This window comes from Colwellia sp. MB3u-8, assembly GCF_014076985.1.
In the GTDB taxonomy this organism is placed as follows: domain Bacteria; phylum Pseudomonadota; class Gammaproteobacteria; order Enterobacterales; family Alteromonadaceae; genus Cognaticolwellia.
In genome coordinates, this window is sequence record NZ_JACGVA010000064.1 from 1 (window position 1) to 57,671 (window position 57,671).

A 57,671-nucleotide genomic window follows, 5' to 3' on the forward strand; every position below is an offset into this window, starting at 1 on the left:
AAACTATTTTTTAACTTTTAACTTTTAACTTTTAACTTTTAACTTTTAACTTAAAGCTTAGTAGCCAGTTTCATCGCACTAATAAATTGTGTTAACTCTTTAAGCATATTATCGTTATCATCAAGATTTTTTTCAATGATTTTAACAACGGCAGAGCCACTAATAGCGCCTCTTGCACCTGTTGCTAAGGCGGCTTTTACTTGTTCAGGTTTTGATATACCAAAGCCCATAACCGCTGGTGCAGCTTGGTATTTATCCAAGATATGAATAAGTTTATGACCGGTCATTTCTGCTTCGGTTTCTGTGCCTGTAACACCCACTCGACTCAAAACATAAGTATAACCAGCGCCATATTGTGCAACTTTTTCTAAGGTGGCTTCGCTAGCATTAGGTGGCGCGATAAAAATAGGGGCAACACCATTGGCTATGGCCGCTTGTCTAAAGGGCTCACTTTCACGTATCGGTAAATCGGCAATAAGTACTGAATCAACACCTGCAGTGGCTACATCACGATAAAAATTGTTGATGCCGCGGGCAAAGACTAAGTTGCCATACAGTAACAAGCCAATCGGGATGTCAGGTGCATAGGCACGCACTTTGGCTAAAATATCTAAACAAACATCGGTATTGGTATTGGCTTTTAATGACCGTAGTGCTGCCATTTGAATGACAATACCGTCAGCACTGGGATCCGAAAACGGCATACCCAGTTCTAAAGCATCAGCGCCGGCATCAATCAGTGCTTTAATCACAGCAAAGGATTGCTCAGCATTGGGGTCGCCGATGATCACAAAAGGGATAAACGCCCCTTCATTTTTGGTGGCTAATTTTGCAAAGGTTTGGTCATAACGACTGCCAATTTCAGTTGCTTGCTTCATTATGCTTCTCCTCTGTGCTTTACCGTACTTTTTTCGGCAGTCTCAGGCGATATAATCGCGTTTACATGGGCTAAATCTTTATCACCTCGACCTGATAAGTTAACCAAAATAATGGTTTCTTCGGTCGCTTGCTCTGCTACTTTTAAGGCGTAGGCTAAGGCATGAGAAGGCTCTAATGCGGGAATGATACCTTCACTACGTGCGAGTAATTGAAATGCTTCTAACGCTTCATCGTCGTTTATGGCAACATATTGCGCACGACCAGAATCTTTCAATTGTGCATGTTGTGGACCAACAGCAGGGTAGTCAAGGCCAGCTGATACAGAGTAAGACTCTTCAATTTGGCCAACTTTGTCTTGCATAATATAGGTATAGTTACCATGCAACATACCTTTAGTGCCAGCCACTAAGGTTGCACCATGGAGCGAAGTATCAGTGCCCTTGCCGCCAGCTTCAACGCCAATAAGTTTGACATCTTCATCACCGATGAAGTCATTAAACATACCAATAGCATTTGAGCCACCGCCAACACAGGCAATAACGTAATCGGGTAAACGACCTTCTTCAGCCAGTAATTGTTGTTTGGCTTCTTCACCAATCATTTTTTGAAATTCACGCACAATAGTTGGGAACGGATGAGGACCCGCAGCAGTACCTAATAAGTAGTGCGCGTTTTCATAATTAGCTGACCAGTCGCGTAAGGCTTCATTCACCGCATCTTTAAGTGTGCCGCTACCCGCTGTTACGGGTATAACTTCAGCACCCATTAATTGCATGCGAAATACATTAGGTTGTTGACGCTGACAATCTACAGCACCCATATAAACTCTACATTTCAAGCCTAATAATGAGCAAGCTATGGCGGTAGCAACACCATGTTGGCCAGCGCCTGTTTCAGCAATTATTTCAGTTTTACCCATGCGTTTTGCTAATAGTGCCTGCCCTAAAACTTGATTGGTTTTATGGGCACCACCGTGCAGTAAATCTTCACGTTTTAAGTACATTTTAACTAATGGGTTTTTAACAATATTGCGGCACAAGGTTAGAGGTGTAGGGCGGCCAGCATAACTTGTTAGTAGTTTATTGAACTCTTGTAAAAAAGCCTCATCAGTTTGTGATTCAATAAAAGCTTGTTCAAGCTCTTCTAAAGCGGGTACCAGTAATTCACCGACAAACATACCACCAAACTCACCAAAGTAGGCGGGTAAGGTTTTTTTAACCTGATTTTCAGTTGTTGCTTTTAACATGTTAATAATTCCGTATTTTGGCGAAAACTTGTTGCAGTTTATCGCGACATTTAATGCCTGGGCTTGATTCAACACCTGAGTTGATATCTAAGCCAAATAATTCTTGATTGGTCATTTGCTGACAAGCTTGGGTGATATTATCGAGTGCTAATCCACCGGCTAAAAAGCAAGTTGATAAGTCTTGCTCACTATCAGTTAACGCTTGCCAATTAAAAGTTTGTCCGCTACCAGCACTTTTACCGTCGAGCACAATATGGTCAACATTTTTTGCTAGTGTTGGCACCGTTTGCTCAACAGCTAATGCTTTAAATATTTGACAATTACTGGCCAGTTTTTCCCGCAAGTTATCAATGTATTCTTGGCTTTCTTGGCCATGTAACTGCACAGCACTAAGTTGTAAGTCATGCGCTAATTCAAGCACCTTTTCCTGAGGATGATTAACAAAAACGCCAACATACTTCATACTTGGATTTTGGTTAATAATGGCTTTTGCTTGAGCTTTATCGATAGATCTAGGTGATTTTTCAGCAAAAATAAGGCCACCAAATTCTGCACCCGCATCAATAGCAAAACTCGCATGCTCTGAGCGGGTTAAGCCGCAGACTTTATTGTGACCAAATATCAGTTGTCGACAAGCTAGGTCAATATCGTCTTCAGCCATGACAGAGCTACCGACTAAAAAGCCATCAACGGCAGGCGCAAGTTCTCTTACTTGTGCGTTGTGATAAATGCCTGACTCAGAAATAACGATACGATCATCCGGTAGTGTGGGTGCTAAGTCAAAGGTACGTGAAATATCGGTAGAAAGATCACGTAAATTACGATTATTAATACCAATAAGTTTTGCGTTTAAGGTAATGGCGCGCTGACATTCTTCTTCATCAGACACTTCTGTTAAAATGGCTAAATTTAATGACCGAGCAACCGCTGCTAGTTCATTATATTCTTCATCATTTAGTACGCTTAACATCAATAATATGGCGTCAGCACCATAGTGTCTTGCCAAATAAACTTGGTAGGTGTCGAAGAAAAAATCTTTATTCAGTACTGGACAGCTAACCAAGTCACTCACTGTTTTGAGATAACTAAAGTCGCCTTGAAAATATTTATGTTCGGTCAGTACTGAAATCGCTGCGGCATACTTATCATAAATAACGCCAATTTCCCCAGCATTAAAATCTGCTCTAATTATTCCTTTTGACGGAGAAGCTTTTTTACATTCTAAAATAAAGCCTGCGTACGGTTTCTCTGCTGTGCGTGTTAATGCCTGATACATGTCTTTTTTTGACGGCGCTAAGTCATCAATAAAGCTGGCTAAAGGCAGGTCTTTTTTTAGTTGTGCTATCTCAATACGTCGATTAGCGACGATTTGCTCAAGAATGTTACTCATTATGCTGCTGCTCCGGAATTTGATAGTCGAACTAAGTCTGCTAAGGTTTTTGTTGCGGCGCCAGAGGCCAACACTTGCCCAGCATGTTGCGCCGCTAATAATAAGGTATCTGCTTGGCCATTTAATTGCTCACGATGTAAATAAAGTAGCGCCGCGCAGTTAATTACCACTGCACTATTGTGAGCTTCTTGGCCTTTACCGGCCAATATGGCTTGAATAATATCGGCATTTTCTTGTGGTGTTCCGCCTTTAATATCAGTCAAGCTATAATTTTTTAGACCAAAATCTGCGGGTGAGATTTCTTTTTCAACTAACTCGCCATGATTTATCTCAGTCACCTGTGTTTTTCCGTGTAAGGCTATTTCATCTAAGCCGCTACCGTGCACTACCCATGCGCGCTTAACACCTGTGAGTAATAAGGCTTGAGCTATTGGGTTAATTAGCTCAGGGATATAAACACCGAGTAACATAATATCGGGTTTTGCAGGGTTGACTAATGGGCCTAAAATATTAAACAGTGTTCTAATTGCCATGGCTTTACGAACAGGAGCGGCATGTTTAAAGCCACTATGGTAAGCCGGTGCATATAAAAAGCAGATGTTGGCTTGTGCCAAACATTGACTAGCCACTTCAGGTGACATGGTTAAGTTAACACCTAAGGCTTCTAGTAAATCAGCAGAGCCCGACATACTGGAAATACTTCGATTACCATGCTTGGCCATTTTCAAACCACAAGCGGCCGCTAAAATAGCCGCTGTAGTGGAGATGTTAATAGTATTTGCGCCGTCACCGCCGGTACCTACACAATCAGCAACGCTGTTGGTTTGGCTTGGAAAAGCGGTAGCATTTGCGCGAATAGCGATAGCAGCGCCGGCAATTTCAGCCGGTGTTTCACCTTTTATTTTTAAGGCGGTGAGTATCGCGGCTAATCGTTCAGGGGCAACATGGCCGTTGATCACCTGTTCAAATACATTTTGGCTTTGCTGTTGCGTTAATGAATGACCGTCGACTAAGGTATTAAGTGCACTATGAGTCATGTCATCGTTACTTACTGCCTGAGTATTTTGTAAACTTGTGCTACTAAGTTCAGTGGTTGTCATGAGTATTCCCCTGTGCTTTATAAAGGTTTTTATTCGCTAAAGCTGATAAATGACGTAGGCTTTGTGCTAATAAGTTGGTGCCAAATGTGGTGAGTATCGATTCAGGATGAAACTGAAAGCCAATGGCGGCATCAGTGCTATGTTCAATGGCCATAGGTAAAATAACTTCTTCATTGTTGTGCAGTAAACTCACTTGTGCGGTCATGGTTAATTGTTTAGGCATAACACTAGCAACCAGCGAATGATAACGCGCTACAGGTAAAGGACTAGCAATATTGTTGAAAGCGCCTAATTGGTTGTGGATGATGTTTGATGATTTACCATGCACGACTTCAGGTGCGCGCGTTATCACGCCGCCATAATATTGAATTAATGCCTGATGTCCCAAGCAAATACCCAGTATAGGGAATGTTCCCGCGCAAAGTTTGAGTAACGCCATTAAACAACCGGCATGTGTTGGATCACCTGGCCCAGGTGACAGTACAAGAATAACACCTGCGCTGTTGCTTTGCTGTTTCTCTTGCAGCTTTTTAAAAATAAAGTCAGCACTTAAGGTATTGCGATAAATGGTGTGCTGATAGCCCAAACAACGAAATTCATCTACTAGGTTATAGGTGAACGAGTCAAGATTATCTAGCATGACTATCTCAGGTAGAGAGTCGGGCAGAGACTCTGGTAAAGAGCTAGATAAAGCGTCTGTTACAACGTCAGATGATTTCATGATTTAACCTCCGGCTGTAATGTTTCGCTATTTACTATCGTTTTAGGCCTTTGTTGATGAGAAATTATCAATACTTTACCTTCTGCCTCTTTAATCGCACTGATCACAGCTTGCGCTTTTTGTCGGGTTTCGTTGGTTTCTGATTGCGGATCAGAATCAAAAACTACACCGGCACCGGCTTGAATTTGTGCGCGCTTATTTTTTACAAATGCTGAGCGAATAACAATGCAGGTATCCATATCACCTTCACCCGTTAAATAACCCACGGCTCCGCCATAACTACCACGGCGCTTGCCTTCAACTTCACGTATCAATGAGGTTGCTTTTACTTTTGGTGCGCCTGATAAGGTGCCCATATTCATACAAGCTTGATAAGCATGCAGCGCGTCTAATTCACCTTCTAAGGTACCGCAGACACGAGAAACCAAATGCATGACATGGGAATACCGATCAACCTTTAATAATTCAGCTACGTGACGAGTGCCAGGTTGGCTAACGCGTGCAATGTCATTACGGGCTAAATCAACCAACATAATGTGCTCGGCTAATTCTTTTTTGTCTAATCGTAAGTCTAATTCGATACGGCTATCCAAGTCGGGTGATAAGCTGCCATCAGGATTAAACCCCCGTGGACGGGTACCAGCAATAGGGTAAATTTCTACTTGTCTGTTACTTTGTTGATATTTAAGCGCTGACTCTGGAGAAGCACCAAAAATACAAAATTCACTATCTTGCAAATAAAACATGTAAGGACTTGGATTACTCTGTTTTAAGGCTTTATAAGCATTAAGGTTATTTGAGCAAGTCAGGCTAAAGGTGCGCGAGGGAACTACCTGAAAAATATCACCGGCTAAAATGTTCTCTTTTAAGTCATTCACTATCTGGCAAAAAGCGTCATCGTCGATGTCACATTTTAGTGTATTATCCTGACTTGCACTGACTGTTGAATTAATGTCTGGAGCTTTAAGCTCAAATGTTGCTGTTATATCAGTACATAAACTGGCTTTTATTTGTTTGATTCTAGCTAATGCGGCCGTTTTGGCCGTTTCATAACCTGTGCCGGTAAATTGGTTAGTAATCACTTCACTTGAGCGTTTTTCATGATCAATAATTATCAGCGTTTCTGCTAGGTAATAAACAAAGTCAGGACAGGAATTTTCGCTATCCTCAACTTCGGGCAACGACTCACTTATGGCCATCATATCGAATGCAAAGGCACCACCCAGAAATACGGCGAACGGGTGTTTGTTGATGTTTTTTAGTTGATTAAACAAGCGTAAACTTTGAAATGGGTTAACAGCCAGTAGGCGTGAACGTTCATCGAGTTGTTCAGTTACTTGTGCAAAACTTGCGGTGAAAGCCTGGTTGTCACCGGTAATTGACGCGACTGATGCTAAGGCTTGTTTAGCAAAGCTAAGCGCATTTTCGCCGTTTTTACTTAAGGCAGTAAAGCTGACTATATGACCATTACAAACAATTTTAACCGCGGTATCGGTGAGCAGTAAACTTTTCAATTGATGCTTTTTATCAATTTCCGCTGACTCTAGTAACAGGGTGTTTTCTTTGTCAGCACAAAGCGTGTGAAAGACCGCAAGTGGGTCACTTTGATAACTTAAGGTATCAGTAATAGTAACGACAGCACCAGACTTTTGATGGTCGTGTGCAGTTTGTAACGGTATTTTTCTAGTATTTGTTTCAGTATTTGTTTCAGTATTTGCTTTGGCGTTTTGTTCGGTTGTTTTTTCGGTTTTACTTTCTTGGGTATTGCTCATGGGTATTCCTACAAATAATCTATTTAAAAAAGGTCATCCAGCGTAAATAGGCAGAAGCCACCATAAGAACCAACGTTTAGCTTTAATGCGCAACATAGTTATTCTCTTGTTATGTTAATTAATTCAAAATTTAAAAAACAAAAAACCCGCAATAGGGTGCGGGTTTTCGAAGTTTTTACGTACAAGTAAACATCACAACCCAGTTATCTAGAGTTATGCCACCACCAAATCAAAGAAATAGTTTTTTTTACTTGTATCATTATCTGTTTTATCTCAGTAAAATCGTTGTTATTCACTTGCCTAATTAGCGACTTGCACTTGTTTTAAGCAGTTTTAAGTCCCTATAGAAGAACCGATTCACGTAATGATGTCAACTACTGATTCTACAAATGAGAAAGATTTTTCAAACTTGCGCGTTGATCTGCACAGCCATACTAATTGCTCTGATGGCGCATTAACGCCAAAAGAGCTAATAGAACGGGCAGTTAACTTTCAAATTGACGTATTAGCCATCACAGATCACGATACAGTTAAAGGTCTTGATAGTGCAAAACAAACTATTATAGACAAAAATATTCCATTAACTTTGATTGATGGCATTGAAATATCGACGCAATGGCAGGGTTTTGAAATTCATATTGTTGGTTTACATATTAATACTGAGCACGAGGCATTGCAGGCGTTAATTTCAGCACAACAGCAACGTCGAGAAGCGCGCGCTATTTCGATGGGCGAAAAATTAACCAAGTGCGGTTTTAACGACGTTTACAGTCAAGCTAAAGCATTAGCGGGTGAAGGTTCTATTACCCGAGCACATTTTGCTAAAGTACTTTTGCACCGGGGTATTGTGAGTAAAATGCAGGCAGCCTTTGATAAATATATTGGTAAAGGTCAGCGCGCTTATGTTAATCCAAATTGGTGTAGTATCGAAGAAGCCGTAGCCGTTATTCATGCTGCAGGTGGTGTTGCTGTGATGGCGCATCCGATCCGGTACGACTTAACCGCTAAATGGTTACGGCGCTTAATTGTTGATTTTAAAGCGGCACAAGGTGATGGTTTAGAGGTGGTTTTGCCGCAAATGAACAACGAACAGCGTAAAATAATGTTAAGCTATTGTGCAGAATATGATTTACATGCTTCGATGGGATCTGACTTTCATCAACCAAGTCGCTGGAGTGACTTAGGGCGAAATTTAGTGATGCCTGAGCAAGCCAAACCTATTTGGCAACTTTGGCAAACACAAGCAATGAGTTAATGTTCTATTTTAGTGGTTGGTAGTTAATCACTTAATTTAACGCCACCTTTTCATGATAAACCTGTTATTTAGTTGGAGCTCATTATGAGTCAGTTTTTTTATGTTCACCCTGATAACCCGCAAGGTCGTTTAATGAAACAAGCGGCGGCCATTATTCGCCAAGGTGGCGTTATTGTGTATCCAACCGACTCTGGTTACGCTTTAGGCTGTCATATCGGTGATAAAAAAGCCTTAGAGCGAATTTGTAATATTAGAGATATTAATAAAGATCATAATTTCACCTTAATGTGCAGCGACTTATCAGAATTGTCAGAATATACTCGTGTTGAAAACAGTGTTTTTCGTTTGCTGAAAAATAACACCCCGGGGCCTTATACCTTTATTTTTAAAGGCTCAAAGGAAGTCCCTAAACGGTTATTAAACCCAAAGCGTAAAACTATTGGTATTCGCGTACCTGACAATAATATTGCCCAAGCATTATTAGCTGAATTAGGTGAGCCAATCATGTCGACTACCTTGATCATGCCCGGTGATGCAACCGCAGAATTTGACCCTGAGCATATCCGCGATATTTTAGAACACCAGGTTGACTTGATTATGAATGGTGGGCATTTAGGTGAAAAGCCAACCACTGTGGTTGATTTTTCTAATGATGAAGTTGAAATCATTCGTTTTGGTGAAGGCGATCCAACACCGTTTCAATAAAATGGCTTAGCATAATTAACGATTAACCATGATTTTTTGAACATGAGCCTTTACCCGCTAATCTATGAAACAAAAATCTTTAATGTTGAAAGCTACTGATGTCCGATAGTACAGATAAATTATCTAATAAGATTACGCAAGGTAATAGTCCAGCGTCTGGTGTTATGTTGCAGCAAGTATTACCCTTTGCCTTGTTACGCGGTGAGGCCATCATTGAGAAACCACAAGATTTATTTATTCCCCCTGACGCTTTAGAAGTTATTCTAGAGTTGTTTGAAGGACCGCTCGATCTTTTACTGTATTTAATTCGCAAACAAAAATTTGATATTCTAGATCTACCTATTTTCCCTATTACCACGCAATATATGGCTTATGTCGATTTAATGAAAGATATTAAGTTGGAACTAGCCGCTGAATATTTGCTTATGGCAGCGATTTTAGCCGAAATTAAATCACGCTTATTATTACCCAAACAAGCCGTTACAGAAGACGAGGGTGATCCAAGAGCCGAATTGGTTAGAAAATTACAAGCGTATGAAGTGATCAAAAAAGCGGCTGAAAACCTTGATGAATTACCGCGAGTTGACCGCGATAATTTTGTTGCCAATGTTGAGTTAGCCGAAAACTTTATTCCTGAAATACTGAATAGCCAAGTGGATTTAGCTGAGTTAGTAACGGCCCTGCAAGGTGTCATAAAACGCACCCAAGCTTATGAACATCATCATATTCATAAAGAGTCATTATCGACTAGAGAGCGTATGGCAGATATTTTGGCAAGGCTTACACAGACTAAAAATGAGCAAGCTTATCGAAATTTTAGCGACTTATTTACCGTAAAAGAGGGTAAGCAAGGCGTTGTGGTCACATTTTTAGCCATTCTTGAACTCATCAAAGAGTCGTTGATCGAGTGTGTTCAAACGCAAGTTTATGGTGAAATACGCGTTTGTCTTCCTCGGCATGCTCAGTGCTAGCAAAACCTACAGCAGAACTTATAGCAAAATTTATAACAGAACTTATAAAAGAACTTATAAAAGAATTAAGGGTGAGATGAGCCGCAATGATAACCGATAAAATACGCCACAAAGACATCGATGATGCCAAGCTACAACGCTTGGTTGAAGCTGCATTATTTATTGCCGATAAGCCGTTGTCAGTGCAATTACTTAAACGTGATTTTTTAATTGAATATCGTATTAGTAATCTTCGTATTCGTGATATAATCATTACCATTCAGGCCCACTATAAAGGTCGTGGTGTTGAGCTTAATAAAGTAGCCTCAGGCTATCGTTTTCAAACACCCACAGAGCTTAGTGATGATTTAGCGCATTTATATAAAGAAAGAGCACCGAAATACTCACGTGCTATTTTAGAGACATTAGCGTTAATTGCTTATAAACAACCGATAACCCGTGGTGAAATAGAAGACATTCGCGGTGTTGGTGTTAGTAGTCAAATCATTAAGACATTAACGGAAAGAAATTGGATTAAAACGGTAGGTCATAAGGAAGTGCCAGGTCGACCTGTATTGTATGCAAGTACGCAAGAATTTCTTGATTACTTTTCGCTAACATCACTCGACCAATTGCCAGAGCTCATGCCGATGGCAGATTTTACTAGTTAACATGTGTAACACTTTAGCTATAAGCACCATTAGAAAAACTAAACACCGGGGTTATTTACCCTAAACTTAAAGAGACAGAGACGTAATAGTAGCCGGTTTTATACCCTGTTATCTGTGAAGTTACTGACGTAAGAGAGTTAAGACCTATGTCTGAAAAATTACAAAAAGTATTAGCACGAGCAGGTGCTGGTTCACGTCGTGAAATGGAAACCTACATTAGCGCTGGTCGTGTGAGTGTTGAAGGTAAAACCGCTTATTTAGGCGATCGTGTTGAAGGCAATGAACTTATTCGAGTTGATGGCCATCAAATTAAGCTTAAGGCACTAGAAGAAGACTTTTGCCGGGTACTGATGTACAACAAGCCAGAAGGTGAAATGTGTACCCGCAAAGATCCCGAAGGTCGCCCAACAGTGTTTGACCGTTTACCTAAGTTAGATGGTAGTCGTTGGGTTGCGGTAGGTCGTTTGGATATTAACACCTCAGGCATGTTACTTTTTACCACTGATGGTGAGCTTGCCAATCGTTTAATGCATCCTTCAAAACAGGTTGAACGTGAATATGCTGTCCGTATATTTGGTGACGTTAATGAAGCCATGTTACAAACCTTGCGCCATGGGGTAAAACTAGAAGATGGCACGGCGAAGTTTCAAAAAATTACTTACCGAGGTGGTGAAGGTCGTAACCATTGGTTCCATGTTGTGCTATCTGAAGGACGTAACCGTGAAGTTCGTCGTTTGTGGGAAAGCCAAGATGTACAAGTAAGCCGCTTGATCCGTGTTCGCTACGGTGACATGGAAATGAAGCGTCAGTTACCTTTAGGTGGTTGGACAGAATTAAACTTAAAAGATGTTAACTACTACAGAACACTGGTTGATTTAGTCCCTGAAACACAAAGTAAAGTTAAGGTTGACGAAAAAGCCATGGATAACGCGAAAAGTCGCAGAATTCGTCGTTCAGTTAAAAAACATCAACACCGCAGCCAACAAGCCACTAGACGTAAACGTTAAAAATCGTACTATGTTAGTGCTGAAAGCTAGTGCTGAAAAAAATGACAAGTTCAATTAACTCTCGAACTTGTCATTTTTATTTGTGCTGAGCCATTAAATATCATCTTAGCAATCGTTAGAAAACAATGAGAAAATAGGCTATGGTACGCTTAATACCAAGTTGATTAATTATCTGCTTATTTTTAATGGTTAAAATGACAAGCTACCGCGTTATAAAATTTATATGGTCAATAACTACTGACTAAATTTTAGGCCTCGTATTTATCCATTTTTCCTGATGAGCAAGCTGATCATTTAATGAGTCAAACTTAATGAGTCAAACTTAATGAGTCAAACTTAATGAGTCAAATTGGTATAATGCAACTTCCCATTACCCGCTGTTAACGTTTCAATGTAACAACAAGCGATTTTCTTAGTATTTGGTTTATATAGGATATTACGTGCAAGCAACTCTTGAAAGAATTTATGTCGAAGACTCCGAGCAATTACATCTAGTTTGTCAACGCTATTCCCAAGCAAGTGTACTGGCTATCGATACTGAGTTTGTGCGTACACGAACGCTCTATCCAAAATTAGGACTGATTCAAATCAACGACGGTAAAACCTTAGCCTTAATTGACCCAGTCGCTTTGCCAGACTTATCGCCTTTTTGGCAATTACTTGAAAATCCGAATGTGCAAAAAGTGCTGCATGCTTGCTCCGAAGATCTTGAAGTTTTTCTTACCGCTGGTAACTGTCAGCCTTTAAACTTAATTGACAGCCAAATTATAATGTCATTTTTAGGTCATGGTATATCAATGGGCTATGCCGCTATGATCGCGCATTACACGGGTATAGAAGTGGACAAGTCTGAATCTAGAGCCGATTGGATGAAAAGGCCGCTAACACAAAAGCAACTGAGTTACGCAGCGGCTGATGTTGAGCACTTGTTTGATATTCTGCCTAGATTAATGGCAGATATTGAACAGTCTGGTTGGCTGGCGGCAGTAAAAGAAGAAAGTGATGTCATGGTTGAACGTAAGTTCAAAGCCATTGATGAAAGCCAGTTGTATCTCAATGTTAAAATGGCTTGGCGTTTAAACCCACCGCAACTTTATCGACTGCAGCAATTAACCATTTGGCGCTATCAACAAGCTAAACTAAAAGATCGGCCCATTGGCTTTATTGCCAAAGATCATACTTTATTGGCCTTAGCGCAAATTAACCCCAGTAATGTCGGTGCTATGTCGAGCATTGAAGGTGTTGAATTACTTGATATTCGCCATAAAGGTAATGCTATGCTGACGGTATTAAAACGTGTAGCTGAAGCACAAGATATTAAATTACCTAAGCAAATTACTCGTCTTGACGAATATCCTGGGTATAAACAGAACTTTAAAAAAGTTAAAAATTATATTAACGAATTAAGTACACAAACCAACTTACTGACAGAGAACTTAGCGTCTAAAAAACAAATCAATCAATTTCTTTCTTGGCATTTTAAGCTCAATGATGCAGAGAACAACCCCAACATGGTTGATATTATGCGCGGTTGGCGTAAGCCCTTGTTAGGTGATAAATTGCTAGCATTTGTTGAGAATGACTTTCAATAACTGATGCTTGAATTACGCTGAGTAAACATCATATAACAAGTAAAGACGCTGTCGTCTTGTGATGATAACTTTACTCAAAGCTTGCTAAGATAAAGCCAAGTTAGCAAACTTTCATAACCCATTTTTAATCATAGGTCTCCATTATGCTGTGTAGTGTTTATAAAAGTTCCAAAAAAGTACAAACCTATCTCTTTATTAATAAACGAGATGATTTTTCTGATGTGCCTGAAGCCTTGATGAAAATGTTTGGTAAGCCCGTGATGGTGACTGTGCTTAACCTTGCAACAAAAGTGAAGCTGGGCTTTTCTGACCTTGATAAAGTAAAGGTAAGTTTAGCCAAACAAGGTTATTACTTGCAACTAACACCGCAGGAAGAAGATATGTTAAAAGCGCACAAGGTTAATATGCAAGGTAGTGATGGTAGTCAAGGAGATGAATCATAATGTGCTCTATCAAAGCGATAAAATCAGTAAAAATATTATTACTTTCACTTTGTTTAGCCTTATGTTCACAAACTAGTTTTGCTGCTGACAAAGCACCGACAACGTCAGAAACTAAAGTCAGCTTTGAGCAATATATTGTTAAGCTCAAGCAAGAGGCGCTAGCTAAGGGCTTTGAGCAAGCATTAATAGATGAAGCTTTTGCTAATGTTGTGTTTCACCAACGTGCGGTAAAAGCCGATCGTAATCAGCCTGAAACAGTTGAAACACTTGATACTTATTTACCAAAACGCTTACCCGATTGGAAAATAAAGCGTGCTAGAGCAAAATATAAAGAACACGAAGTGCTGCTAAAAAAAGTAGCGGCAGAATACGGTGTGCAACCGCGTTTTATCGTCGCGCTTTGGGGCCTAGAAACTAACTTTGGCAAAATAATGGGTAACTATAATGTTATTTCTGCGTTATCAACTTTAGCCTATGAAGGACGCCGCGAAGTCTTCTTTAAAAAGCAGCTTTGGGCCGCGTTACAAATATTAAAAGAGGGCCATATTGATAGTGTCAACATGAAAGGCTCTTGGGCCGGTGCTATGGGGCAAAATCAGTTTATACCCACTTCTTTTGTCGGCTATGCCGTTGATGGTGATGGCGATGGCAAAAAAGATATTTGGGCTAACCAAGCTGATGTTTTTGCTTCAATGGCAAATTATTTGAAAAAACAAGGTTGGAGTGATCAACTTACTTGGGGCCGCCAAGTTAAACTACCCAGTGATTTTGATACCTCGTTAGCTATTCCTAAAAATACTGGCGGTCGTAAAAACTGGTTAAAAGCTTGGGCTAACAGTGAAAAAACCTTGGCACAGTGGCAAGCTTTAGGCATTCGACGCAGCGACGGTACTAACTTACCTGTAGTGGATATTAAAGCCGCCTTAGTTTTTCCTGATGACGAAAAAGGCCGTGCTTATTTGGCTTACAACAACTATAAAAGCTTGATGCATTGGAATTTATCTTATTACTTTGTCAGTTCAGTTGGACATTTATCAGATCAGATTAAATATCCACCTATTCAATAAAAAGTATTAAAAAGAAAGTATTAGATAGCACGTATTAAAAAATAATAGAAAGTAATAAACAGCGATAATTAGCCCTATGAGTAAAAAAAGTAACCGTTCGATAATAAAATCAAAAAAAATGCCGGTCGAACGTTTTTGGGAAACCAAATCATTAGATGAAATGAGCAGACCCGAATGGGAGTCATTATGTGACGGTTGTGCTAAGTGCTGTTTACATAAATTTATTGACGATGAAAGCACCACAGACGAAATGGATCTGATGCCGACAACGCATATTACTGAAAGCGAGCAAATGAGTTACTCGAGCATTGCTTGTCATTTACTTAATGATAAAAGTTGTCAATGTTCTAAGTACGAGCAACGTACTGAGCTTGTGCCAGATTGTGTGCAGTTAACCCAAGATAACTTAGATGATGTATTTTTTATGCCAACAAGTTGTACTTATCGTCGCTTAAAAGAGGGCAGAGGTATGCCGTCTTGGCACCCGCTGTTACACAAGGGTAAAAAATCAGCTATGCATCAGGCGGGCATGTCAGTTCGTGGCAAAATTGTTAAAGATAACGAGGTTCAATTAGAAGATTTTGAAGACTACATTGTTCTGTGGCCGCTACACGATATAGATTAAGTCGGATAATACCTGGCTATTTATATTTTGCCCATTAAGTTAATTGCCAGCTTAACGGTTGACGGACTAAAGTTAGACCTACAAAAGATCACAAAAAAATTCAACGCAGCATGATCACCCTTAGGCATTATGTAGGTTGGACTTTAGTCCAACAGGTTAAATGAAATTTGACCTGTTTTTGGTTTAAATGCGAAAAAAATATTACTTGCTGTAGATAGCTGTGATCCCATGATGTTAACCACCCGTTTAACGGTTGACGGACTAAAGTCCGACCTTGTATCACAAAAAAATTCAACGCGCATGATCACACTTAGACATGATCGATGTAGGGTGGACTTTAGTCCATCAGGTTAAATGAAAGTTAAATTTTTTCTCATCCAGTTAATTGCCAACTCAACGGTTGACGGACTAAAGTCCGGCCGACAAAAAAATCGCTGAACACTAGGTACCCGCAGTTGTAGAAGCTAAATAAAGATCGAAAAAAACCTTCATGCAAGCCTTATTTATTAAAAAAGTATCAAAAACATTCCAAATAAAATTGGAACCTGACTTTTTGGTGCAGATTGGCAACATAAATCATCTCAACTTATGAAAGTCAGCTTCAGACTATACAGACAACATAAATTTTATTTAAACCAATGATGTGTTCTATTAATAAATGCAACTAAAGACAACATAATAGGAACCTCAACGAGTACCCCTACAACTGTCGCTAAAGCAGCACCTGAATGTAAGCCAAAAAGTGAAATGGCTACCGCTACAGCCAACTCAAAGAAGTTAGATGTACTTATTAAACTGGCTGGCGCAGCAATGTTATGTGGTAGTTTCATCCATTTTGCTGCCAAGTAAGCAATAATAAATATAGTGTAGGTTTGAATCATTAAGGGGATTGCAATTAAGCCGATGGTTTCTGGCTCCGATATTATGGTATTAGCCTGAAAACCAAACAGCAAAACAACCGTTGCTAATAAACCGATAACAGACCAAGGTTTTAATAGCGATAAAAAATGTTCTAATGCTTGTTCTCCTTTCTCTTTATTCAGCATTTTTCGGGTTATTACACCAAAAATCAAAGGCAGTAATACGTAAAGTATTACAGAAATAAGTAAGGTTTCCCATGGTACCTGGATATCGCTGACACCTAGTAAGAAGGCTGATATAGGAGCAAAAGCAAAGACCATAATCACGTCATTTACCGATACTTGCACTAAAGTGTAGTTAGGATCACCTTTGGTTAACTGTGACCAAACAAAAACCATTGCGGTACAGGGTGCTACACCTAATAAAATCATACCTGCAATATATTCTTGCGCTGATGCAGGGTCAACTAAATCAGCAAATAGAAAATTAAAGAATATCCACCCTAAGGCCGCCATGGTAAAAGGTTTAATCAGCCAATTAATAACGATTGTTAATATCAATCCTTTAGGGTTTTCCCCTACATTTTTTATCGCTGAAAAATCAATTTGAACCATCATAGGGTAGATCATCACCCAAATAAAAACTGCTACTACAATATTAACGTGAGCAATTTCTAGGTTGGCAAAAGTTTGAAAAACGTCAGGTTGCCATAACCCTAAAACAACACCAAACATTATGCTTAAGCCAATCCAAACAGATAAATAGCGTTCAAAAATACCCATTATTGAGTCCTTAAAATAACCTATTTACAAAAGTTAGTTCTAACAAATTTATCTATTATATTCACTGATTTAGATCAGAGAAAAAATCAGAAGTATTCGATAGAGTTGTACTGATCATATTTTATAGCAATAAAACCTGACCTGTTTAAATAGCACAAGATTGCGCTACAGCTGTCAGTAAAGGTATTCACCCATAAATATTGTGGTTTCTTCGTTGACAATATATAGGGTGAATGACCTAAATAAGAACATTTATTATTGTTACCTAAGGCTAATGTTATTCTTTTTTTACACCGAACATATTAGTTAATACAAAACAGACTAATTAAAGATTTGGAGTCATGTTATGAGTGATGAAAAAACTATATATCCAACATATGCAAAGGTTATTCATTTAGGTCTAGCATTTTTTGGGATAGCAGCTTTCCTTACTGGTGAGCTAGCAGAAGATGGTGGCGCTTCCTTAGGCTATTTATTACATAGTTATTTAGGGTTGTCATTAGCTTCTATAGTACTTATACGAATATTGATTGGGTTTACATCATCGCAAATATTATCTTTCAAAGGGTGGTCACCTTTTTCTAAACAGCAATGGAAATTCGCTATAGAAGATTTATATACACTTATAAGCTTAAAAATACCGGAACGAGATAGTCATCAGGGGTTAGCAGGACTTACCCATGCATTTGGTCTCTCGGTTTTCTTATGGATGTCATTTACGGGAACTGCATTATTTATCCTAGGGCCAGGTGTTGAGAGTGATGTTTATGAATTGGTAGAAGAAATTCATGAGGTGGGAGAGTCATTAATTCCACTTTTCTTAGCCTTACACTTAGGTGCGGTATTACTTCATACGGTTTGTGGAAAAGCTATTTGGAAAAGAATGTTTAACTTTAAATCAAATTAGCAGTGTCGTTAACATTTTCCGCTAGCTAATAAAAATCTAAGTTAATTGATTATCGTAACTATTGCCACTTTGCTGACTTAATAGCTGAGGCGAACATGAAATCAGTAAAGCCTGGCCCAAATCAAATCAAATGCATGCAAAAGATGCTTTTGTGCTAGACGGAGAAGTAAGAGTGCAGTTGCCCGATTGAAAGTAAAATGATGGATAACAAATATGATGAAACGAGCATTACTACCCTCAGCCTCTTATTGGCATTGGGCGTTATTGATTTTGAGCCTGCTTGCAGTAGTGCTGCACTTTGCATTCCGCTGGAGCATTCTTCCCCCTGTCGGCGTGGCTAATACTGCGGATATTCCATTACTCATAGTTATTGCCATCGGTGGCATCCCGTTGGTGCTACAAATTATGCTTAAGATTCTGCATCTTGATTTTGGCGCTGATTTGCTTGCCGTTCTGGCGTTGGTGACTGCCGCATGGCTGGATGAATACCTTGCCGCTGTGCTGATTATTATTATGCTTTCAGGTGGTCAGGCGTTGGAGGTTTACGCCATGCGTAAGGCATCCTCAGTGTTACTTGCACTGGCAGAGCGCATGCCCTCCACAGCACACCGAAGACGCGGCGAAAAGGTGGAAGAGATTGCGCTGGCCGATATTGCTATTGGCGACGAAATTGTGATTTTTCCGCATGAAACTGCACCAGTGGATGGCGTAGTCATTGATGGAAACGGCTCGATGGATGAATCATATCTCACGGGTGAACCCTATCAAGTATCTAAGGCACCGGGTACGTCTGTATTGTCTGGTGCCATTAATGGTGAAGCGGTGATCGTAATTCGTGCTGAAAAACTGGCGAATGATTCCCGCTATGCCCAAATTATGTTAGTTATGCAGGAGGCAGAGCAGAAACGTCCGAGCATGCGCCGTATTGGTGATCAGATCGGCGCTGTATTTGCGCCACTTGCTTTATTATTTGCCTTGGCTGCATGGTATTTGACCGGAGATTCAACGCGTTTTTTGGCAGTGTTGGTGGTTGCAACGCCATGCCCGTTGCTAATTGCCATTCCCATCACATTGATTAGCGCGATCTCTATGGCGGCACGGCAAGCAATCATTATCAAAGACCCTACTGTGCTGGAACTTCTACCAACCTGCCGTACAGCCATTTTTGATAAAACTGGCACGCTAACCTACGGCAAGCCAGAGTTGACAGAAATTATTTCAGTAGATGGTATTACACGGGATAAAATTCTGCAACAGACTGCTAGTCTAGAGCGTTACTCCAAACATCCACTCGCTAATGCGATTATTCAGGCGGCAGAAAAAGACAGTCTGGCATTGATGGAAGCTGTCAGCGTTTTTGAAAAACCAGGGCAAGGGCTTGTCGGCACCGTCGACAGCCATGAAATTTGTGTAACCCATCGTAAAAAACTCCTGAAAGACTCACCAGACATTGCCAACACACTTCCCCCAACTGCGGCAGGGCTGGAATGTATTATTATGATGGACGGCCACTATGTTGCCACCTTCCGCTTCCGTGACACACCACGTGCGGATGGCAAATCATTCATTAACCATCTTGGGCCTTCACACCAATTCAACAAGGTCATGCTGGTATCGGGTGATCGCGAATCAGAAGTGACCTATCTAGCCGATTTACTGGGTATCGAAGAAACTCTGGCATCGCAGAACCCTGAGCAAAAAGTTGCCATTGTGCGGAGGGAAACTGCTAAAGCGCCCACATTATTCATGGGCGACGGTATCAATGATGCTCCCGCACTAGCATCCGCCACTGTGGGTATTGCGTTTGGTCAACATAGTTCCGTGACTGCTGAAGCAGCTGGTGCAGTCATCATGGAAAACACCTTGGAGAAGGTCGATGAACTACTTCATATATCCTCAGCCATGCGCAGAATTGTGCTGCAAAGTGCGATTGGTGGCATGACATTAAGTGTCATTGCGATGGGTTTTGCCGCAGCGGGTTACATCACACCTGTTGCCGGTGCTTTATTGCAGGAAGTGATTGATATTCTTGCCATCGTCAATGCATTACGCTTGGGTTTAGGCTCTAAAATAGAAACAGATTTGAACACATAACATAGGCCATTTATGTCGGATTCGGGGTCGGATTAACATGAAAATATCATCAAGTGTTTTAAGTTATTTGTGAGTGACCGCTAACTCAGTAAACTTGTTATAGAAGTCGTCGTCTCTGATCGTCTATTGATCGCTCTTAGCTGTCCGTAGCAAGTCATCTTGAAACGCTAACTTTTGCCACAAACCCGACCTAATTCTTAGGTTAAAATCATCCGATTTTATGGTCGCTTTGATACGAATATAGTCATCATTAAATTTAAGACTAAGAACATTTTTAAAAAATTGATTTCAATTATATAACTCAAGATTTATTACTAAGAAGTCTTTGTAATAAATAGAAAACACGAAACTAATCCGTTAAACAATTGATATTACGCATCATAATATCAATTGTTATAGTGCGTGAGTAAATCTGGCCTTAAGTATCGACTAGGTAAGTGATATGCCGAAACGTGAAGGGGTCAGTCTACAACTCCCAAAGGGAGGATAAGATAAGAGTAACAATTTTCAGTCAAGCTATTGTTTTATATTAAAAGATTCACGATATTGCCATGCCTAATGTTAAAGCTTAACTGTATAAATTATGATAGGATAAAATATACTAAAGATATAAGTCATTAAATTTACTATTTATCAAGGGCTTGAACGTTAATTCTGGCTAAATTTAGCCAGCCAATTTAACTTAATAAATAACTTTAAAAAAATAAATTAAGGAAAGCAACTTGAAAGAATGTTTAAAACCTATAGTCACCACAATATTATTACTCATTTTTAGTACTACCGTATTTGGTCAAAAATTGGAGCCAAAAGAAAGAATACTAAAACCAGACCATATAATAACCTCTAAGTTAATGGCAAAAGACTATCAATTGTACATCTCTTTTCCTGAAGGTTATTCGACAAAAAATACAATTTCTTACCCTGTGTTATATGTATTGGATGGCAGATATGCCTTTAATTTAATCTTAGGAACAAAAAGCATATTAGATACTATAGGATCTTTCGAAGAAGTCATCATTGTAGGCATTGGATCTGGATTGGACCTACAAAGTTGGGCAAAAAACAGACTCTACGATTATACTCCAACAATTAACAATCCTAGAGAAAGAGCCTTAGAAAAAAATATGGGGTTGGCAGAAGGAGAATTAAAATCTGGTGGCGCTGATAAGTTTATACTTAGTCTTAAAACCGAAATCATCCCCTTTGTTGACAAACATTATAAAACCAATGCCGATAGAGGTATTACAGGACACTCGCAGGGAGGATTATTTGCTGCCTATTGTTTGATAAATTCTGATGGGTATTTTACCCGATTTGGTATAAACAGTCCCGCCCTTTATTGGGACAATGAAAAAGTACTGAACCAAGCAGTTTCTCAATTTTCTCTCAATGAATCTTTCGATATACCAGCAACTAAAGTTTTTATTTCGGTTGGTGGAAATGATGGAAAATATTATGTTTCCCAAATGAAAAAGCTACAAACATCTCTTGCAAATGCTGATTATGAAAACATTGATTTAAGTTGGCAAATATTTGATGGTGAATCACATGGTTCGGTAGTTCCTGCGATGTTAAGCAGAACGATTACGACGCTGTATGGTAAAAATAATTGAATTGTAACTTCAGCCCATCAATTTAATTCAATAAATAACTTAAAAAAAAATCACTTAAGGAAGATAACTTGAAAGAGTTTCTAAAAGCCAATATTAGCTACAATTCTATTGCTAATCTTTAGTACTGTCGCATTTGGTCAAAAATTAGAGCCAAAAGGAAGAATAACGGAACAAGACCATGCGATTTATTCGAAGATATGGACACATAAAGCTTTTTAACTCATTTTTTGTGTGGCAGATTACTATAATTAAATATGTGTAAGCGTTCGGGTTGTGGTTTACAAATAATGTAGGAACTTCTTAAATAAAGATGGAAAGTATTAAATAAAATTGGGAAGTGAATATGTGTACTTTGACAGCGATCATTTGATTGCTGTGTGAGAGTAATAAAGAATCATACTAGAATCGACTCCTCTGAGCTGTGCGTCCATTAGTTGAACTCACCGCTCAAAGATGACATTGGTAAACTGATAAAATTACTCTGCATTACTTGATTTCGCTAAACTTTTTTTTTTCGTTTCTTCTATTGCCTGATAGACGAGACTTTGAAATTCATTTTCTAGACCATAGACCAAAAACGGGTCTAGCTGAGTCCAGACCATCGCAATTAATTCGGCTTCTGGATCAATCCAGAAAAAGGTATTTGCCACTCCTGCCCATCGAAAAATTCCGTTATGATCAGCATCTGAAGTTATTTCTTGATCAATTAATGTGGCAAAACCTAACCCAAAGCCATAGGCTGGTGGGATCCAACCTGGAATAGTAATTGGCCCATGTGATTCTGGCAATTGGTTCGAACGCATCATATCGACAGTTTCGGGCTGAAGTAGTCGTACGCCTTCAAGTTGACCACCTTGCAGCAGCATTTGAGCGAAACGAATATAATCAGAAGCAGTAGAAACAAGGCCGCCTCCACCACTAACTCTGGCAGGTTTGCTCTTATATTTACTATCTTTAAATGAATCCTTTAGCTGTAAATTATCATCAAGGATTTGATAGCGACTTACGAATCGCTCGATTTTATTCTTAGGAACCCAAAATGCTGTATCGTCCATCCCCAATGGTTTAAAAACCTCTTCTGCTAAAAAATCTTCAAATGGCTTACCCGATACGACTTGCACAACAAAGCCCAGTACGTCCGTTGATACACTATAGTTCCACTTTTCTCCAGGATGGGAAAGCAATGGGAGCTTCGCGACGTTATTGACGAAATTATTGAGGTTTTTCGCACTAAAGATATCAGCTGCAAGATAGATTTTATCCACCTTAGAATCACCAAAGTATCCGTATGTTAACCCACTAGTGTGACTTAAAAGATGTCTAATCGTTATCGCTCTTTTGGCGGCTCTTCGTGTTCCATCTTCAGCTAATACTTCAAGGTTTTCAAAAGCTGGAATAAATTTTGATACGGAATCGTCCAGTGATATTTTACCTTTTTCAACAAGCATCATAATTGCTGTACTTGTTATCGGTTTCGTCATGGAATAAATACGGAAGATGTCATCACGCTCAAGTGGATCTTCGGATTCAATATCTCGCATACCTAGCGCATTCCAGTAAACGATATTGCCTTTATGCGAAATCATCGTCATTACTCCGGGTAACCGCCCTTCATCAACGTGATTTTGCATAGTTTTAGTGATCCTATCTGCCCCTTCTATCGATATAATTGAATTATCAGTTGATGATATCGGCAGCGAACGACCTTTAAAACTCTGCGATCCACTTAAAACTTTCACAGAAATCGTAATACAAATAAACACTACTAATGTTGTTATTAATTTTTTCATTTGATGTACTCTTTTTAAGCCTATGTGTAGCGGTCAATGTTACTTGACCACTATATAATGGGACCTTATAAACTACATTACCTTGTATGGTAGAAAAATTCAGCAGCCGAAAATAGCTCATTTTTATCGATCAAACCCGCTTTGGGTGTTCACCAGTTCTTTCACTTTACATACGCGAAGGTCCAGAGGTCGCTCTAAGCAGACATTAATCTTTTCAAATCGTTACGTCAACAATACGCACTTTGAAGTCATGCCAAAGCCATTATATGTATGACCGTTTTGGTAGCTTAGTTGTCTGTCAGCCTAGATGACTCAATGACAAAACCTTCCATCAAAAAAAATATGTTTCAATCTATGGGGAACGTTGGCTATCCGGAGGCCGTTAACTCCATATGGTTATTCAGCCGTGTCCACTCAAGATCAAAGTTAACTTAAATTTTTTGAAAGATATTTTCATACCTAAACGTAATAATTCCAGTTTCCGACCTAATTTAACGGTTTTCAACTTTATTTAGAACGCATAGCTGTAAAAGCCGCTTTGGCTAACATACTCATTTGCTCGCTAAAGCTTTAAGCAGCTCACTTTATAACCGAATAAGGGTGTTGTTCAACAGAGCCAAATAAGTAGCCCCTGTTTGCCATGAAAAAAGTCACCTAGCGCAAGATAACGACAAAGCTTGTGAAGCTATCGGTCAACTCTAATTTGCATAAAAAGTGCTAACTCGTCGTGCTAATCAGTAGATAGACGTCGGTATACTTGCACATAATTAACCGCTAGGCTGGACGTTGTACACCAGGTTTTAGTGAATAAGTTATATGCCATGCCAATGCCTGTTACTAGCTGTAATCGCCCGTTTGCAGCCATGTTATTTAATTCAATAGGTTTAACAAAGGCATGCCAGCTGTGGGTGCCAATGGGTAAATATCGCATAATATATTCAGCACCTACAATGGCGACCAAATAAGATTTAATCGTGCGATTGAGCGTTGCCATGATGACACAGCCATTTACTTTACATAATTGACTACATTGCTTCAGTAAGTCTTGCTGGTTGGGTATATGTTCGATGACTTCAGCATTAATCACCACATCGTAGCGATTTTCATCGTTTGTACTGGTGTGTTGAGCATGCTCGTGACGATACTCAATATCAAGTTGAGATGTTAAAGCATGACGTTTTGCGACTTCAACACTCATTTCGCTAACATCGATGCCCACCACGGTAGCGCCTGCTTTTGCCAAAGGCTCACAAACTAAACCACCACCACAGCCCACATCTAAAATATGTAAGCCTTGCAGAGGATTTAGCTTGTTGGGATCGCGATGATAAAATTTACAAATTTGCGCTATAAAATAAGCTACTCGCACCCGATTAAATTCAAGTGCGGTTTTGTATTGGCCGTTTGGATCCCACCAACTTTCAGCTAACTTATCAAATTTGGCGATTTCTTTAGGACTATAATTACCGGTAGAAGTGCGTTCAGTGCTATCATTTTGGACGGGATTAAGCTTACTTTTGTCTAGCATGGTAATTTTATCCTTTTTATCTAATGTTAATTAACACAAGGCATATTCATGGAAAATCAATTCAATGTATTAGGCACGCGTTTAGAGTTATGTTGTAGTAATACGGGTTTCACCCGAAAAGGGTTCTGTTATGTACCCGAAAATGATTTTGGTAACCATAGTGTCTGTGCGGTTATGACCGACGAATTCCTACAATTTTCAAAGGCACAAGGTAATGATTTAATCACGCCTAATCATATGTATAACTTTGCCGGCTTAAAAGCGGGTGACAAATGGTGTTTGTGCGCTGTTCGCTGGTATCAAGCGATTACAGACAAGGTTGCACCACCGATTATACTTGCGTCAACTAACCAAAAAGCGCTAAAAGTCGTCTCATTAGAGGTTTTAAAAGCTCATGAATATGCTGAGTAATCCTCTACACTCTTGCTAATATAAGTGTTTGGTACTTAGTATTTTAGTTATTTTCAGACCTAAACAAGGAAGTTTTTACCTATTTAAAATCCTATTTTAAGCCCTGTTTCTTAACTGGTAAATCCGCAATAAAAAATTCCAATGCTTTTTTCTGACCTTTCGATAGCTGCTATCAAACAGTTTACGCTATGTTAAGCCTGTAATTTTTGCTAGCTTATTCACTGATTTTTTCACTGCTTTGTCGATAATTTCAAGCAACTTGATGAAAAAATCCATGGTGGTAACCGACTTAATATCGGTTGAAAACCAATCAGAAAACTTAGCGCCACGTGGCGAACTTAGCACAAGTAATATGTGTTACAAATATCATAAGCGACAAATTAATCGCATTCATCTGATTGCTATTAACTAGTCAAGATCCGATTTATAAAGCTTATAGGCAGTATTATTGATTGTATCTAGCATGCATAAGGCCCCAGGGTATTAGGCTAACGTAGCAGCATCGAGCATAGCCTTGTTTTTATAAAAAACTTTATCTTAAAATAAAAGCCTATTTAATCGGTGAGATAAAGCCTACCGGTTTTAACGTTAATACTGAACATGACACTTCACTTAATATTGACTCAGCCGTGTTGCCAATAAAAAGTCCAGCAATACCGGTACGGCATACCGTGCCCATGACGAGCAGATCAATGTTCTGCTCGGCTATATATTTAGGGATTTCTTCTTGAGCAGTCCCCTCAATAAATTCTGTTATAGGCAAGTTGCCATCAACAAAGTGATTGTTGATAAAGTGATCAAAACGTTTTTGTCTATCTAATTTCTGCTTCATGATTAATTCAAGGCGATCAACTTCAGAGTTATGGCCCCAGCTTTTTAAATAATCTTCATCAGGCAATTGCCAAGCATGTATAACATGTAATTCTGCTTTTTCTGACACTGCTAAATGGGCGGCCCATGTTAATATGGTATTGTTAAGCGCGAGTCCTTCTTCGCTTGGCGCATACACATCTATAGCGGCCACTATGCGCTTAATTGGCTCATCTGCTTTTGTACCAACCGCTAGTAGCGGACAAGGGCATTTCCTCATGAGGTGAATTGTGGTACTACCAAAAAACCTTCTTCGACTTTGCTCACCTGTTCTGGCCGCTAATATCACCAGATCATAGTTTTCTTGCTGTACTTTTTTAATCACGGCGATAAAAGGTACGCCGATTGCATTTTGTGCGTCGACAGCAATAGCGGGGTGATAAAACTTTTCAATATTCTTTTTTAAAACTCGCTGCTGATCTTTTTGTAAATTTTCCATTAGCTCTTTCGAGGGCAATAGGGTAACCAATGCGAGCTGATCTTTAGGAAGTTCTTCTACCACACTAAAGAAGGTGATGTGTGAGTGATGACTTTTTGCTAATTTAATTGCTTGTGAAACAACTGCAGCTTGAATTGAGTTTGCCGGGGTTACGAGTAATAACTTATTTAAAGAAACCATTGTTTTCTCCTATCATGATCAAATTCAGTAACACTGTGATTAAGTTGTCGTTATATCTTCGGTGCTTATGCTCTTTTTCAATTTGTTGAAATATCTAGCTTGAAGTGAAGTCGTTATATATGCCCGTGCTTAATATATGGGTGAGACCCAATTCTCAGGTTTTAAGGTGATGACTGAGGAATTAATCGCTTGAAGTACCGATTCAGAGGTATTGCCAATTAAAAATCCAGGAATACCAGAGCGGCCAATAGTGCCCATAACGACAACATCGATACCCTTGTCATTAACAAAAGCAGGAATAATAGTTTTTGGATCACCTTTGGCTAATATTTGCTCAAACTTGTACTGGGTATACTCGTTCACCAAGATATTAAGGCTCTCTTGGTATTCGCGTTCTTCATGCTTTAATAAGGTTTCAATTTTAGCGGGAGACACTCTGGTGAATGCGCCATGTTTGAGAGCTTGCTCACCATATAACGACCAGCATGACAAGATGGTTAATTTGGCATCTTTATACTGACTTAATGATGAGGCGATATCGATTATCATGCGATTTTGGGCGCGACCTTCTGCATGTTGTTCCATTGAAAGGTCGACGGCAGCTAATACCTTTTTAACTGTATCCTGTTGCTGTTCTTTAATTAACCAAACCGGTTTGGGGCATTTACGCATGATATGAAAGTCATTGCTGTCAAAGCTTTTTTCACTTTTATTTGCCACTTTGATCAGTAAATCAGCTTTGTTTAAAATAACGGCTTTAACGATTTCGATAAAGTTTTTACCTTTGGCGACACTGACTGAAATGTCTAAACCAGTGCTTTGTAATTGCTGTGCTAAATCAGTTAATTGGTCGAGTCGCTGGGCGATAATAAATTCGGTTAGCTCTGCAGGGCTGACAATATCGGCATAACTACTGAGGATAGTTGCATGCGGTTCAACTACGTCAAATAACGTTATTTTTGCTCCAGTTTTACTGGCCAGTTCAATGCCTCGTAATACGGCGATATCAAGTTCAGGCTTAGTTTGCTCATTAACTTTTATGATTATATGTTTAAAACGTTTCATAGGGTTATCTCCTGCTGTTGATTAGACAAATTGACTTAAGTTAAAAAGGTATAGAGTAGAGCGGCTAGCATAACAATCATGACAGTGCCTGGCGTATCAAGCGTTAATTGTTTGCTTAAACGCCTTGATACGCTTAGTGACCATAGGTGTAAATGACCCAGCATTATGTCGATATATAGAGCAATACTGGTATTTAAATTAGCAATTTTTTGCCAAGTTTTAGCGCTTAAACTTGCTAATGCTTGATAGACAATTAACAGATCGCCGGCCGGAGGTACGGGTAATTTAGCGCGTAGTTTTGTGCTGGCAAAAATGATCAACAAACCGGTAAATGCTGGCCAAACAGCAGACCAACTTAGCGTTGAAACGATTGTCTGAAACTGCTTGAATTCAAACGGCGGCGTATAAAAATAGCTTAAACACATCAAGGCTGAAAGCGCTGTTGGCAAGATAAGTCGCCAATTGGGTTTAGCGCTCGATGCCTTTAATATCGCCTGCTCTCTCATCAGTTCGATAAACCTGCCCATCAGCAATGTGGTACCTATAGCTGACATAACCAGTAACGTGGAGAACAATGGCCAGCTTGAAGTGGCATCTTTAAGTGCTGCTTTGGCTAAGGCACCACTGCTTAGTGGCAAGCCGATTAATGATAACGCTGGAACTAATACCAGTAGCCACAAAAACGGAGTGAGCTTATGGCCGGGTTTTAATGTTGAACTGAGCCCAACACAAAAAAACAAGCTTGCCTTGGCAAAACCATGATGCATAGCAAAAAGTACTATAGCGGGCAACAATAATGCCCAGCTGTCAGGGGTCGCTAAAGCAAAACCAATACTGGCGACTATAATGCCGAGCTGACTAACCGTTGAGTAAGCTAATACGGTTTTAGCATTGTCTTGCAATGCGCCATAAATGGCAGCCAAGAAAGTGGCGCCAAATCCAAGCACCATCATAGGTTGGGCCAAGACATTGATGCTTGCATCACCTAAGGGCAGAAAACGTATCCAACCTAACAAACCTACTTTCACCATAACTGCACTGAGCAGGGCACTAGCGGGTATGGGTGCCACGGGGTGCGCTTTGGGCAGCCATACATGCAAAGTGGCCAAACCGGCTTTAACGCCAAAACCGATAATCAATAATGTTGAAACCCAAACAACAGGTAACTCGTTTGTGCCAAATTCAGCGTAATAAGTTCTCCCCACTAAGCCAAGAAATAACACTATTTCTGAAAATATCACCCAGCGGATATAAGTTGTTGCCGCCGACTGTGCTTCGTCACTTTCTGAATGCAGGATCAGCGGGTAAGCAGAGAAACTCATCAGTGCAAAAAAAGCAATAAAGGATGAAATTTCTTGTGATAACACCACGCCAAGGTTGCCTATCATGGTTAGGATAAAGAACAGGTAAAAACGGTTTCGTTTGTTATCGTTAGCCATATAAGTTTGGGCATAAAGCGCGGCAATAAGCCAAATGGCTGAGGTTAATAGTAAAAATGACTGCTCGACCCTATCTTCATTAACCACAAGTAGTGCCGCTAATAATGCGGGTAATGGGGCAAGCGGGATCAAACGAATGACTTTAGCGCGTAAAGTTTTAAACGCCATCGCAAACAATAATAAAGTGGGTAAAATCAATACCCAAAGGTGACCCGTACTGTATTTAAGTGCTATGCCTGAAATATCCGGGAAAATGGCTTGGTACTCACGTGAGGCAATTAACGCAGACCAAGTGAGTGGGCTATAAGCACTTGAGGCAAATAACCCAACAGCTAAGGCGAAAAAAGCGGTAATTAAAGGTGGTAGTAGTAGCATCCAATGTGTTTCTAAACGCAACTTAGGTACTTCTTTGGGCCACGGCTGATCTTGCTCTTTGAACCAAATGGCATGAATGATCGGTAAAAAATAGCTGGCATTTAGTAGGCTACTAATAGCCAGTACGCCGAGCACCCAATAGGCCTGTGCTTCTAATGCACCCACACCTAAATACCATTTAGATACAAAGCCGGCGATAGGAGGCACACCAATCATGCCAAATGCAGCTATGGTGAACGCTGCCATAGTAAGGGGCATACGTTTACCTGCACCATTCATTTGGCTGATTTTATGAACCCCCAGGGTTTCTGCAAGATTACCTGCACAGAAAAACAGCGTGATTTTCATTAAACCCTGATGTACTAAGTGCACTAGGCCACCAATCGTGGCTATTGGCCCTGCAATAGCAGTACCGAGCGCAATATAAGAGACCTGACTTACGGTTGAATAGGCTAAGCGTCTTTTAAGATCGTCCTGACTCAAAGCCTTAACTGAGCCGTAGATGATGGTGAAGCCAGCAATAACGGCCAGTAAAACGGTTAGTCCTAAATCACTGGCAAATTCGACACCATAAATATCATAAACAACGCGCACGATACCAAACGCGCCGGCTTTGACAACGGCAACGGCATGCAACAAGGCACTTACTGGTGCCGGTGCGGCCATTGAAATAGGTAACCAAGCATGCAAAGGGAACAAAGCTGCTTTGACACCTAGCCCAGCAATGAGTAAGACAAAAATGATCTGTAAATGGCTGTTGTTTAATCCAGGTAACTCAGCCAACAAACCTGCTGAGGTAAAGTCGAGTGGTCCAGCTAGCACTTTTAGCCAGACCACACCGGTTAACAGCAATGCGCCACCTATCATGGTATAGATAAGATAGGTGCGCGCCGCTTTAATCGATGCCGCGTTGCCTTTGTGGGCAATTAGTGGGTAGGTAACGAGTGTCAGTAATTCATAAAAAATTAAAAAAGTGACTAAATTTCCAGCAAGCGCTAAGCCTATTGTGGCACCAACACATAAGCTAAAAAAGGCAAAAAATCGGCTTCGATTAGCGCTATTTTTAAAATAGCCGATGGCATAAATAGTGGTAAAAAACCATAACAGGCCTGACAAGCTGACAAATAATAGTGACAGTGCATCGCCGTGAAGAACAAAGTCAATATTAGGTAACAGTGGTAGGCGTGTTTCAAAGTCTAAGCCATTGACAACACCTGACAACAACATAGCGATCAGGCTAAGTGTTATTAGTGCGCCGCCAATATTTAGGCTTCGCCGCTGCAAGACTCTATGCTCAGGTGTCGCCATAACGGCCAAACCAACTAAAATAGGACAAATGACAATGAATGCAGGTAATAGTGTGCTCATGTTCATATACCATTTACCTCAGTTACTGTATTACTGATATTAAGAATAAACTCTGCATTGAAACCTAAGGCTAAGGTGATCAGCGCAAGTATTAGGGCGACTGTTGTCATAACCTTTGACACTGGCACTGTCGATTTTGCTGTGGGAGACTCAACAACTGCGGGGTCTGTAGAAAAGGCTAAACTTAATACTTTGAATAAATACAGTGCCCCTAAGAGTCCTCCTGTAATTACGACGATCACCCACCACCACTGACCACTTTCGATAGCCGTGGTGAGTAATAACCATTTGGCGATAAAGCCAGCACTCGGCGGTAAACCAATAAGGCTGATGCCCGCGATAGCAAAGACTAAAACATTAAGTGGCTCGCGCACCGCGATACCTTTGAGTTGAGCAATCTCGCCATTACCTTGCGCTAAGATCAAATTGCCAGCCGCTAGAAACATTGCCGCTTTTGCGCACGCATGTGCAACGATGAAATAGACTGCTGCCTGTGATGCAGAGCCAGTAAACGAGCTAACCCCCATTGAGTATTCACTTAACGGAAACAATAAAAATATGTAGCCAAGTTGGGCAACCGTAGAATAAGCAATAAGTAGCTTTAATTGTGTGGCACGAAATGCGCACCATGAGCCATAAATAATGCCTGCACCACCCAAAGCACCTAACACTTGAGAAGCACCCAAGGTGATGGTTTCGCCTAATACGTCAAACCAAAACTTTATTAAGATATACAACGAAGCCTTAACTACTAGCGCAGAAAGTATCGCGCTAACCGGTGTTGGGGCATTTGCATGTGCGGGTGGTAACCAAAAATGCAGTGGAAACAAAGCTATCTTGAGCAGAAGTCCAATAGTGATTAGGATCATCGCGACCTTATCAGGAAAACTATGGTTGGCTGTTTCAGCTATTTGGATTAAATCTAGCGTGCCATGACTACGATAGAGAATGGCAATGGCGAACAAGTAAAAAAGTGAACCTAATAGACCGACTAACAGATACCTTAATGCGGCTTGTAAGGCGGCGCGATTGCCTTGCAGGGCAACCAAGGCAGCGGCAGAGAGTCCGATAATCTCTAGACAGACATAAATGTTAAAAGCATCTGCTGACATAAACAAGGCATTAAGCCCTGAGATTAAGAACCACCACAAGGGCCAAAAACGTAAGCTTTTTTCGCTAGCGTTATATTTATCTGAAAAATATGAGGCGCTATACAGGGTTATTAATAGCGTAAGCAAGCCCGTTAGCGCGATCATCAAGATTGAAAAACCATCAACAATGAGATCTATGCCAAGAGGTGCTCCCCAACCACCAATGACATAGCGCTGACTTTGATAAGTTTGTTCATCTAAAAACAGCAGGGTTGTTAACACAACGAGTAAAAATTGCGCTAGTGAAAAACATATATTTATTGGGCCTTGTAGCCGGTTTCGGCCGATAAGGAACGCTATTATTGCTGCCAGTAATGGCAAAAATACTATGGCTGGCAAGAGCAGCGATGAGCTTAGGTAATTCATCACTCGCTTTGCTCTTGGCTAGACTGATCCATGTGATGAATTCGCACCATTAGATTAAGGGCGAGTGCGGTGCCTGCTACGGCGATGACAATGCCGGTCAATACCAGAGCATGAGGCAATGGGTCGACCACCAATGGATTGCGTTTAGCTAAGGCAATCAAGAACATAAAGATACCCACGCCCATGACATTGAGCGCCAGTATTTTTCGCATCACATGGCTAGCCACCACCACACCAAAAAAGCCAATAGCAAAAAGTGCTAAGCCAGCCATAGAGTAAAGCAATGCAGAGGTCATTTTATAGTCCGGTGTTTATGGTCGGTAACTGATATATTTCCACTAGCAATAAAACTGCTATAAAGTGAGGCTAATGCAAGGGTTATTGAGACAGTAGCGCAGGCTTCTATTAACAGTATCAGCAGGCCAGAAAATGCTAGGGGATAAGTGAGTAAGCTGCCTTCAAACCAAATAAGGGCTGTGCCGATAGTGAGAAATACAACTAAACTAAGCACTAACAAAACACGCGCCATAAAAGATGTGTAGTTAACCTGATAAGTATCACTTTGAAACATCAGCACGCTAGCACCAGCTAATAAAGCGCCAGCTTGGAATGCACCGCCAGGCTGATGTGCACCCGCCCAAAGCAAATAGCCGGCAAAAATAACCACTGCGGGTGTAATCCAACGCTGCAGTGTCAATAGCACCAAATTTTGTTTGCTTACTTCGATGCGTTTAAAGAATGGAGCATGGTGATCACGCGTTGGTAAAATAGCCAGCACAACCACCAGTAGCACCGCGATTTCAAGCAAGGTGTCGTAGGCGCGAAAATTGAGTAACACAGCGGTAACTGGGTTAGTAACACCACTAAGCTCGATATTCTGAGTAATTAAAGAGGCTAGGCCAGTGTTATGTCCCTTATCGCTAAGTACTATTGTTATCGTTACGGCTAATAAAAGCCCGGTAACCAATACTGAGGCAATTAAGCTTAATGCACTTTTATTGACTGCGGGGCCGTCATATTCAATATCTAATTTGTTAAACATGCTCTCTAGTATCCTTTTGACTTGTCTTAGCGTTAGTCACATTTGGCTCAATTGCTTTTGTGCGGTGAGACCTAATTTGATTCCATGCAGCCAGCAATAAAGCGCCGGTGATGCCGGCACCAATAGCGGCTTCGGCAATAGCGACATCAAAGGCCCCAAGCTGTCCCCAAGCAATAGCGGCTAAAAGGCCTAAACAAACAAAAAATACGATACAGCGAAAAAGTGAGACAGAGAAAATACTCATCCAGCCAAGGGTAAGCATACTGAAGATTAACAGAGCATCAAAAATCATCACTAGGTTCATCATTTACTCTCAACTGAAGGGGGTGCTGGTGTTTTTAAGGATTGCTCGTTAATCACTTGAGAGGCAATTAAATAGCTACAAGCGGCACTGGAGAATATAACCAAGCCCCAAACAAGCATTAACTTTAAGCCATCAGTCAGTGAAGACAGTTGTGGTAATAACCCCATTACCATTAATCCAAGACCTAGATTGTCAGCCTTGGTTAGTGCATGTAGGCGACTGAGTACATCGGGGAATCGTATTAAACCCACCGTGCCAGCAAAGAAAAAAAACAACCCTGCTAAGCAAAATATCACACTAAAAATATCAGCTAAATTCATTGAGATTTACCTCTAAGTTGGGTGAAAGTTACAATCGTTATCGACGTTAACAATGCAAGTACTAAGGCGACATCAAGCAGATAAGGCTGATCTTGAATAACCGACAGAAGTGCCAATATAGCAACACCGATAGTGCCCACTAATTGCGTTGTTAAAATACAATCTGCGTAACTTGGTGCGCGCAAGACAAACAGCAAACTTAACAGCAGTAAAATAGCTAACACTATGGTGGCAATTACTAATAGGGTTATCATCACTTTTCACCATCAATAAGTGATTGACCGCTAGTGTCTAAAAGCTGTTTAATACGTATTTGGCAATCGTCTATTTCGGCCTGATTGAAGGTGTTCATATCCAGCACATGAATGGTGAGCTCTTGAGCATTTTGTCTAGCGCTTACGGTACCGGGCAATAAACTTAGCACTTGCATAAAGGTAAATACTTGCGAGTCGTTGGCTAAATCTGTGTGATATTTTATAAAGCCAGGCGAAAGCTTTAGCTTAGGGCTAAGTGCCAGTTTAGCGATAGACCATCCGCCTCGCAAAGATTGAACATAGAAGTAATATAAAAATGATAGAATATTGAATGGTTTTTTTAGCCACTGATGGCGTTTTTTTTGTTGTGGCGCTAAATAGAGGCTAAGCACGCTAGCCATGGCAATAAAAACAATACCTAGGCCCAGAGAATTTTGCTGCCAACGGGTAAGTAAGCCCCAAAATAGGCTAAATAAAGCGAACCGAATCAAGAATCTCCAGCTCAATACTGAGCGAAAGCTGAACGCAGATGGTGAACTCGACAATTCATTATTTTGCTTGATGATTTTCATTTTCTCCCTTAAATATCTAGGTTAATATTCACTTTATAAAAAGTTACGCTCAAGTTTATAATAGGTTGATATAAAGTTAATGTAGCGTTTATTTCAGATACATTGATAAAAATGCAGTTTCGGCCACAAAAGAGAAAATAAAAAGTCGAATTAAACGACATATTAAGTCGAATTTATCGATAAGAGTATTGCAACTGAAATTAATGCAGCAGTGAGGCGTTAAATCACAGCGATTAAATTAAGGCTCAGTTTTAACTAATTATTGTCGCCTCAGATGAAATGAACTTGGCTATTCATATTTGGCTCATCAGGTTTTAAGAGGCGGCTGTTAGTAAAAATAGCTATCAGCTATCAGCTTTCAGCTTTCAGTTAAAAGTAACAACTGTGAGTTTGTTTTTTCTGTTAGGTTTTTGTGCATCAACTTATGCGTTCGCTTGAAGGACTGAAGTCCGATTTACAATTTACAAAGGACTTTCCCCCCCATTACATTAATCATCCGCTGAACGGTTACCCAATGTAGATTGGACTTTAGTCCATCAGGTTAAATGAAATTTAACTGGTTTTGGTATAAATGGTGAGCGAAAATAATAATAGCGCGCTGCAGATTTTTTTGACCTATCGCGTTAATCATCAGGCTAATCCCTTGACGGACTGAAGTCCGACCTACAAAGGGTCCAAAAAAGGCCTATAAAAAAAGAGTTTTTATTGAGATAAAATAAGTAGGGGATGGTGATTACAATTATAATTCAATTAAGCAAATTATTGGATATTCACAAGCTTTGAACAATGTGACTTAATTAGTCAATATGTACTCCAACTTGAAGTAGCACCGCTATTAGCAAAGCTTAATCACGGAAGATGCAGGTTCTTGCCGTTTTACAAATAGCTAAAACGGCAGGGTGACTGACTTTACGCTCGGCCGAAATCGCATAAAATCTATGTTTTACATCATCAGTTTGGCCAATAATTTGCACACCAAAGTTCTGACAGACCTCATCGGCTATTGCTGTCGGCATAAAGAAAACACCAAGACCTCGTTGGCCGAATGACTTTAATAAAGCACTGTCATCAAACTGGCCAACAACATTAGGAAATATCTTCTGCTTATGTATCCACTGATCAAATAACTGCCTGATGCCAAATTGTGTTGTGGGTAATAACATTGGCGCATGGTGCAGAGATTTTGGAAAGTTTGAGGCTAAGCTTTTTTTTAATTCAGGAACGCCAAAAAACGTCAAGCCAGATTCGCCAAGGTAATGATTAAAAACACTAGTTCCTAAGGTATTGTTAGTAGCGGCATCACTGATAACCATGTCTAATTTGTGCATAGATAGGTCAGCCAATAGACCTAAAACAGGACCTTCTGTGCTGATTAAGTTAAGACCGCCAGGTATCAGCAATGCCGGTTCAATAATTTTACAGACAATAGTTTTAGGTAGCGAACTGGCGACACCGACCATAAACTCAGTCTGGTTACATGAAGCAGAACTTCGCATGACACCACCGAGCTCATGGCCTAATTTGAAAATTTCATCAGCATATTTCAGCGCGGTTCTACCGGGCTCTGTTAACACCAAGTTTCTGCCCTGTTTTTCAAACAAGGCGCAGCCCATGCGAGCCTCTAATAGCGAGAGTTGGCCACTAATGGTATGAGGTGTTATATGTAAGCGTTTACTTGCCTTAGCTATACTGCCTTCATGTGCTACAGCCCAGAAGTAACGCAAATGTTTATAGTTAATCAGCTCAGACAAAAGTAAAACACCTCAAGGCTTTTAATAGTGAAAATTGTAATGTAACAGCGTAATGACAAGAATATTGTCAATTTAACAATAATTTAGACTAAGGCTTTTATATTGCAACGTTTTAATTTTTATCACCTTAAGTTTTCTTAACAAAATATGGCAGTTACTGAGACCTTAAATAACATATAAAACGAATTATTATAAAATCTATATTAAATCGTTTGCGTTAATTTTTCTTTAAAAGTTCTAGTATGACGCTAACGTTTTCTCAACATAAACCATTATTTAAGGTTTATGTTGATGATTTGACTCATGACGTCTAAGGTTTTTTTCTCCGCCATTATAACGCTCAAAAAGACGGTGAAAATACTAGCTAAAATCATTTCATTGTAGCAATAATCACGAATCTACTGGTTCTAGGTCCTTTAAATAACGTTGACCATTTTCAACATAGTGCATAGCTGATTTAGTGAACATATCTTGGGTTGACTCATCAAGCACTTTAATAACTTTAGCCGGCGAGCCTAAAACGAGATGTCCGTCCGGCACTTGCATGTTCTCAGTAACTAAACTGTTAGCACCAATTAAGCAATTTTTGCCAATGTTAGCACCATTGAGTACCACCGCATTCATGCCCACTAGGGTATTATCTCCTATGGTACAACCATGCAACATGACTTTGTGGCCCACAGTAACATTGCGCCCTACGGTCATTGGGAATTGAGCGTCAACATGTAAAATTGAACCGTCTTGAATATTGGTATTCTCACCAATGGTAATGCTGGCAACATCAGCACGAATAACCACGTTAAACCAAATGCTAGTATTTTCGCCTAGGGTAACGTCACCTATTAGTGTGGCATTGGGGGCTATAAAATTACTCTTATTTAACTTGGGTACTAAGTCAGCTAATCGATAAATCATCTATTTTTCCTTTTTTCGAATTTATGCCTTTATATTAATCTATTCCTGTTAGAGAGCAAATTAGACCTTTAGGCTATAGTTATAACGCTTAAGTTATACTAAAAATAAACCAGCTTGATGTATGAAGATTAAGCAATTAATGGTAAAACATTATAAGTAGTTAGTAATAATAATAATTTTAACGTCCAGTCGGATGAGATACTTAGCAAATAAGCTCAACACATAAGACTATGTGCTGAGCTTATTATTAGGTGTTTTATGTGTAAATAAAGGTGATATATGATTATTGGTATACCGAAAGAAACATTGTCAGGTGAAAACCGAGTCGCTAGTGCGCCAACTGCGGTAGTGTCATTACTCAAGCTTGGTTTTGAGGTAAAAATACAAAAAGGTTGTGGCACTAAAGCAAGCTTTACGGATCAAGAATTTATTGATGCCGGTGCCAGTGTTGCGGTTAAGAAGGATGTTTGGCAGTCTGATATTATCTTTAAAGTAAATCCTCCTACGCTTGACGAAATTGCTGCCATGAAGGAGGGGGCTTATCTCGTTGGTTTTATTGCTCCTGCACAAAATGAGGATATTTTAGCGGCGTTAAAAGATAAAAAAATTACCACCTTAGCTATGGAGATGGTACCAAGAATGACCCGCAGTCAATCAATGGATGCGTTAAGCTCGATGGCCAACATTGCTGGTTATCGTGCCGTTATTGAAGCGACACATCAGTTTGGTCGTTTTTTAACCGGGCAAATAACCGCTGCTGGTAAAATGCCACCCGCTAAAGTCATGATTATTGGTGCCGGTGTTGCCGGTTTAGCTGCCATAGGGACAGCAAGTAGCTTAGGGGCGATTGTACGAGCATTCGACACCCGACCTGAAGTTAAAGAACAAATAGAAAGCATGGGTGCTGAGTTTCTTGAGCTTGATTATGAAGAGCCGGAAGACACAGGCTCTGGTGATGGTTACGCAAAAGAGATGAGCAAAGCTTTTATTGATGCTGAAATGGCCTTGTTTGCTGAGCAAGCAAAAGATGTTGATATCATTATTACCACCGCTATGATCCCAGGCAAACCTGCGCCTAAGCTTATTACAACCGCAATGGTTGAATCGATGAAAACGGGCAGTATTATTGTTGATTTAGCGGCAGCGGGTGGCGGTAATTGTGAATTAACCCAAGCAGGTAAAGTCGTTAATGAAAAAGGTGTGAAAATAATTGGTTACACCGATCTTGTTTCTCGCTTACCGAATCAAGCATCACAGTTATATGCGAATAATTTAGTCAGCTTAGCAAAACTCTTGTGCAAAGAAAAAGACGGTACGCTTAATATTAATTTTGACGATGTCGTTATTCGCAATATGACCGTTGTTAAATCAAATGAAATTACTTTTCCACCGCCGGCTATTCAGGTCAGTGCTGCGCCTGTTAAGCCTAAAGCTGAAGCAGTTAAAGCGCCTGAGGTTAAAGTTAAAGAACCGGTGAGCCCAGTTAAAAAATATAGCCTGATGGCTGCTGGTGCTTTGCTTTTTGCTTGGGTTGCCAGTGTTGCTCCTGCGGATTTTCTTTCTCATTTCACCGTCTTTGTTTTAGCCTGTGTTATTGGTTACAACGTGGTGTGGAATGTTAGCCATTCGCTGCATACACCCCTGATGAGTGTCACAAATGCCATCTCTGGCATTATCATTGTTGGCGCAATTTTACAGGTGGGCAATAGTAATCCACTAATACAAGTGCTCGCCGGTGTCGCAATACTTATTGCCACTATCAACATTGTTGGTGGCTTTGTTGTCACTAAACGTATGTTAAAAATGTTTAGAAAATAAGGGACACTTTAATGGAATTTTCTCAAGGTTTAATCAGTGCAGCTTATATTATTGCTGCGTTATTGTTCATTTTTAGCTTGTCAGGACTCAGTAAACAACAAACGGCTGAAACAGGTAATTGGTATGGTATTGTCGGTATGGCCATCGCGCTTATTGCGACCATTGCCGATCCTCGTGTCGACAATGTTTGGATTATTTTAGTGACTATGGTGATCGGCGCTATTATTGGCCTGCGGTTAGCGAAAAAAGTTGAAATGACCCAAATGCCAGAGTTAGTGGCAATACTGCACAGCTTTGTTGGTTTAGCGGCGGTATTAGTTGGCTTTAATAGCTATTTTGAAATGGACCATTCGGTAATGGCTACCTTTAGTGACAGTCAGCAAATGGCGGTTAATATTCATTTAGTTGAGGTGTTTCTTGGGGTATTTATTGGCTCGGTCACCTTTACTGGTTCAATTGTCGCGTTTGCCAAGTTGCGAGGTATTATTAACTCGGCCGCACTCATGTTACCTCAGCGACATAAGTTAAATTTAGTAGCGGGTATCATAGCCATTATTTTGCTAGTGACTTTTGTTCAACAAGGTGGCGGTGATAACACATTATATCTGATGACCTTTATTGCCTTAGTTTTTGGTTGGCATTTAGTCGCCTCAATTGGTGGTGCAGATATGCCAGTGGTGGTGTCCATGCTCAATTCATACTCAGGTTGGGCAGCCGCAGCCGCAGGCTTTATGCTTAATAATGATTTGTTAATTGTTACCGGCGCATTAGTGGGGTCATCAGGGGCTATTCTTTCTTACATTATGTGTAAAGCCATGAATCGCTCTTTTATCAGTGTTATCGCTGGGGGTTTTGGTACCAATGTCGTTATAGACACAGAGACCGATTATGGCGACCACATTGAAATTAACGCAGAATCGGTAGCCGATATGTTGAACGGCGCAAAGTCGGTTATTATTACGCCAGGTTACGGTATGGCAGTAGCGCAAGCACAGTATCCGGTTTATGAAATGACTCAAGCTTTAAAAGCCAAAGGTATTGATGTGCGCTTTGCTATTCACCCGGTGGCAGGACGCTTACCTGGGCATATGAATGTGTTATTAGCCGAAGCTAAAGTGCCTTACGATATTGTGCTTAGCATGGATGAAATTAATGATGACTTTGCTAAAACTGATGTGGTTTTAGTCATAGGTGCAAACGATACGGTAAACCCAGCAGCGGCTGAAGATCCAACTAGCCCGATTGCGGGTATGCCGGTACTGGAAGTTTGGCACGCGAAAAATGTTATTGTCTTTAAGCGTTCAATGAACACAGGTTATGCTGGCGTACAAAATCCATTGTTTTTTAAAGACAACACTCAAATGTTGTTTGGCGATGCAAAAGACTCGGTTGAACAAATATTTAAGGCTTTGTAATTTGCTAGATTAAAGCGACGATAAACAAGTGATGTTAAAAATGCCGATAAGCGATTGTCGGCATTTTTTATGGATGCCACCCAGTCCAACAATATAAAACATTTTCAAAACTGACCTTAGCTACAAGGTTACTAGTCATAAACTATTTTTTACGATACGAGTGGCCATTACCATTGTTTTTAGTCGCTATGCTAGTGATAAAGTTAGATGTATCGTAGACAATTTTGTTAAACTACTGAAGATAAATGCCATTACTCAGCTCATTCTTAGTCAATCAAGCGCTTCAGTTGTCTTATCGATTAATGATTAGCCTGCGTTGATGCTTTGGTACTAAATTTTTAAGTGATAGCTAATAGTTACCTTATTAGCGTTATCGAATAACAAGGTTTTATCTAATAATAAAAAGCTTTTTCCAACAACAAACAATTAATAGCAAATTTAATATAGCTAAACATAAGCAGAGTGAATAGTTTTCGCCTATCCAATCTGCGCTATTGCTAACCATAGAACCTTCGGAGAATAATGTGGTAGAACCAAGTGTAATTGCACCCAGTGTCATTGAATTATGGGTAGGCACTATTAACGGCTATTTATGGGGCAGTATTTTAATTTATCTGCTGAGTGCTTGCGGGATCTGGTTTACTTTTCGTTTGAAAGGGCTACAAATTACGCGATTTTTTCACATGTTTACTATTTTAAAAACCAGTCGTAAAAGCTCTAGCCAAGGTATTTCTTCTTTTCAAGCGCTGTGCACATCGTTGGCGGCGCGGGTGGGTACGGGCAACTTAATGGGCGTAGCTGTGGCGATTTCACTGGGTGGTGCCGGTGCTGTTTTTTGGATGTGGTTGATTGCTTTAGTCGGCATGGCAACGGCATTCGCTGAAAGTGCTTTAGGGCAGCTCTATAAAGAACGCGACAGCTTGGGTAATTTTCGTGGTGGCCCCGCGTATTATATGAGTAAAGGTTTAAAGAATAAAAAATTAGCTATTACCTTTTCACTTTGTTTATTTTTTGGTTATGGCTTTGTCTTTAGTGCTGTGCAGGCGAATTCTATTACCAGTGCATTTAATGGCTCGTACGGCTTTAACCCACTTTACACAGGTATCGTTATTACTATTGCCGCGGGTTTTATTATTTTTGGCGGACTAAAAAATATAGCTCGTTTTGCTGAGCTCACGGTGCCTTTTATGGGCTTACTTTATATACTGGTTTGCTTTAGTGTTATTGGCTTGAATATTGAAAAAGTGCCGATGATTATTAGTGATATTTTCGCTTCAGCCTTAGGTTTAAAAGAAGCCGGTAGTGGTCTGGTGGGGGCGGCGATAGTGCAAGGGGTTAAACGTGGTTTGTATTCTAATGAAGCCGGTATGGGTAGCGCGCCCAATGCTGCCGCTGCTGCAGAGCCTTTTCCTCCGCATCCTGTTTCACAAGGTTATATTCAAATGTTGGCCGTGTTTTTTGACACGATTGTCATATGTTCATGTACGGCAATTTTGATCTTACTTTTTAAAGATACGGGCAGCCAAGCGCAAGGCATTCAATTAACGCAACAAGCCCTTAGCCATCAAGTAGGAGCCTGGGGGAGCGACTTTATTACTATCGCCATATTGCTGTTTGCCTTTACCTCGATAGTGGCAAATTTCGCCTATGCCGATAATAATTTAAAGTATTTAAATATGGATAATTTCCTCGGAAGATGGTTTTTACGTATTGGTTTTCTGTTGATGTTGGTCTTTGGCTCTGTAGCTACCTTACCTGAAGTGATCGCTTTAGCCGACTTGTCGACAGGATTAATGACCATTTTTAATGTTACGGCGTTATTTATGCTTTCTAAAGTGGTGGTGCAAATAACTAAAGATTATCACCGCCAACAAGATAAGGGCCTATTACCGACTTACCAGCCTGATGAAGAGGAGCAACAACGCTTTAATTTAACCAAAGGCATTTGGAATAAAAAGTAGCTGATAAAATTGGTATTGATTTAATACAAGCAAGTGCTAATAAAGCTGCTATACTGCGCGACTTAATATTTTGGCGTACTGCTTTAAGGCAGGTGCGTTTTTACGATAATACAGAAATGGTGATGTGATGAGTGTGGATGCAATAGGTTTATCGGCTAATTTACTAAAAGCGGTAAAAGCATGCGGTTATAAAAATTTAACGCCGATTCAACAACAAGCTATTCCTGTTATTCGTACCGGTGTTGATGTTTTAGCCAGTGCTCAAACAGGGACCGGAAAAACAGCGGCTTTTACTTTGCCTATTCTTGATAGTTTAGCGAAAAAAGTGAAGCCTAATCTTGATGGATTTGACACCACAACGACTGTTAAGGCACTAATTTTAACGCCAACACGTGAATTAGCGGCACAAATTTCAAAAAATGTAAAAACCTATGGTGAGTTTTTACCCTTGCGTTCGGGTGTCGTTTTTGGCGGTGTTAATATGCCACCACAAACTAAAATGCTTAAAACTGGTGTCGATGTATTAGTGGCAACACCAGGACGTTTAATTGAACATCTTGAACAGCGCAACTTAGATTTGTCTCAAGTGCAGTTTCTTGTGCTTGATGAAGCAGACCGTATGCTTGATATGGGTTTTTATAACGACATAGAACGTATTGTGGCAATGATCAAGGCAAAACATCAAACCTTGATGTTTTCTGCGACATTTTCAAATAAAGTTAAAACGCTAGCAAAGAAAATTCTGAAAACACCAAGAACCATTGAAGTAGCACGTCAAAACTCTACCTCAGGTAAAGTAAAGCAATCGGTTTATTGGGTTTCTGAAACCCGTAAAGCTGAGCTATTGTCGGAGCTTATTGGGGTTAATAATTGGCAGCAAGTATTAGTTTTTGCTGGTACTAAAGAAAGTGCCAATATTTTAGCGAATGAGCTAAAACTTGACGGTATAAAAACCGCTTTATGTCATGGTGATAAAACTCAAGGTGCGCGTAATAAAGCACTAGAGCAATTTGTTGATGGCAGTGTTCGAGTTTTAGTCGCTACTGATGTTGCTGCGCGTGGTCTTGATATTGCTAATTTACCTTATGTGGTTAACTATCATTTACCTTTCTTGCCTGAAGATTATGTACATCGTATTGGTCGCACAGGCCGAGCAGGTAAATCAGGTACGGCTATATCATTAGTTAGTCCTAAAGATGAGCAGTTCCTTGATAATATTGAAGCCTTAATTGAGCGTAAATTTGAGCGTATTGTCGTACCGGGTTATGAATTAGACCGACCTTTACCTGCACATTATGACGCTAAAGAAGATGCGCCATTAAAGAAAAGCCGTTATAAAGCCACACAAGATAAGAATCAATTACTGGCGCGTAAAAAGGCTGAAGCCACACCAGCAGCTAAGCGCAGAGCAAAAGAGAAAACTAAAACTCAAAAAAATGCTCCAGTAAGTAAAACTGCAAATAAAAGACGGAAATAGTCCTTTTAAGTGCTTTGATAATAACGCGGGTTAGTATTTATGCAGTTTGATAACACTTATATCGACGTACCCTTTAACTATCGACATCACTGCTGGTTTTGTGCTGAACCAGCAGGGCATTCTTTCACTTTCCCCCATTCAGAGCATTTAGTTTTTGACTGCTCGCATGAGCCATTGACCTTACCTAGTTGTGCAGAATGCGCGCGTGCGGCCAACCAAGCCGAAGTGCGCAGCATTTGGCAAGTTGAAAAAAGTGTCAAAGTCTATTTAATCCAAAAGTACCGTAAAGACCTAGCTATTGGCCTTAATTGGACACAAGACGAATTAGCGAATGCTGGCTTTGAAGAGGGCAGTTTTTCTGGCTTTCAAAAAAGTGCTTGGTTTATGTATGAAGTTGCAAGAGACCGAGTGAATTTTCATGGCTGGCCGTTAGTGCTTAATGGCATTGAAATGGTTAACGAAGAGGTAGAGCAAGCGTTTTGCTTTGATGGGGTGAGTTATCCCAGTATCGATCAGGCGATGGAACATTATAGTGTTAATTTTGCACTTGATTTGGCGTTCTTACGCCGAGTAATGGCAAAAGTTGGCCCAAAAAGTTTTGCCAAAGCGGTCAGGTTTTGCCGCTTATATGTGGGTGCAACACCTCATGAAAAGTCACTTGCGTTACGCGAATTTAATTAATAGTTTTATTACTACTATTATTACTCAGGTAGTACTGAGTTTATAGTGAGTATCAGTTAAACCCTCAACCTTTCCACTTTAAGCTGAGCGAATAAAGTACTTAGATTAGCCTTTGGAAGCGAAACTAAACTTTTGTGGCATATTCATTTTTTGTGAATATAGATCCTTATCTGCACGTTGAAAAAAGCTTGTCACGTCGTCAGATCTGTTCATAAAAGTTAAACCTAAGCTACTGGTAACATTATACTTTGTTAAGAATTTATCTTGTGACATAGCGTGGTAAATTCTCTGCTCGATGACGGTTAATGATGGTCTCGTAGCATCAGTGACGATAATCGCGAATTCATCTCCACCAAAACGGAAAACATAGTCAGTATCTCGAACACTTTGTCGTAATGCCTTGGCAAAATGTATTAAGACGTTATCGCCTATAGCGTGACCAAATGAGTCGTTAACGGCTTTAAACTTGTTTAAATCACAAAAAATTAAGCCGACACTAGCCTGTCTACGATTTGCTTGAGCCATAGAGCGTTTAATTTGTTCGTCAAAACTACGTCGGTTGCCTAATAGGGTTAAGCTATCTTGCATTGCTAATTGCATTGCTTGGTGATATTTCACCGCATTATTTAAAGGGTTAATCAGTAATTGATGCAGTTCGGTCAAGACTTTATCATCACTAATACTTATTGGCGTGTTGACAGCATAGGTAATTATGCCCAAAAACTGATCATTAATTTTTAATTCAAATTGACGTTCTGCTTTAGCTTGGCGGCTGCCTCTGGCGGTAGCACTCACATCGACATGTTTAAAGTAAATCCCAGTAAAATCAAGATACTTTGCCACTTCAATTGCGAAAATGTTGATAAGGTTTTTTACATCTAAGGTCGTTTGCAATTGCTCAAGTAAGGCTAAATTACGTTGGGCTTGCTGTTCATTATGTTGAAATAATGTGAAGGCATTAAATTTGGAGTTAGGGTAGTTAACAACATTGACTGTCCGCATAAATTGTCCTGATAATTTTGACGTTATTGTTTTTAGTTAATTTAAGCAAAAATCGTGCCTACGGCTTTAGTTGGCATGTTTTATTAAGTATTTAGTGAGAATCGTCAATTTACGCTGTTTATAGCCATATCTAGCTAAAGTGATTTTAAAAGCGGAGGAAAGTAAGACGCTAGGTTAAGTGACCGTTTTTAAGCGTTTTTTTCTAAAAAGATGAGAAATACTTTAGACAAAACAGCCTCTACAAGGCTACACTTAACAGACAAATATTGTGTAAACGCTTTCAATTTGTTGGATTACGCGTTTCATAGTAGCCTCATTTGAAGGCGCTGGTGAATAAGTGGCTATTAATAAGCAGTTCAACCAGGGCTATTCTGCAACTATTATGCAATTTTCATTTTTATCACCTTCGAAGGAATACATGTGACAGGTCACCTTGAATTACTCGCTATATTGTCCAGTGCCGTGTTAATTGTTTGGCTTTTTCGACGCTTGCAATTGCCAGCGATTTTGGCGTATTTAGTGGCAGGTGTGTTGGTGGGTGACCATGGCTTAGCTATCGCTCAAGAGCATGTTAATTATGAACATTTTGCTGAACTAGGTATTGTATTTCTACTTTTCACCCTTGGGCTTGAATTTTCATTACCTAAATTAGTTTCTATGCGGCATCTGGTGGTTACTGTGGGTAGCTTACAAGTGATTATTTCACTTGTGTTATTTATGTTGGTGGCGATGTTTTTAGGGCAAAGCTTAGATGCGGCAATCACCATTGGCGGTATATTAGCACTTTCTTCTACCGCTATTGTTATTCGCCAGTTAAGTGAAAGCGGTGGCATGAAGAAAAAGTCAGGGCAATTATCTGTGGCAGTGCTGCTGTTTCAAGATGTTGCCGTGGTGCCATTGTTAATTATTATCCCTTTATTAGCCCAAGGCGGCGATTCTTCTTTTATTATGGCGTTATTATTTGCACTAGTTAAAGGAGTATTTGTTGTTTCACTCTTATTATTCGCTGGTAAATGGTTATTACCTAGATTATTCAATTTAGTTGCTCAAGTTAGAACCGATGAATTATTCGTATTAACCACATTACTCGTGACCTTAGTGGCATCAGCATTAACACAGTGGTTTGGCCTTTCGATGGCGTTAGGAGCATTTTTAGCGGGTATGATGTTAGGAGAGAGCCAATATAAACATCAGCTTGAAGCTGACATTAGACCCTATCGTGATATTTTACTGGGTTTGTTTTTTGTCACTGTTGGCATGAAGCTCAATATTAATGTTGTTTTTTCCTCTCCTTTGATCATTATTTCGCTGTTAGTCTGTTTTATGGCGATTAAAGTTCTGGTGATTGTTTTACTAGCAAAACGTGCTGGAGAGTCCTCTAAAGATGCTTGGGCCGCTGGTATTATGTTGGCGCAAATGGGTGAGTTTGGTTTTGTTTTAATTGCCTTAGCTAGCCAAGTTGAAGTGTTACCTGAAACCACAGCATCTATCTTACTGGGTACGGGGGTGCTAAGTATGGCAATAACGCCTTATATGATCAGTCATGCGCGCGGCTGGGCACTTTGGTTGAGCCGTGATAAACCACTGGACAGCCAAGCGTTAGAAGAATTACCTCAAAGTACCACACTCAGTGATCATGTTATTATTTGCGGCTTTGGCCGTATTGGACAAACCGTTAGCCGCTTCTTAAAACAAGAGTCGATCGACTTTGTCGCTATTGATATTGACCCCTTACGGACAAGCAAAGCAAGAGAAGCGGGCGAAAACGTGCTTTTTGGCTCTTCTAGGCAGGCTGAATTGTTGCATGCTGCACAGTTATCAAAAGCTAAGTTGGTTGTTATCGCCTTTGGTGAAGATAAACAATCACTTGATGTTATTCAAAAAGTACGTTCTTTATCGCCTAACGTGCCTATTTTAGTGCGTACCCGCAACGACGATCAGTTAGACGAATTACATGCGGCGGGTGCAAATGAAGTGGTTCCAGAGAGCCTAGAAGGCAGTTTAATGCTAGTGTCTCAAGTTTTGTCATTATCAGGCGTGCCTTTTTCTAGAATTGTTCGCCGTGTGCAAAAAGAGCGTAAGAACCACTACAATCATTTACATGGTTTCTTTCAAGGCGAACATACTGATATGAGCCCTGATAGTATTGACCGTATTGAATTTGCGCATGCGATTATATTAGCAGATGATTCTTTTGCTAATGGCCATTCAATTGGTTCATTAAAACTAGATGAGCGCCGTGTTATTGTTGTCGCATTACGTCGCAATAACATTGAAAGCGAAGAGCCTGACGTTGACACGATATTACAATCACAAGATACCTTAATTGTACGTGGCAAACCCAGACGGGTAGAGCGAGCTGAACGTTTTGTCCAAGAAGGGCATTAGCTTATTTGACGGTAGGAATGAGTTGTTAAACCAACAAGCTTGTTCAAGGCTTTTTAATTAACATGGCTTAGATATTAAGAAATTGGCGAATTTTAGTTTCTTGCTCAAGCGCGTCATTAAAGCCGAGGTTTATTAACTCCTTACAATAGTTTTTTTCAAACAATAAGTAGCTAACTAAGCTAGATTCCGCGTCATTGTGAATCCCCATGCTGCGTAATAATAGTCGAATCGACAACGGCAGTTTATCGTAATATTTCACCGCAATACGGTTAAAGTCATGACTAGGGTTGAGCAGATAGGATTCAATATTTTTTAAACCGGTAATGTTTTTTTTCTTTGCATCTGGAATTAGCGATAAGGTGTTGTTAACCCTCACCATGCGTTCAATATCACTTTGCAGGGTATCTGAGAAAACAGAATCAAGTAAGTGACTTGCGATTGCCGCTGTTGTTGGTGGATGTGGGTTATTTTCAACCGCATGAAGCGGTTCTTTTGGTTGCTCGACACCAACAATAAATATTTTTTCTGCTCCTAAGTGGATGGCAGGACTTAACGGAGACAATTGGTGAACTGAACCATCGCCTAAATGATGGCGTTGTATTCTTTCAGACGGAAAAACTAATGGAATGGCCGCTGAGGCCATTAAATGTTGGCTGTTTAATTGCGTAGGCTCGCCCCGTCGCTTTGATCTAAACCAAGGCGAAATAGACGCTTCTGATTGAAAAAAACTAATCGAGTCACCGCTGGAATAACTTGATGCTGTAACCGATACTGCGGAGAGATAACCGCGTCTAATATTGGTATCTATTCGGCTAAAATCTACTACAGTTTCAAGCAGTTGCCTAAGTGGTGCGTTGTTTAATAAGCTTCGGGCACTTTTATTGGCATAATCTGCCTGAAAGTTACCTAAAACACCACCGATTAAGTGACTAAACACACGTAGGGGATCCGTATGATAAATTCTTTCAGGATCGAGGTTTTTCCAGACCCACTCCAACTTTTTGACCGCCAATTGAAAACAGGAGGCATAACAAGCTAATGCGGTTGAGTTGATAGCACCTGCTGATGTACCACAGATAATTGGAAAAGGCACACCATGATTGCGTGGCATAAATTTAGCTATCGCAGACAAAACACCAACTTGATAGGCGGCGCGTGCTCCTCCACCGGTTAATACTAAAGCGTTATTACTCTTGATGTAGCTACGTTTATTCGTCATTAATTAAACCGATGTTATTAAAGTCGAGCGTGATTTTAATCAGTTTTCTATAGGGTGGCTAGTTGAAATTAATAATATTTTCTTGCCAGTACAGGTTAATAGAAAAAAGCTAGCAAATGCTAGCCTTTTAATGACACAAGAATTATTGACTAGTAAAACATTGAACTTATAGCCATTGAACTTGCAGTAATTGAAATAAAAAATTTCTCATGTACTTAATTCAATGGTTATCAGTTTGAGTTAAACGTCTACAGGAAAATAAACCACTAACCACCAACCCGTTCGTTTGCAGCGTCGATTAATGGTTGCGATCCATGTTGAATAAGGGGTAGATTTTCAGAAACAACGTCCCTTGGTAATTTACTAATCATCAAAGAGCCTGTTTCAACTGAACCCTTGGTAGCAGAAAATTCTAACAAGTTTTGACCGTTACACTTAATATCTGAAAAGATATCGCGAATTCTTAATCTATGCGCTTTTAAGAATGAACGCATACGCCTTTTGTCGTCTGCAGCAACATACTCACATATACTTCTTGCAATATCAGCGGCTTGCGCTTTCGGCGCTGATACAATAGATGTCATTGTTAAAGCAGTAATGGCAGTAACGAGTAATAATTTTTTCATTTTAATAACCTTTTACAATACAAATAGAGTTAATAAAAGAAAAACCACAGGATGTACCTAATAACACGGTGACTCCGCTGTCGTAGATAAAGAGAGTATTATCCTTAGACCGGTGGTTTTGCGTAACACGTTTTCGCGTATTTTGCCTTTTCTTTGTTAGTGCAATTATCACTAAAGTCGTAGTTAATTGCAACCCAAGGGTTACAGCTTATGGGTATTTAACACCTAGTCGATTTAATTTTTTAAACATGGCGACGTTAAAAGCTTTACCTATAACATTATTGATTTTGAAGCGATTTTGAAACGATTTTGAAGCGATTTTTATAGAAATGTAGGGCATTAGGTTAAAGGCTACAGCCGTTATCTACAATAGCTATTGTGTGCAGCTTGTCTGTTGATACTTAGGGTCAGTTTGGCCGTATGAAGCTGTGTGACTAAACCTGGTGAGTTTTGTGCAGAGGGAGCAAGTTAGAGGTATGGCCGTAATAACAATCTCACTAATTTTCTGATTATTTACCCAGTTAAAACAACCTTCTACTGCGTTATTTACTTAATAATTAGAGCGACTAGTTATTAAATAAATGTTTTGTATTTTTCTGCTTGTTCTTCATATAGAGAAGAACAGTTAATTGATGCAATGGATGAAGCGCTATTTTGGCTTACATAGTGATAAATAATTAAATATTAATATTTTTCATATATCAACATAAGCGATGACTATGAGGGGGACTTCGGCGAATTATAACTCTAAATCGAATACAAAAAAGGGGCAGCAGCCCCTTAGTATATATATTGTCATTCATTATCAACTGCTGGTTATCGCTTTAAAATTGCATCTCAGGCACGTCGCCTTCAACAACAAGTTCACCTTCAGTTAATGATATTATTTCTGCGACTGACACGCCAGGTGCACGCTCTAATAAGTAAAATTTACCATTTTTTATTTCAATAAAAGCCAGATCAGTTAACACCCTTTTAATGCAGCCTTTACCGGTTAACGGCAGCGTACAATTACTTAACAACTTAGAGACACCATGTTTAGAGGCATGGGTCATGGTCACAATAATATTGTCTGCACCGGCGACTAAATCCATCGCACCGCCCATACCTTTAATTAACTTACCAGGAATCATGTAAGAGGCAATATTACCATTTACATCAACCTCAAAGGCGCCTAAAACCGTTAAGTCAACGTGACCGCCTCTGATCATGGCAAATGATTCTGCTGAATCAAAAATTGATGCGCCTTTTGCCATCGTCACTGTTTGTTTACCCGCATTGATCAGATCGGCGTCAATTTCTGCTTCGGTGGGAAATTGTCCCATGCCTAGTAAGCCGTTTTCAGACTGCAGCATGACTTCGATCCCTTCGGGAATATAGTTTGCCACTAAGGTTGGAATACCTATACCTAAGTTAACGTAGTAACCGTCTTGTAATTCTTGTGCTACCCGCTGTGCTAGTTGTTCTCTTGTTAAAGCCATAAATTACTCCTTACTAACACTGATTATTCTGAGTCGCTACGAACAGTGCGCTGTTCAATGCGTTTTTCGAATGTACCTAAGATTAAGCGATTAACATAAATGCCCGGCGTATGAATGTGATCAGGGTCTAATTCGCCTGGCTCCACAATCTCTTCTACTTCTACTACGGTTATTTTACCTGCGGTTGCTGCCATAGGATTGAAGTTACGCGCGGTTTTTCTAAACACTAAGTTGCCATAACGATCGGCTTTCCACGCTTTTACAATAGCAAAATCGCCTTTAATTGCTGGTTCTAAAATGTAATGCTGACCGTCAAATTCACGTTCTTCTTTGCCTTCAGCTACGGGTGTGCCATAGCCTGTCGCCGTAAAGAAAGCTGGAATACCAGCACCGCCAGCACGCATTTTTTCTGCTAAGGTGCCTTGTGGTGTCAATTCAACTTCGAGCTCACCGCTCATCATCTGACGTTCGAACTCAGCATTTTCACCAACGTAAGAGGCGATAATTTTTTTGATTTGACGGTCAGGCAGTAAAATGCCGAGACCAAAATCATCTACACCGCAGTTATTTGAAACTAGGGTTAAGCCTTTAGTGCCTTTACGCTGAATTTCGCGTATTAAATTTTCAGGAATACCACATAAACCAAAACCACCAGCAATTACAGTCATATTGTCTTCAAGACCGGCCATTGCTTCTTCATAGCTTGACACTACTTTGTCAAATCCTGCCATTATTTGCTCCTCAATATTAATGTTTAATTTATATTTTATTCGCTGATGTAGGTAATGCTCACAATCAACGCCAGTTAATTTATAGTTTTTATTTTAGATTATTTTGCACGATAGGCTATCGAGACTTTTGATAAAGGCGCCTTGCCTAATTTATCGCTAATAAACCATCCTGCAGCCAGTAATTTGTCAAAATCAATATTAGTTTTTATACCTAAGCCATTGAGCATATACAACACGTCTTCAGTGGCGACATTACCTGATGCACCCTTAGCATATGGGCAACCACCAAGACCTGCAATAGCACTATCGACTACCTTTACGCCCATAGCAAGCGCCGCGTAAATGTTGGTCAAAGCCTGTCCATAGGTATCATGAAAGTGCACAGCCAACTTATCAATAGGGACTTTAGCACTAACAGCCTGTAACATTTTTTGGACACTGGCTGGCGTACCAACACCAATGGTGTCGCCAAGTGATATTTCGTAACAGCCCATTTTATATAACTTTTCTGCAACTTCTGCTACTTTTTCTGCTGCAATATCACCATCGTAAGGACAGCCAACTACACAAGAAACATAGCCACGCACGCGAATGTTGGCGGCTTTTGCCGCTTGCATAATGGATTCAAAACGTTGCAAACTTTCATCAATCGAGCAATTAATATTTTTCTGACTAAAGGCTTCTGATGCCGCGCCAAAAATAGCGACCTCATTGGCATTCACCGCCATAGCCGCTTCAAAGCCTTTCATATTTGGCGTTAATGCGGCGTATGTAACACCGTTTTTGCGCTTAATACCTTTGAAAACATCACTAGAAGTAGCCATTTGTGGCACCCATTTAGGCGAGACAAAACTGCCACTTTCAATGTAGCAGACACCAGCGTTAGCGAGTTGCTCAATTAACGCTATTTTATCCTCAGCGCTAATTTGCATTTTTTCATTTTGCAGGCCGTCACGAGGACCCACTTCAACTATTTTTACCGAAGTCGGTAGTACCGGCATAGATATATCAGCCATTATAGGTCCTCTGTAAAGGCGATTAATTCAGCACCACCGTCAACCATATCACCCTCGTGATAATAAATAGCGTCAACAACACCATTACTTTGCGCGCGAATAGTGTGCTCCATTTTCATCGCTTCCATAATCATCAAGGGTTGATCCGCAATCACGCTGTCGCCAGCTTTTACTAATACTGATACCATAGTGCCATTCATGGGCGCAACTAAGCCACCATGGTTATCGTCACCACTATTATCACCACAGTCGGGTAGAATATGGGTGAAGTTAAACACGCCATTTTGATGAAAAAGGCTAATTTGGTTACCATTTTGTGCAATCGTTGCATGACTACGGTAGCCATCAATACTGGTGTACAAAATATCGTTTTCAATACGACCTTGACAATCAACCGTTTGGCCATCAACTGAGATCAGATAATAACTACTACTAGCTTGACGCTTTTGCTCGACTATAATTGGGTATTCTGTGCCATTATGAGCCAATACCATGTGATGAATATTCGCTTCATTTAAGCGCCAAGCATTAGTCATATTCCAAGGTGAGAATGGGTCGTTGGTTTTTGCGGCCTTTGTGTGTGCTTGCTGTGCTTGTGACAACACTAAATAAAGCGCCGCCATCGGCAGTTCGCCCGCAAGTGCTTGCTCGTTGTCATGAAATATTATGGCTTGGTTTTTTTCAATAAAACTGGTGTCGATATCCGCGTTAACAAATGGTGCACAAGTGGCTAAATTATAAAGAAAATCGATATTGGTTGTCACACCACTAATACGATACTCCGACAAGGCTTTCGCTAGACGTTGTAAGGCTTTTTCGCGGCTTTCATCCCAAACAATTAATTTTGCAATCATAGGATCGTAAAACACGCTCACTTCATCACCTTGGCGTACACCGGTATCAACACGAACAAATTCACTTTCAACGGGGGGTTGTAAAAAGTCTAACTTGCCAGTGGCAGGTAAAAAGTCATTGTTGGCATCTTCAGCGTAAATACGGGCTTCAAATGCATGGCCGTTAATTTTTAGTTCGTGTTGAGCTTTAGGTAATACTTCACCTGCCGCAACACGCAATTGCCATTCTACCAGATCTTGACCGGTAATTAATTCAGTCACTGGGTGCTCTACTTGTAAACGAGTATTCATTTCCATAAAGTAAAATGAACCATCAACATCAAGTAAAAATTCAACCGTACCTGCACCTTGATAACCAATAGCTTGTGCAGATTTTATAGCTGACTCACCCATTTGGCTACGCAGCTCTTCGCTCATACTAAAGGCTGGCGCTTCTTCAATCACTTTTTGATGACGACGCTGTACTGAACAGTCGCGCTCAAAAAGATAAACCGCGTTTTGGTGATTATCACAAAACACTTGAATTTCAACATGGCGAGGTTGAGTTAAGTACTTTTCAACCAACATTCTATCATCACCAAAAGATGACTTTGCTTCGCGTTTAGCGGCGGCAAATCCTTCAGCAAATTCATTTTCATGCCAAACTTGGCGCATACCTTTACCACCGCCGCCAGCGGTAGCTTTGAGTAATACCGGATAGCCCATATCATCAGCGGCTTTTTTGATCACAGCCTCCGATTGGTCATCACCATGATAACCGGGTACTAAAGGCACTTGGGCCTTTTCCATAATATTTTTAGCGGCAGACTTTGAGCCCATAGCTTCAATAGCAGCAACCGGTGGGCCAATAAAAGTAATACCTTCTTTGCTACACATGCGACAAAATTCAGCATTTTCAGAAAGAAAACCGTAACCTGGATGAATAGCTTGTGCGCCGGTACGTTTCGCGGCTTCAATCACTTTCTCTGATAATAAGTAACTTTCGCGTGAAGGTGAGCCACCAATATGAATCGCTTCATCAGCCATATTGACGTGCAGTGAATCAGCATCAGCATCAGAATAAACAGCGACAGTTAATATACCCATTTTTCGTGCGGTTTTAATAACACGACAGGCGATTTCACCACGGTTGGCAATTAGTATTTTAGTAAACATAAATTTTATCCTTCGCCTTTATTTGTTGATGTTTTTGACTCGGCTTGCCAAGCAGGTTGGCGCTTTTCAAAAAATGCCGTTAGGCCTTCTTGACCTTCTGCGGAAACACGAATGGCTGCAATACGTTCACTGGTATTTTTAATCAAGGTGTCGTTAATATCTTGATAAGCGACATCCAACGCTAGCAGCTTTGCTTGTCGCACGGCTAATGGCCCATTGGCTAATAGTGTGTTTACCATTTTAGTAACCGCGCTATCTAATGCGGTTAACGGGTATATTTCATCGACTAAACCAAGTTGCTGTGCTTTATCAGCAAAAAATCGCTCAGCAGTTTGAAAATAACGCCGGCTAGATTTTTGGCCGATTGCGTTAACCACATAAGGGCTAATGGTGGCAGGAATTAAGCCTAATTTTACTTCACTTAAACAAAAGCTGGCTTTGTCGCTGGCAAGGACAATATCGCAACAACTTGCTAGCCCAACAGCACCGCCAAAGGCAGCACCTTGCACTTTAGCAATGGTAGGCTGTGGTAAGAAGTTAAGATTTTTCAACATTTGGGCAAGGGCGTTAGCGTCCGATAAATTCTCTTCATAAGAGTAAGATGCCATGCGTTGCATCCAAGCTAAATCAGCGCCGGCAGAAAAACTTTTACCGGTTGACGCTAACACCATGACATTAATATCATGGCATTGTGCTATGGCCTGAAATAGCTGATTTAGTGCAAAAATAATACTGTCATCAAAGGCATTATGCTTATCAGGATTATTTAAGGTAACCGTTGCTACGCCGCGGCTGTCAACATTGAACAAGACTTGTTCACTAGGACTTTTTATTTGGCTATATGAAAACATCATCAATTCACCCCTACATTCTAAAGAGACCAAACTTGGTCTCTTTTATAGGTTTATTGAGTGATGCTGAAATGGCCAAACCAAGGACTTGACGTGTATCGGCAGGATCAATCACGCCATCGTCCCATAAACGCGCAGAGGCATAATATGGATGGCCTTGGCGTTCGTAGTCATCAATAATCGGTTGCTTGAAGTTTGCTTCTTCTTCTGCGCTCCATTGCTCACCAAGTTTGTCTTTTTGATCGCGCTTAACTTGTGCTAATACGCCTGCAGCTTGCTCGCCACCCATCACTGAAATACGCGAATTTGGCCACATAAATAGAAAACGTGGATCGTAAGCGCGGCCACACATGCCATAGTTACCCGCACCAAAACTACCACCAATTAAAATAGTAAATTTAGGCACTTGTGCAGTTGCAACCGCGGTGACCATTTTCGCGCCATGTTTTGCGATACCGCCAGCTTCATATTGCTGGCCGACCATGAAACCGGTAATATTTTGTAAAAATACCAAGGGAATTTTTCGTTGTGCACACAGCTCAATAAAGTGAGCACCTTTTTGTGCCGATTCGCCAAACAAAATGCCGTTATTGGCGATAATGCCGACTTGGTAACCATAAATACGGGCAAAGCCACAAACTAAGGTGGTGCCATAAAGTGCTTTAAATTCATCAAATTCACTGCCGTCAACCACACGGGCGATAATTTCACGCACATCATAAGGCTGACGAGAATCTTTGGGTACAATGCCATAAATTTCTTCTGTGGCATAAGCGGGTTCAACAACTTCTTTAATGGCCATTTGTACCGGTTTAACCCGATTTAAATTACCAATAGCGCTGCGAGCAATTTCTAAAGCATGGTGATCATTTTGCGCATAGTGGTCAGCAACACCTGAGGTACGACAATGCACATCAGCGCCCCCCAAATCTTCTGCACTGACGACTTCACCGGTTGCCGCTTTAACTAATGGCGGGCCTGCAAGAAAGATAGTGCCTTGTTCTTTTACGATAATAGATTCATCAGCCATAGCAGGAACATAAGCACCACCTGCGGTACATGAACCCATCACTACCGCAATTTGTGGAATGCTTTGCGCTGACATATTGGCTTGGTTGAAAAAAATACGGCCAAAATGTTCTTTATCGGGGAAAACGTCATCTTGATTAGGTAAGT

50 protein-coding genes and 1 riboswitch (1 of these 51 running past the window's edge) are annotated in these 57,671 nt (G+C 40.3%); of the genes, 20 read left to right on the forward strand and 30 right to left on the reverse strand.

The window, feature by feature from the left end; genetic code table 11:
- Positions 1-50: 50 nt before the first annotated feature.
- The 6 genes from trpA to H4J54_RS10440 all read right to left on the reverse strand — a co-directional run bounded on the left by trpA (position 51) and on the right by H4J54_RS10440 (position 7,108).
- Complete coding sequence (gene trpA, locus H4J54_RS10415) at positions 51-878, reverse strand: tryptophan synthase subunit alpha (RefSeq protein ID WP_182190817.1); 828 nt, start codon at positions 876-878, stop codon at positions 51-53.
- On the reverse strand, positions 878-2,125 hold the full coding sequence (gene trpB, locus H4J54_RS10420; RefSeq protein ID WP_182190818.1) for a tryptophan synthase subunit beta: 1,248 nt from the start codon (positions 2,123-2,125) through the stop codon (positions 878-880). The genes trpA and trpB overlap by 1 nt, the downstream gene beginning before the upstream one ends.
- Position 2,126: 1 nt before the next feature.
- Positions 2,127-3,515, reverse strand: coding sequence for a bifunctional indole-3-glycerol-phosphate synthase TrpC/phosphoribosylanthranilate isomerase TrpF (gene trpCF, locus H4J54_RS10425; RefSeq protein WP_182190819.1), 1,389 nt, complete (start codon positions 3,513-3,515; stop codon positions 2,127-2,129).
- Positions 3,515-4,615, reverse strand: coding sequence for an anthranilate phosphoribosyltransferase (trpD, locus tag H4J54_RS10430; protein ID WP_259367142.1), 1,101 nt, complete (start codon positions 4,613-4,615; stop codon positions 3,515-3,517). The genes trpCF and trpD overlap by 1 nt, the downstream gene beginning before the upstream one ends.
- The gene (locus tag H4J54_RS10435) at positions 4,602-5,255 is read right to left on the reverse strand and encodes an aminodeoxychorismate/anthranilate synthase component II (RefSeq protein ID WP_259367155.1); all 654 of its coding nucleotides are present in this window, start codon (positions 5,253-5,255) and stop codon (positions 4,602-4,604) included. The genes trpD and H4J54_RS10435 overlap by 14 nt, the downstream gene beginning before the upstream one ends.
- 77 nt (positions 5,256-5,332) lie before the next feature.
- Complete coding sequence (locus H4J54_RS10440; RefSeq protein WP_182190821.1) at positions 5,333-7,108, reverse strand: anthranilate synthase component 1; 1,776 nt, start codon at positions 7,106-7,108, stop codon at positions 5,333-5,335.
- A gap of 364 nt (positions 7,109-7,472) precedes the next feature.
- Between H4J54_RS10440 and H4J54_RS10445 the strand changes: the two genes are divergently transcribed.
- The 9 genes from H4J54_RS10445 (at position 7,473) to H4J54_RS10485 (ending at position 15,423) form a co-directional block, all read left to right on the forward strand.
- Positions 7,473-8,363, forward strand: coding sequence for an RNase RNM (locus tag H4J54_RS10445; protein ID WP_220464312.1), 891 nt, complete (start codon positions 7,473-7,475; stop codon positions 8,361-8,363).
- 84 nt (positions 8,364-8,447) lie between these two features.
- On the forward strand, positions 8,448-9,068 hold the full coding sequence (locus H4J54_RS10450; protein ID WP_182190822.1) for an L-threonylcarbamoyladenylate synthase: 621 nt from the start codon (positions 8,448-8,450) through the stop codon (positions 9,066-9,068).
- Positions 9,069-9,166: 98 nt separating this feature from the next.
- On the forward strand, positions 9,167-10,039 hold the full coding sequence (locus tag H4J54_RS10455) for a ScpA family protein (RefSeq protein ID WP_182190823.1): 873 nt from the start codon (positions 9,167-9,169) through the stop codon (positions 10,037-10,039).
- An 86-nt stretch (positions 10,040-10,125) separates the two neighbouring features.
- Entirely contained in the window at positions 10,126-10,689 is a 564-nt protein-coding gene (gene scpB / locus H4J54_RS10460; protein ID WP_182190824.1) for an SMC-Scp complex subunit ScpB, read from the forward strand.
- Between the two features lie 146 nt (positions 10,690-10,835).
- A complete protein-coding gene (gene rluB / locus H4J54_RS10465) occupies positions 10,836-11,696 on the forward strand; it encodes a 23S rRNA pseudouridine(2605) synthase RluB (protein WP_182190825.1) in 861 nt (286 codons plus the stop codon).
- Between the two features lie 440 nt (positions 11,697-12,136).
- Positions 12,137-13,288 carry a ribonuclease D gene (rnd, locus tag H4J54_RS10470; RefSeq protein ID WP_310650172.1) on the forward strand — a complete coding sequence of 384 codons (1,152 nt, stop codon included), beginning with the start codon at positions 12,137-12,139 and terminating at the stop codon, positions 13,286-13,288.
- 143 nt (positions 13,289-13,431) lie between these two features.
- The gene (locus tag H4J54_RS10475) at positions 13,432-13,731 is read left to right on the forward strand and encodes a YcgL domain-containing protein (protein ID WP_182190826.1); all 300 of its coding nucleotides are present in this window, start codon (positions 13,432-13,434) and stop codon (positions 13,729-13,731) included.
- Positions 13,731-14,798 carry a lytic transglycosylase domain-containing protein gene (locus H4J54_RS10480; protein ID WP_182190827.1) on the forward strand — a complete coding sequence of 356 codons (1,068 nt, stop codon included), beginning with the start codon at positions 13,731-13,733 and terminating at the stop codon, positions 14,796-14,798. Before H4J54_RS10475 ends, H4J54_RS10480 begins: the two co-directional genes overlap by 1 nt.
- Before the next feature lie 76 nt (positions 14,799-14,874).
- The gene (locus tag H4J54_RS10485) at positions 14,875-15,423 is read left to right on the forward strand and encodes a YcgN family cysteine cluster protein (RefSeq protein ID WP_310650171.1); all 549 of its coding nucleotides are present in this window, start codon (positions 14,875-14,877) and stop codon (positions 15,421-15,423) included.
- Positions 15,424-16,049: 626 nt separating this feature from the next.
- Here the strand turns inward: H4J54_RS10485 and arsB are convergent.
- The gene (gene arsB, locus H4J54_RS10490) at positions 16,050-17,066 is read right to left on the reverse strand and encodes an ACR3 family arsenite efflux transporter (RefSeq protein WP_182190828.1); all 1,017 of its coding nucleotides are present in this window, start codon (positions 17,064-17,066) and stop codon (positions 16,050-16,052) included.
- 346 nt (positions 17,067-17,412) lie between these two features.
- On the opposite strand from arsB, the gene H4J54_RS10495 reads away from it, so the two are divergent.
- The 3 genes from H4J54_RS10495 to H4J54_RS10505 all read left to right on the forward strand — a co-directional run bounded on the left by H4J54_RS10495 (position 17,413) and on the right by H4J54_RS10505 (position 21,680).
- Positions 17,413-17,973: a cytochrome b/b6 domain-containing protein gene (locus H4J54_RS10495; RefSeq protein WP_182190829.1), complete on the forward strand. Its 561-nt coding sequence runs from the start codon at positions 17,413-17,415 to the stop codon at positions 17,971-17,973.
- A gap of 213 nt (positions 17,974-18,186) precedes the next feature.
- Positions 18,187-20,067 (forward strand): heavy metal translocating P-type ATPase, encoded by a 1,881-nt coding sequence (locus H4J54_RS10500; RefSeq protein ID WP_220464310.1) that lies wholly within the window; start codon positions 18,187-18,189, stop codon positions 20,065-20,067.
- A 722-nt stretch (positions 20,068-20,789) separates the two neighbouring features.
- Positions 20,790-21,680 carry an alpha/beta hydrolase gene (locus tag H4J54_RS10505; RefSeq protein WP_182190830.1) on the forward strand — a complete coding sequence of 297 codons (891 nt, stop codon included), beginning with the start codon at positions 20,790-20,792 and terminating at the stop codon, positions 21,678-21,680.
- A gap of 476 nt (positions 21,681-22,156) precedes the next feature.
- On the opposite strand, the gene H4J54_RS10510 is transcribed toward H4J54_RS10505, so the two are convergent.
- Positions 22,157-23,470, reverse strand: a complete 1,314-nt coding sequence (locus H4J54_RS10510; protein ID WP_182190831.1) for a serine hydrolase — start codon at positions 23,468-23,470, stop codon at positions 22,157-22,159.
- A gap of 730 nt (positions 23,471-24,200) precedes the next feature.
- A complete protein-coding gene (ubiG, locus tag H4J54_RS10515) occupies positions 24,201-24,998 on the reverse strand; it encodes a bifunctional 2-polyprenyl-6-hydroxyphenol methylase/3-demethylubiquinol 3-O-methyltransferase UbiG (RefSeq protein WP_182190832.1) in 798 nt (265 codons plus the stop codon).
- 48 nt (positions 24,999-25,046) lie between these two features.
- Here ubiG and H4J54_RS10520 point away from each other — a divergent pair, with 48 nt between their 5' ends.
- Together H4J54_RS10520 and H4J54_RS10525 are read left to right on the forward strand one after the other, a co-directional pair.
- Positions 25,047-25,409 (forward strand): DUF2237 family protein, encoded by a 363-nt coding sequence (locus H4J54_RS10520; protein WP_182190833.1) that lies wholly within the window; start codon positions 25,047-25,049, stop codon positions 25,407-25,409.
- A gap of 262 nt (positions 25,410-25,671) precedes the next feature.
- Positions 25,672-25,821, forward strand: coding sequence for a hypothetical protein (locus H4J54_RS10525; RefSeq protein ID WP_182190834.1), 150 nt, complete (start codon positions 25,672-25,674; stop codon positions 25,819-25,821).
- A gap of 138 nt (positions 25,822-25,959) precedes the next feature.
- On the opposite strand, the gene H4J54_RS10530 is transcribed toward H4J54_RS10525, so the two are convergent.
- The 12 genes from H4J54_RS10530 to H4J54_RS10585 all read right to left on the reverse strand — a co-directional run bounded on the left by H4J54_RS10530 (position 25,960) and on the right by H4J54_RS10585 (position 37,820).
- Complete coding sequence (locus H4J54_RS10530; protein ID WP_182190835.1) at positions 25,960-26,898, reverse strand: universal stress protein; 939 nt, start codon at positions 26,896-26,898, stop codon at positions 25,960-25,962.
- A gap of 129 nt (positions 26,899-27,027) precedes the next feature.
- Positions 27,028-27,963, reverse strand: a complete 936-nt coding sequence (locus tag H4J54_RS10535; protein ID WP_182190836.1) for a universal stress protein — start codon at positions 27,961-27,963, stop codon at positions 27,028-27,030.
- A 35-nt stretch (positions 27,964-27,998) separates the two neighbouring features.
- Positions 27,999-31,145, reverse strand: coding sequence for a complex I subunit 5 family protein (locus H4J54_RS10540; RefSeq protein WP_259367141.1), 3,147 nt, complete (start codon positions 31,143-31,145; stop codon positions 27,999-28,001).
- Positions 31,146-31,147: 2 nt separating this feature from the next.
- The gene (locus H4J54_RS10545) at positions 31,148-32,662 is read right to left on the reverse strand and encodes a complex I subunit 5 family protein (RefSeq protein WP_182190838.1); all 1,515 of its coding nucleotides are present in this window, start codon (positions 32,660-32,662) and stop codon (positions 31,148-31,150) included.
- Positions 32,662-32,958, reverse strand: a complete 297-nt coding sequence (locus H4J54_RS10550; protein ID WP_182190839.1) for a cation:proton antiporter subunit C — start codon at positions 32,956-32,958, stop codon at positions 32,662-32,664. The genes H4J54_RS10545 and H4J54_RS10550 overlap by 1 nt, the downstream gene beginning before the upstream one ends.
- Positions 32,955-33,704: a hydrogen gas-evolving membrane-bound hydrogenase subunit E gene (locus tag H4J54_RS10555; protein WP_182190840.1), complete on the reverse strand. Its 750-nt coding sequence runs from the start codon at positions 33,702-33,704 to the stop codon at positions 32,955-32,957. Before H4J54_RS10555 ends, H4J54_RS10550 begins: the two co-directional genes overlap by 4 nt.
- Complete coding sequence (locus H4J54_RS10560; protein WP_259367140.1) at positions 33,697-34,011, reverse strand: hydrogenase subunit MbhD domain-containing protein; 315 nt, start codon at positions 34,009-34,011, stop codon at positions 33,697-33,699. Before H4J54_RS10560 ends, H4J54_RS10555 begins: the two co-directional genes overlap by 8 nt.
- Positions 34,008-34,328 (reverse strand): monovalent cation/H(+) antiporter subunit G, encoded by a 321-nt coding sequence (locus tag H4J54_RS10565; RefSeq protein ID WP_182190841.1) that lies wholly within the window; start codon positions 34,326-34,328, stop codon positions 34,008-34,010. The genes H4J54_RS10560 and H4J54_RS10565 overlap by 4 nt, the downstream gene beginning before the upstream one ends.
- Positions 34,325-34,582 carry a monovalent cation/H+ antiporter complex subunit F gene (locus H4J54_RS10570; RefSeq protein ID WP_182190842.1) on the reverse strand — a complete coding sequence of 86 codons (258 nt, stop codon included), beginning with the start codon at positions 34,580-34,582 and terminating at the stop codon, positions 34,325-34,327. Before H4J54_RS10570 ends, H4J54_RS10565 begins: the two co-directional genes overlap by 4 nt.
- Positions 34,582-35,154, reverse strand: coding sequence for a Na+/H+ antiporter subunit E (locus H4J54_RS10575; RefSeq protein ID WP_182190843.1), 573 nt, complete (start codon positions 35,152-35,154; stop codon positions 34,582-34,584). The genes H4J54_RS10570 and H4J54_RS10575 overlap by 1 nt, the downstream gene beginning before the upstream one ends.
- An 845-nt stretch (positions 35,155-35,999) precedes the next feature.
- Complete coding sequence (gene nhaR, locus H4J54_RS10580; RefSeq protein ID WP_182190844.1) at positions 36,000-36,905, reverse strand: transcriptional activator NhaR; 906 nt, start codon at positions 36,903-36,905, stop codon at positions 36,000-36,002.
- Between the two features lie 390 nt (positions 36,906-37,295).
- Positions 37,296-37,820, reverse strand: coding sequence for a gamma carbonic anhydrase family protein (locus H4J54_RS10585; RefSeq protein WP_182190845.1), 525 nt, complete (start codon positions 37,818-37,820; stop codon positions 37,296-37,298).
- Between the two features lie 279 nt (positions 37,821-38,099).
- On the opposite strand from H4J54_RS10585, the gene H4J54_RS10590 reads away from it, so the two are divergent.
- The 5 genes from H4J54_RS10590 to H4J54_RS10610 all read left to right on the forward strand — a co-directional run bounded on the left by H4J54_RS10590 (position 38,100) and on the right by H4J54_RS10610 (position 45,172).
- Positions 38,100-39,638, forward strand: coding sequence for a Re/Si-specific NAD(P)(+) transhydrogenase subunit alpha (locus tag H4J54_RS10590; RefSeq protein ID WP_182190846.1), 1,539 nt, complete (start codon positions 38,100-38,102; stop codon positions 39,636-39,638).
- A gap of 11 nt (positions 39,639-39,649) precedes the next feature.
- Positions 39,650-41,053, forward strand: a complete 1,404-nt coding sequence (pntB, locus tag H4J54_RS10595; protein ID WP_182190847.1) for a Re/Si-specific NAD(P)(+) transhydrogenase subunit beta — start codon at positions 39,650-39,652, stop codon at positions 41,051-41,053.
- Positions 41,054-41,577: 524 nt separating this feature from the next.
- Positions 41,578-43,014, forward strand: a complete 1,437-nt coding sequence (locus H4J54_RS10600) for an alanine/glycine:cation symporter family protein (protein WP_310650168.1) — start codon at positions 41,578-41,580, stop codon at positions 43,012-43,014.
- Between the two features lie 127 nt (positions 43,015-43,141).
- Complete coding sequence (locus tag H4J54_RS10605; RefSeq protein ID WP_182190848.1) at positions 43,142-44,491, forward strand: DEAD/DEAH box helicase; 1,350 nt, start codon at positions 43,142-43,144, stop codon at positions 44,489-44,491.
- 39 nt (positions 44,492-44,530) lie between these two features.
- Positions 44,531-45,172, forward strand: coding sequence for a hypothetical protein (locus tag H4J54_RS10610; RefSeq protein ID WP_182190849.1), 642 nt, complete (start codon positions 44,531-44,533; stop codon positions 45,170-45,172).
- A 105-nt stretch (positions 45,173-45,277) separates the two neighbouring features.
- Here H4J54_RS10610 and H4J54_RS10615 read toward each other — a convergent pair whose 3' ends face one another.
- Positions 45,278-46,174 carry a GGDEF domain-containing protein gene (locus H4J54_RS10615; RefSeq protein WP_182190850.1) on the reverse strand — a complete coding sequence of 299 codons (897 nt, stop codon included), beginning with the start codon at positions 46,172-46,174 and terminating at the stop codon, positions 45,278-45,280.
- Positions 46,175-46,594: 420 nt separating this feature from the next.
- Between H4J54_RS10615 and H4J54_RS10620 the strand changes: the two genes are divergently transcribed.
- Complete coding sequence (locus H4J54_RS10620; RefSeq protein ID WP_182190851.1) at positions 46,595-48,562, forward strand: monovalent cation:proton antiporter family protein; 1,968 nt, start codon at positions 46,595-46,597, stop codon at positions 48,560-48,562.
- Between the two features lie 67 nt (positions 48,563-48,629).
- On the opposite strand, the gene H4J54_RS10625 is transcribed toward H4J54_RS10620, so the two are convergent.
- The 8 genes from H4J54_RS10625 to H4J54_RS10660 form a co-directional block, all read right to left on the reverse strand.
- The gene (locus H4J54_RS10625) at positions 48,630-49,781 is read right to left on the reverse strand and encodes a patatin-like phospholipase family protein (protein ID WP_182190852.1); all 1,152 of its coding nucleotides are present in this window, start codon (positions 49,779-49,781) and stop codon (positions 48,630-48,632) included.
- A gap of 266 nt (positions 49,782-50,047) precedes the next feature.
- Positions 50,048-50,407, reverse strand: coding sequence for a DUF3718 domain-containing protein (locus tag H4J54_RS10630; protein ID WP_182190853.1), 360 nt, complete (start codon positions 50,405-50,407; stop codon positions 50,048-50,050).
- Positions 50,408-50,471: 64 nt separating this feature from the next.
- A riboswitch (cyclic di-GMP riboswitch) is annotated at positions 50,472-50,564 on the reverse strand.
- Between the two features lie 667 nt (positions 50,565-51,231).
- Positions 51,232-51,888, reverse strand: a complete 657-nt coding sequence (locus tag H4J54_RS10635; RefSeq protein ID WP_182190854.1) for a 3-oxoacid CoA-transferase subunit B — start codon at positions 51,886-51,888, stop codon at positions 51,232-51,234.
- Positions 51,889-51,911: 23 nt separating this feature from the next.
- Positions 51,912-52,619, reverse strand: coding sequence for a CoA transferase subunit A (locus tag H4J54_RS10640; protein ID WP_182190855.1), 708 nt, complete (start codon positions 52,617-52,619; stop codon positions 51,912-51,914).
- 98 nt (positions 52,620-52,717) lie between these two features.
- On the reverse strand, positions 52,718-53,635 hold the full coding sequence (locus H4J54_RS10645) for a hydroxymethylglutaryl-CoA lyase (RefSeq protein ID WP_310650166.1): 918 nt from the start codon (positions 53,633-53,635) through the stop codon (positions 52,718-52,720).
- Positions 53,635-55,644: an acetyl/propionyl/methylcrotonyl-CoA carboxylase subunit alpha gene (locus H4J54_RS10650; RefSeq protein WP_182190856.1), complete on the reverse strand. Its 2,010-nt coding sequence runs from the start codon at positions 55,642-55,644 to the stop codon at positions 53,635-53,637. Before H4J54_RS10650 ends, H4J54_RS10645 begins: the two co-directional genes overlap by 1 nt.
- A gap of 5 nt (positions 55,645-55,649) precedes the next feature.
- Positions 55,650-56,498 (reverse strand): enoyl-CoA hydratase/isomerase family protein, encoded by an 849-nt coding sequence (locus H4J54_RS10655; RefSeq protein ID WP_182190857.1) that lies wholly within the window; start codon positions 56,496-56,498, stop codon positions 55,650-55,652.
- A 10-nt stretch (positions 56,499-56,508) separates the two neighbouring features.
- Positions 56,509-57,671, reverse strand: partial view of a carboxyl transferase domain-containing protein gene (locus tag H4J54_RS10660; RefSeq protein ID WP_182190858.1) — the 3' portion only. 445 nt of this gene lie beyond the right edge of the window; the window shows 1,163 of its 1,608 coding nt (coding positions 446-1,608); its start codon lies beyond the right edge, outside the window; the stop codon is at positions 56,509-56,511.

Bases quoted from the DNA above. Each gene is read 5' to 3' on its own strand.
- H4J54_RS10440 (WP_182190821.1), bottom strand. From the start codon at position 7,108: ATGAGCAATACCCAAGAAAGTAAAACCGAAAAAACAACCGAACAAAAC.
- trpD (WP_259367142.1), bottom strand. From the start codon at position 4,615: ATGACAACCACTGAACTTAGTAGCACAAGTTTACAAAATACTCAGGCA.
- H4J54_RS10535 (WP_182190836.1), bottom strand. From the start codon at position 27,963: ATGAAACGTTTTAAACATATAATCATAAAAGTTAATGAGCAAACTAAG.
- H4J54_RS10480 (WP_182190827.1), top strand. From the start codon at position 13,731: ATGTGCTCTATCAAAGCGATAAAATCAGTAAAAATATTATTACTTTCA.
- H4J54_RS10645 (WP_310650166.1), bottom strand. From the start codon at position 53,635: ATGGCTGATATATCTATGCCGGTACTACCGACTTCGGTAAAAATAGTT.
- pntB (WP_182190847.1), top strand. From the start codon at position 39,650: ATGGAATTTTCTCAAGGTTTAATCAGTGCAGCTTATATTATTGCTGCG.
- H4J54_RS10485 (WP_310650171.1), top strand. From the start codon at position 14,875: ATGAGTAAAAAAAGTAACCGTTCGATAATAAAATCAAAAAAAATGCCG.
- H4J54_RS10625 (WP_182190852.1), bottom strand. From the start codon at position 49,781: ATGACGAATAAACGTAGCTACATCAAGAGTAATAACGCTTTAGTATTA.
- H4J54_RS10545 (WP_182190838.1), bottom strand. From the start codon at position 32,662: ATGAATTACCTAAGCTCATCGCTGCTCTTGCCAGCCATAGTATTTTTG.
- H4J54_RS10615 (WP_182190850.1), bottom strand. From the start codon at position 46,174: ATGCGGACAGTCAATGTTGTTAACTACCCTAACTCCAAATTTAATGCC.
- scpB (WP_182190824.1), top strand. From the start codon at position 10,126: ATGATAACCGATAAAATACGCCACAAAGACATCGATGATGCCAAGCTA.
- H4J54_RS10655 (WP_182190857.1), bottom strand. From the start codon at position 56,498: ATGATGTTTTCATATAGCCAAATAAAAAGTCCTAGTGAACAAGTCTTG.
- H4J54_RS10605 (WP_182190848.1), top strand. From the start codon at position 43,142: ATGAGTGTGGATGCAATAGGTTTATCGGCTAATTTACTAAAAGCGGTA.
- H4J54_RS10650 (WP_182190856.1), bottom strand. From the start codon at position 55,644: ATGTTTACTAAAATACTAATTGCCAACCGTGGTGAAATCGCCTGTCGT.
- H4J54_RS10445 (WP_220464312.1), top strand. From the start codon at position 7,473: ATGATGTCAACTACTGATTCTACAAATGAGAAAGATTTTTCAAACTTG.
- trpB (WP_182190818.1), bottom strand. From the start codon at position 2,125: ATGTTAAAAGCAACAACTGAAAATCAGGTTAAAAAAACCTTACCCGCC.
- trpCF (WP_182190819.1), bottom strand. From the start codon at position 3,515: ATGAGTAACATTCTTGAGCAAATCGTCGCTAATCGACGTATTGAGATA.
- H4J54_RS10500 (WP_220464310.1), top strand. From the start codon at position 18,187: ATGATGAAACGAGCATTACTACCCTCAGCCTCTTATTGGCATTGGGCG.
- H4J54_RS10575 (WP_182190843.1), bottom strand. From the start codon at position 35,154: ATGAAAATCATCAAGCAAAATAATGAATTGTCGAGTTCACCATCTGCG.
- H4J54_RS10525 (WP_182190834.1), top strand. From the start codon at position 25,672: ATGAAAAAATCCATGGTGGTAACCGACTTAATATCGGTTGAAAACCAA.
- H4J54_RS10610 (WP_182190849.1), top strand. From the start codon at position 44,531: ATGCAGTTTGATAACACTTATATCGACGTACCCTTTAACTATCGACAT.
- H4J54_RS10530 (WP_182190835.1), bottom strand. From the start codon at position 26,898: ATGGTTTCTTTAAATAAGTTATTACTCGTAACCCCGGCAAACTCAATT.
- H4J54_RS10570 (WP_182190842.1), bottom strand. From the start codon at position 34,582: ATGATAACCCTATTAGTAATTGCCACCATAGTGTTAGCTATTTTACTG.
- H4J54_RS10565 (WP_182190841.1), bottom strand. From the start codon at position 34,328: ATGAATTTAGCTGATATTTTTAGTGTGATATTTTGCTTAGCAGGGTTG.
- arsB (WP_182190828.1), bottom strand. From the start codon at position 17,066: ATGGGTATTTTTGAACGCTATTTATCTGTTTGGATTGGCTTAAGCATA.
- H4J54_RS10555 (WP_182190840.1), bottom strand. From the start codon at position 33,704: ATGTTTAACAAATTAGATATTGAATATGACGGCCCCGCAGTCAATAAA.
- H4J54_RS10635 (WP_182190854.1), bottom strand. From the start codon at position 51,888: ATGGCTTTAACAAGAGAACAACTAGCACAGCGGGTAGCACAAGAATTA.
- H4J54_RS10435 (WP_259367155.1), bottom strand. From the start codon at position 5,255: ATGCTAGATAATCTTGACTCGTTCACCTATAACCTAGTAGATGAATTT.
- rluB (WP_182190825.1), top strand. From the start codon at position 10,836: ATGTCTGAAAAATTACAAAAAGTATTAGCACGAGCAGGTGCTGGTTCA.
- H4J54_RS10550 (WP_182190839.1), bottom strand. From the start codon at position 32,958: ATGACCTCTGCATTGCTTTACTCTATGGCTGGCTTAGCACTTTTTGCT.
- H4J54_RS10450 (WP_182190822.1), top strand. From the start codon at position 8,448: ATGAGTCAGTTTTTTTATGTTCACCCTGATAACCCGCAAGGTCGTTTA.
- H4J54_RS10520 (WP_182190833.1), top strand. From the start codon at position 25,047: ATGGAAAATCAATTCAATGTATTAGGCACGCGTTTAGAGTTATGTTGT.
- H4J54_RS10455 (WP_182190823.1), top strand. From the start codon at position 9,167: ATGTCCGATAGTACAGATAAATTATCTAATAAGATTACGCAAGGTAAT.
- H4J54_RS10475 (WP_182190826.1), top strand. From the start codon at position 13,432: ATGCTGTGTAGTGTTTATAAAAGTTCCAAAAAAGTACAAACCTATCTC.
- H4J54_RS10540 (WP_259367141.1), bottom strand. From the start codon at position 31,145: ATGAGCACACTATTACCTGCATTCATTGTCATTTGTCCTATTTTAGTT.
- trpA (WP_182190817.1), bottom strand. From the start codon at position 878: ATGAAGCAAGCAACTGAAATTGGCAGTCGTTATGACCAAACCTTTGCA.
- H4J54_RS10590 (WP_182190846.1), top strand. From the start codon at position 38,100: ATGATTATTGGTATACCGAAAGAAACATTGTCAGGTGAAAACCGAGTC.
- ubiG (WP_182190832.1), bottom strand. From the start codon at position 24,998: ATGCTAGACAAAAGTAAGCTTAATCCCGTCCAAAATGATAGCACTGAA.
- H4J54_RS10495 (WP_182190829.1), top strand. From the start codon at position 17,413: ATGAGTGATGAAAAAACTATATATCCAACATATGCAAAGGTTATTCAT.
- H4J54_RS10630 (WP_182190853.1), bottom strand. From the start codon at position 50,407: ATGAAAAAATTATTACTCGTTACTGCCATTACTGCTTTAACAATGACA.
- H4J54_RS10640 (WP_182190855.1), bottom strand. From the start codon at position 52,619: ATGGCAGGATTTGACAAAGTAGTGTCAAGCTATGAAGAAGCAATGGCC.
- H4J54_RS10510 (WP_182190831.1), bottom strand. From the start codon at position 23,470: ATGAAAAAATTAATAACAACATTAGTAGTGTTTATTTGTATTACGATT.
- H4J54_RS10560 (WP_259367140.1), bottom strand. From the start codon at position 34,011: ATGATGAACCTAGTGATGATTTTTGATGCTCTGTTAATCTTCAGTATG.
- H4J54_RS10585 (WP_182190845.1), bottom strand. From the start codon at position 37,820: ATGATTTATCGATTAGCTGACTTAGTACCCAAGTTAAATAAGAGTAAT.